This is a genomic window from Microbacterium sp. T2.11-28 (genome assembly GCF_950097975.1).
GTDB lineage: Bacteria > Actinomycetota > Actinomycetes > Actinomycetales > Microbacteriaceae > Microbacterium.
The window spans coordinates 55,879-112,242 of record NZ_CATNHF010000030.1; the positions used below are offsets into that span (position 1 = coordinate 55,879).

The 56,364-nt window shown below is 70.3% G+C and carries 52 protein-coding genes and 3 tRNA genes (2 of these 55 cut by a window edge); 17 read left to right on the plus strand and 38 right to left on the minus strand.

Going from position 1 to position 56,364, the window contains the following annotated elements:
- Positions 1-1,895, minus strand: the 5' portion of a protein-coding gene (locus QQZ13_RS14090) for an ABC transporter ATP-binding protein (RefSeq protein WP_342395272.1). Its footprint begins 118 nt before the window's first position; only the first 1,895 of its 2,013 coding nucleotides appear in the window; the start codon lies at positions 1,893-1,895; its stop codon lies off the left edge, out of view.
- Between the two features lie 26 nt (positions 1,896-1,921).
- Entirely contained in the window at positions 1,922-3,649 is a 1,728-nt protein-coding gene (locus QQZ13_RS14095) for an ABC transporter ATP-binding protein (RefSeq protein WP_284530018.1), read from the minus strand.
- Positions 3,650-3,786: 137 nt separating this feature from the next.
- Here QQZ13_RS14095 and QQZ13_RS14100 point away from each other — a divergent pair, with 137 nt between their 5' ends.
- Positions 3,787-3,966: a hypothetical protein gene (locus QQZ13_RS14100; protein WP_284530019.1), complete on the plus strand. Its 180-nt coding sequence runs from the start codon at positions 3,787-3,789 to the stop codon at positions 3,964-3,966.
- Between the two features lie 63 nt (positions 3,967-4,029).
- On the opposite strand, the gene QQZ13_RS14105 is transcribed toward QQZ13_RS14100, so the two are convergent.
- The 3 genes from QQZ13_RS14105 to QQZ13_RS14115 form a co-directional block, all read right to left on the minus strand.
- Positions 4,030-4,269, minus strand: coding sequence for a hypothetical protein (locus tag QQZ13_RS14105; RefSeq protein WP_284530020.1), 240 nt, complete (start codon positions 4,267-4,269; stop codon positions 4,030-4,032).
- Positions 4,270-4,459: 190 nt separating this feature from the next.
- Positions 4,460-5,290 carry an aldo/keto reductase gene (locus QQZ13_RS14110; protein ID WP_284530022.1) on the minus strand — a complete coding sequence of 277 codons (831 nt, stop codon included), beginning with the start codon at positions 5,288-5,290 and terminating at the stop codon, positions 4,460-4,462.
- A 653-nt stretch (positions 5,291-5,943) separates the two neighbouring features.
- A complete protein-coding gene (locus tag QQZ13_RS14115; protein ID WP_284530024.1) occupies positions 5,944-6,630 on the minus strand; it encodes a DUF1684 domain-containing protein in 687 nt (228 codons plus the stop codon).
- Between the two features lie 95 nt (positions 6,631-6,725).
- Here QQZ13_RS14115 and glsA point away from each other — a divergent pair, with 95 nt between their 5' ends.
- The 6 genes from glsA to QQZ13_RS14145 all read left to right on the plus strand — a co-directional run bounded on the left by glsA (position 6,726) and on the right by QQZ13_RS14145 (position 12,720).
- Positions 6,726-7,748 (plus strand): glutaminase A, encoded by a 1,023-nt coding sequence (gene glsA / locus QQZ13_RS14120; RefSeq protein ID WP_284530171.1) that lies wholly within the window; start codon positions 6,726-6,728, stop codon positions 7,746-7,748.
- Positions 7,745-9,382: an MFS transporter gene (locus tag QQZ13_RS14125; protein ID WP_284530026.1), complete on the plus strand. Its 1,638-nt coding sequence runs from the start codon at positions 7,745-7,747 to the stop codon at positions 9,380-9,382. The genes glsA and QQZ13_RS14125 overlap by 4 nt, the downstream gene beginning before the upstream one ends.
- Positions 9,383-9,526: 144 nt before the next feature.
- Positions 9,527-9,979: a hypothetical protein gene (locus QQZ13_RS14130; protein ID WP_284530027.1), complete on the plus strand. Its 453-nt coding sequence runs from the start codon at positions 9,527-9,529 to the stop codon at positions 9,977-9,979.
- A 54-nt stretch (positions 9,980-10,033) separates the two neighbouring features.
- Entirely contained in the window at positions 10,034-10,999 is a 966-nt protein-coding gene (locus QQZ13_RS14135; protein WP_284530028.1) for a helix-turn-helix transcriptional regulator, read from the plus strand.
- Positions 11,000-11,094: 95 nt separating this feature from the next.
- Positions 11,095-11,808, plus strand: a complete 714-nt coding sequence (locus QQZ13_RS14140) for an alpha/beta fold hydrolase (protein ID WP_284530029.1) — start codon at positions 11,095-11,097, stop codon at positions 11,806-11,808.
- Between the two features lie 75 nt (positions 11,809-11,883).
- On the plus strand, positions 11,884-12,720 hold the full coding sequence (locus QQZ13_RS14145) for an alpha/beta fold hydrolase (protein ID WP_284530031.1): 837 nt from the start codon (positions 11,884-11,886) through the stop codon (positions 12,718-12,720).
- 153 nt (positions 12,721-12,873) lie between these two features.
- Here QQZ13_RS14145 and QQZ13_RS14150 read toward each other — a convergent pair.
- The 4 genes from QQZ13_RS14150 to QQZ13_RS14165 all read right to left on the minus strand — a co-directional run bounded on the left by QQZ13_RS14150 (position 12,874) and on the right by QQZ13_RS14165 (position 15,313).
- Positions 12,874-12,947: transfer RNA gene (locus tag QQZ13_RS14150), tRNA-Met, on the minus strand.
- Positions 12,948-12,972: 25 nt separating this feature from the next.
- Positions 12,973-13,044, minus strand: a tRNA-Thr gene (locus tag QQZ13_RS14155).
- A 64-nt stretch (positions 13,045-13,108) separates the two neighbouring features.
- Entirely contained in the window at positions 13,109-14,341 is a 1,233-nt protein-coding gene (locus QQZ13_RS14160) for a M23 family metallopeptidase (protein WP_284530032.1), read from the minus strand.
- Positions 14,342-14,485: 144 nt separating this feature from the next.
- Positions 14,486-15,313 carry an inositol monophosphatase family protein gene (locus tag QQZ13_RS14165; protein WP_284530034.1) on the minus strand — a complete coding sequence of 276 codons (828 nt, stop codon included), beginning with the start codon at positions 15,311-15,313 and terminating at the stop codon, positions 14,486-14,488.
- Between the two features lie 32 nt (positions 15,314-15,345).
- Here QQZ13_RS14165 and QQZ13_RS14170 point away from each other — a divergent pair, with 32 nt between their 5' ends.
- Positions 15,346-16,980 carry an NAD(P)/FAD-dependent oxidoreductase gene (locus QQZ13_RS14170; protein ID WP_284530035.1) on the plus strand — a complete coding sequence of 545 codons (1,635 nt, stop codon included), beginning with the start codon at positions 15,346-15,348 and terminating at the stop codon, positions 16,978-16,980.
- A gap of 64 nt (positions 16,981-17,044) precedes the next feature.
- Here the strand turns inward: QQZ13_RS14170 and QQZ13_RS14175 are convergent, their stop codons facing one another.
- The gene (locus QQZ13_RS14175) at positions 17,045-17,980 is read right to left on the minus strand and encodes a hypothetical protein (RefSeq protein WP_284530036.1); all 936 of its coding nucleotides are present in this window, start codon (positions 17,978-17,980) and stop codon (positions 17,045-17,047) included.
- A 120-nt stretch (positions 17,981-18,100) separates the two neighbouring features.
- Here QQZ13_RS14175 and QQZ13_RS14180 point away from each other — a divergent pair, with 120 nt between their 5' ends.
- Both QQZ13_RS14180 and QQZ13_RS14185 read left to right on the plus strand, forming a co-directional pair.
- Complete coding sequence (locus tag QQZ13_RS14180; protein ID WP_284530037.1) at positions 18,101-18,340, plus strand: hypothetical protein; 240 nt, start codon at positions 18,101-18,103, stop codon at positions 18,338-18,340.
- Between the two features lie 53 nt (positions 18,341-18,393).
- Positions 18,394-18,894, plus strand: a complete 501-nt coding sequence (locus QQZ13_RS14185; protein ID WP_284530038.1) for a MarR family winged helix-turn-helix transcriptional regulator — start codon at positions 18,394-18,396, stop codon at positions 18,892-18,894.
- 22 nt (positions 18,895-18,916) lie between these two features.
- Here the strand turns inward: QQZ13_RS14185 and QQZ13_RS14190 are convergent, their stop codons facing one another.
- The 6 genes from QQZ13_RS14190 to QQZ13_RS14215 all read right to left on the minus strand — a co-directional run bounded on the left by QQZ13_RS14190 (position 18,917) and on the right by QQZ13_RS14215 (position 25,442).
- Complete coding sequence (locus tag QQZ13_RS14190; protein WP_284530173.1) at positions 18,917-19,786, minus strand: VOC family protein; 870 nt, start codon at positions 19,784-19,786, stop codon at positions 18,917-18,919.
- A 177-nt stretch (positions 19,787-19,963) separates the two neighbouring features.
- On the minus strand, positions 19,964-20,788 hold the full coding sequence (locus QQZ13_RS14195; RefSeq protein WP_284530039.1) for a carbohydrate ABC transporter permease: 825 nt from the start codon (positions 20,786-20,788) through the stop codon (positions 19,964-19,966).
- Positions 20,785-21,756 carry a carbohydrate ABC transporter permease gene (locus tag QQZ13_RS14200; protein WP_284530041.1) on the minus strand — a complete coding sequence of 324 codons (972 nt, stop codon included), beginning with the start codon at positions 21,754-21,756 and terminating at the stop codon, positions 20,785-20,787. The genes QQZ13_RS14195 and QQZ13_RS14200 overlap by 4 nt, the downstream gene beginning before the upstream one ends.
- A 5-nt stretch (positions 21,757-21,761) precedes the next feature.
- On the minus strand, positions 21,762-23,123 hold the full coding sequence (locus QQZ13_RS14205; protein WP_284530043.1) for an ABC transporter substrate-binding protein: 1,362 nt from the start codon (positions 23,121-23,123) through the stop codon (positions 21,762-21,764).
- Positions 23,124-23,175: 52 nt separating this feature from the next.
- Positions 23,176-24,462: a serine hydrolase domain-containing protein gene (locus QQZ13_RS14210; RefSeq protein WP_284530044.1), complete on the minus strand. Its 1,287-nt coding sequence runs from the start codon at positions 24,460-24,462 to the stop codon at positions 23,176-23,178.
- Positions 24,459-25,442 (minus strand): glycoside hydrolase family 68 protein, encoded by a 984-nt coding sequence (locus QQZ13_RS14215; RefSeq protein WP_284530045.1) that lies wholly within the window; start codon positions 25,440-25,442, stop codon positions 24,459-24,461. Before QQZ13_RS14215 ends, QQZ13_RS14210 begins: the two co-directional genes overlap by 4 nt.
- 192 nt (positions 25,443-25,634) lie before the next feature.
- Here QQZ13_RS14215 and QQZ13_RS14220 point away from each other — a divergent pair, with 192 nt between their 5' ends.
- Positions 25,635-26,645: a LacI family DNA-binding transcriptional regulator gene (locus QQZ13_RS14220; RefSeq protein WP_284530046.1), complete on the plus strand. Its 1,011-nt coding sequence runs from the start codon at positions 25,635-25,637 to the stop codon at positions 26,643-26,645.
- Between the two features lie 9 nt (positions 26,646-26,654).
- Here the strand turns inward: QQZ13_RS14220 and QQZ13_RS14225 are convergent, their stop codons facing one another.
- From QQZ13_RS14225 to QQZ13_RS14275, 11 genes are all read right to left on the minus strand, one after another.
- Positions 26,655-27,449, minus strand: a complete 795-nt coding sequence (locus QQZ13_RS14225) for a hypothetical protein (protein ID WP_284530047.1) — start codon at positions 27,447-27,449, stop codon at positions 26,655-26,657.
- Between the two features lie 108 nt (positions 27,450-27,557).
- Positions 27,558-28,460, minus strand: coding sequence for a carbohydrate kinase (locus tag QQZ13_RS14230; RefSeq protein WP_284530049.1), 903 nt, complete (start codon positions 28,458-28,460; stop codon positions 27,558-27,560).
- Positions 28,457-30,040 carry a glycoside hydrolase family 32 protein gene (locus tag QQZ13_RS14235; protein WP_284530050.1) on the minus strand — a complete coding sequence of 528 codons (1,584 nt, stop codon included), beginning with the start codon at positions 30,038-30,040 and terminating at the stop codon, positions 28,457-28,459. Before QQZ13_RS14235 ends, QQZ13_RS14230 begins: the two co-directional genes overlap by 4 nt.
- A 34-nt stretch (positions 30,041-30,074) precedes the next feature.
- On the minus strand, positions 30,075-31,541 hold the full coding sequence (locus QQZ13_RS14240) for a glycoside hydrolase family 32 protein (protein ID WP_284530052.1): 1,467 nt from the start codon (positions 31,539-31,541) through the stop codon (positions 30,075-30,077).
- Positions 31,538-32,572, minus strand: coding sequence for an ABC transporter ATP-binding protein (locus tag QQZ13_RS14245; RefSeq protein WP_284530054.1), 1,035 nt, complete (start codon positions 32,570-32,572; stop codon positions 31,538-31,540). The genes QQZ13_RS14240 and QQZ13_RS14245 overlap by 4 nt, the downstream gene beginning before the upstream one ends.
- Positions 32,569-33,486 (minus strand): ABC transporter ATP-binding protein, encoded by a 918-nt coding sequence (locus QQZ13_RS14250; protein WP_284530056.1) that lies wholly within the window; start codon positions 33,484-33,486, stop codon positions 32,569-32,571. The genes QQZ13_RS14245 and QQZ13_RS14250 overlap by 4 nt, the downstream gene beginning before the upstream one ends.
- Positions 33,483-34,463: an ABC transporter permease gene (locus QQZ13_RS14255; protein ID WP_284530058.1), complete on the minus strand. Its 981-nt coding sequence runs from the start codon at positions 34,461-34,463 to the stop codon at positions 33,483-33,485. The genes QQZ13_RS14250 and QQZ13_RS14255 overlap by 4 nt, the downstream gene beginning before the upstream one ends.
- 13 nt (positions 34,464-34,476) lie before the next feature.
- Complete coding sequence (locus QQZ13_RS14260) at positions 34,477-35,454, minus strand: ABC transporter permease (protein WP_284530060.1); 978 nt, start codon at positions 35,452-35,454, stop codon at positions 34,477-34,479.
- Positions 35,455-35,520: 66 nt separating this feature from the next.
- On the minus strand, positions 35,521-37,188 hold the full coding sequence (locus QQZ13_RS14265) for an ABC transporter substrate-binding protein (protein WP_284530061.1): 1,668 nt from the start codon (positions 37,186-37,188) through the stop codon (positions 35,521-35,523).
- A 62-nt stretch (positions 37,189-37,250) separates the two neighbouring features.
- On the minus strand, positions 37,251-38,264 hold the full coding sequence (locus QQZ13_RS14270; protein WP_284530062.1) for a LacI family DNA-binding transcriptional regulator: 1,014 nt from the start codon (positions 38,262-38,264) through the stop codon (positions 37,251-37,253).
- A gap of 174 nt (positions 38,265-38,438) precedes the next feature.
- The gene (locus tag QQZ13_RS14275; RefSeq protein WP_284530063.1) at positions 38,439-38,930 is read right to left on the minus strand and encodes a MarR family winged helix-turn-helix transcriptional regulator; all 492 of its coding nucleotides are present in this window, start codon (positions 38,928-38,930) and stop codon (positions 38,439-38,441) included.
- Positions 38,931-39,045: 115 nt separating this feature from the next.
- Here QQZ13_RS14275 and QQZ13_RS14280 point away from each other — a divergent pair, with 115 nt between their 5' ends.
- Complete coding sequence (locus QQZ13_RS14280; protein WP_284530064.1) at positions 39,046-40,269, plus strand: MFS transporter; 1,224 nt, start codon at positions 39,046-39,048, stop codon at positions 40,267-40,269.
- 35 nt (positions 40,270-40,304) lie between these two features.
- The gene (locus QQZ13_RS14285) at positions 40,305-40,727 is read left to right on the plus strand and encodes a heme-binding protein (RefSeq protein ID WP_284530065.1); all 423 of its coding nucleotides are present in this window, start codon (positions 40,305-40,307) and stop codon (positions 40,725-40,727) included.
- Between the two features lie 184 nt (positions 40,728-40,911).
- On the opposite strand, the gene QQZ13_RS14290 is transcribed toward QQZ13_RS14285, so the two are convergent.
- From QQZ13_RS14290 to QQZ13_RS14320, 7 genes are all read right to left on the minus strand, one after another.
- Positions 40,912-40,996, minus strand: a tRNA-Tyr gene (locus tag QQZ13_RS14290).
- Positions 40,997-41,081: 85 nt separating this feature from the next.
- A complete protein-coding gene (locus QQZ13_RS14295) occupies positions 41,082-41,570 on the minus strand; it encodes an FBP domain-containing protein (protein ID WP_284530066.1) in 489 nt (162 codons plus the stop codon).
- 9 nt (positions 41,571-41,579) lie between these two features.
- Positions 41,580-42,548 carry a glycosyl hydrolase family 32 gene (locus QQZ13_RS14300; protein ID WP_284530067.1) on the minus strand — a complete coding sequence of 323 codons (969 nt, stop codon included), beginning with the start codon at positions 42,546-42,548 and terminating at the stop codon, positions 41,580-41,582.
- A 53-nt stretch (positions 42,549-42,601) separates the two neighbouring features.
- Positions 42,602-43,543 (minus strand): carbohydrate ABC transporter permease, encoded by a 942-nt coding sequence (locus QQZ13_RS14305; RefSeq protein ID WP_284530068.1) that lies wholly within the window; start codon positions 43,541-43,543, stop codon positions 42,602-42,604.
- Positions 43,543-44,484: a carbohydrate ABC transporter permease gene (locus tag QQZ13_RS14310; RefSeq protein WP_284530069.1), complete on the minus strand. Its 942-nt coding sequence runs from the start codon at positions 44,482-44,484 to the stop codon at positions 43,543-43,545. The genes QQZ13_RS14305 and QQZ13_RS14310 overlap by 1 nt, the downstream gene beginning before the upstream one ends.
- Positions 44,485-44,561: 77 nt before the next feature.
- Entirely contained in the window at positions 44,562-45,854 is a 1,293-nt protein-coding gene (locus QQZ13_RS14315) for an extracellular solute-binding protein (RefSeq protein WP_284530070.1), read from the minus strand.
- Positions 45,855-45,863: 9 nt separating this feature from the next.
- Positions 45,864-46,985 carry a LacI family DNA-binding transcriptional regulator gene (locus QQZ13_RS14320; protein WP_284530072.1) on the minus strand — a complete coding sequence of 374 codons (1,122 nt, stop codon included), beginning with the start codon at positions 46,983-46,985 and terminating at the stop codon, positions 45,864-45,866.
- Between the two features lie 134 nt (positions 46,986-47,119).
- On the opposite strand from QQZ13_RS14320, the gene QQZ13_RS14325 reads away from it, so the two are divergent.
- Both QQZ13_RS14325 and QQZ13_RS14330 read left to right on the plus strand, forming a co-directional pair.
- The gene (locus tag QQZ13_RS14325) at positions 47,120-47,608 is read left to right on the plus strand and encodes a YajQ family cyclic di-GMP-binding protein (RefSeq protein WP_284530074.1); all 489 of its coding nucleotides are present in this window, start codon (positions 47,120-47,122) and stop codon (positions 47,606-47,608) included.
- Positions 47,609-47,736: 128 nt separating this feature from the next.
- Positions 47,737-49,929 carry an FG-GAP-like repeat-containing protein gene (locus QQZ13_RS14330; RefSeq protein ID WP_284530076.1) on the plus strand — a complete coding sequence of 731 codons (2,193 nt, stop codon included), beginning with the start codon at positions 47,737-47,739 and terminating at the stop codon, positions 49,927-49,929.
- Here QQZ13_RS14330 and QQZ13_RS14335 read toward each other — a convergent pair.
- The 4 genes from QQZ13_RS14335 to ubiE all read right to left on the minus strand — a co-directional run bounded on the left by QQZ13_RS14335 (position 49,916) and on the right by ubiE (position 54,344).
- Positions 49,916-50,908 (minus strand): alpha/beta hydrolase, encoded by a 993-nt coding sequence (locus QQZ13_RS14335; RefSeq protein ID WP_284530078.1) that lies wholly within the window; start codon positions 50,906-50,908, stop codon positions 49,916-49,918. The genes QQZ13_RS14330 and QQZ13_RS14335 overlap by 14 nt on opposite strands.
- 83 nt (positions 50,909-50,991) lie before the next feature.
- Complete coding sequence (locus tag QQZ13_RS14340) at positions 50,992-52,365, minus strand: FAD-dependent oxidoreductase (protein ID WP_284530080.1); 1,374 nt, start codon at positions 52,363-52,365, stop codon at positions 50,992-50,994.
- A 103-nt stretch (positions 52,366-52,468) separates the two neighbouring features.
- Positions 52,469-53,530 (minus strand): polyprenyl synthetase family protein, encoded by a 1,062-nt coding sequence (locus tag QQZ13_RS14345; protein WP_284530082.1) that lies wholly within the window; start codon positions 53,528-53,530, stop codon positions 52,469-52,471.
- Between the two features lie 94 nt (positions 53,531-53,624).
- Positions 53,625-54,344 (minus strand): bifunctional demethylmenaquinone methyltransferase/2-methoxy-6-polyprenyl-1,4-benzoquinol methylase UbiE, encoded by a 720-nt coding sequence (gene ubiE, locus QQZ13_RS14350; protein ID WP_284530084.1) that lies wholly within the window; start codon positions 54,342-54,344, stop codon positions 53,625-53,627.
- 162 nt (positions 54,345-54,506) lie between these two features.
- Between ubiE and QQZ13_RS14355 the strand changes: the two genes are divergently transcribed.
- Positions 54,507-55,856, plus strand: coding sequence for an HNH endonuclease signature motif containing protein (locus QQZ13_RS14355; protein WP_284530086.1), 1,350 nt, complete (start codon positions 54,507-54,509; stop codon positions 55,854-55,856).
- Between the two features lie 157 nt (positions 55,857-56,013).
- A protein-coding gene (locus QQZ13_RS14360; protein WP_284530087.1) for an isochorismate synthase MenF crosses the window boundary here: on the plus strand, positions 56,014-56,364 show its 5' end (the start). Its footprint extends 963 nt past the window's final position; 351 of the gene's 1,314 nt are visible here — the first part of the coding sequence; its start codon is at positions 56,014-56,016; the stop codon falls past the right edge of the window.

Genomic DNA, 56,364 nt, shown 5'->3' on the forward strand with positions numbered 1-56,364 from the left:
TGGCTGCCCTTCTCGACGATGTCGCCGTGCTCCATCACGAGGATGAGGTCGGCGTCGCGGATGGTCGAGAGCCGGTGGGCGATCACGAACGACGTGCGTCCCTCGCGCAGCGCCGACATCGCATGCTGCAGGAGCAGCTCGGTGCGGGTGTCGACCGAGCTCGTCGCCTCGTCGAGGATGAGGACGGCGGGCTGCGCCACGAAGGCGCGCGCGATCGTGATGAGCTGCTTCTCGCCTGCCGAGACGTTCGCGGCGTCCTCGTCAAGGACGGTGTCGTAGCCGTCGGGGAGGGAGTGGACGAAGCGGTCCACCCGGGTCGCGACGGCGGCGTCGACGATCTCGTCGTCGGTGGCGCCCTCGTTGCCGTAGCGGATGTTCTCGCGGATCGTTCCGGCGAACAGCCACGGATCCTGCAGCACCATGCCGGTGCGCGAGCGGACGTCGTCGCGCGCGAGCTCGGCGATGTCCTGGCCGTCGAGCAGGATCCGTCCGCCGTCGAGCTCGTAGAAGCGCATCAGCAGGTTCACCAGGGTGGTCTTGCCCGCCCCTGTCGGTCCCACGATCGCGACGGTCTGCCCCGGCTCCACCCGGAATGACAGGTCGCGGATGAGCGGCTTGTCGGGCGAGTACGAGAACGCCACGTGCTCGAACTCGATGACGCCCCGCCCGTCGACGATGGCGGGCGCGTCGGCGTCGTCCGCCTCCTGCTCCGGCTCATCGAGCAGCTCGAAGACCCGCTCCGCCGAGGCGGTGCCGGACTGCACGACGGCGGCCATGCCGCCGAGCTCGGACAGCGGCTGGGTGAACTGCTGCGAGTACTGGATGAAGGCCTGGACGTCGCCGAGACGCAGCTGACCCGATGCCACCATGAGCCCGCCGAGCACGGCGATGCCGACATAGGTGAGGCTGCCGATGAACATCATCGACGGCATCATGAGGCCCGAGAGGAACTGCGCCTTGAACGAGGCCTGGTACAGCTCCTCGTTCTCGTCCTGGAACTTCTCGCGCGAGTCCTCCTCACGACCGTAGACGCGCACGAGGGCGTGGCCGGAGAAGGACTCCTCGACGCGGGCGTTCAGGCGCCCCACCTTCTGCCACTGGGTGGCGAACGCCTTCTGGGAGCGCGGGCCGATCACGCCGAAGACCACGGCCATGAGCGGCAGCGCGATCAGCGCCACGATGGCGAGCTGCCACGAGATGGAGAACATCATGACGAGCACGCCGACGACGGTGAGGATGTTCGTCACGGCCGTCGACAGCGCCTGCTGCATCGTCTGCGTGATGTTGTCGATGTCGTTGGTGACGCGCGAGATGAGCTCGCCGCGCTGCACGCGGTCGAAGTACGCGAGCGGCAGGCGGTTGATCTTCGCCTCGACCTCTTCGCGCAGGCGCCACATCGACCGCACCATGATCACGTTGATCACGTACCCCTGGAGCCAGGTCAGCACCGCCGAGACGACGTAGATCGCGAGGACGGCGACGACCACCCAGCGCAGCTGATCGAAGTCGACGCCCGCGCCGACCCGGAAGTCCTGCATGGCCGCGACCATGTTGGCCTGATCGGTCTGCCCGGACGAGCGGAGCGCGGCGACGACCTCGGCCTGCGTCGCGCCGGCCGGGAAGAACTCGGCGAGCCACCTCGACATCACGCCCTCGAAGATGAGGTTCGTGGCCTCGCCGAGCACCTTCGGCGCGACGACGGCGAGCACGACGCCGATCGCCCCCATGATCGACACGAAGACGAAGGCCCACTTGTGCGGGCCGAGCAGCCCGATCATCCGGGCGAAGCTCTTGCCGAAGTCGGCGGCCTTGCCCGGCGCGACCGAGTCCCAGTCTCCGGAGTTCAGTCGCGCCTGCTCGGCGCGCTCCAGGTCGAGGCGCTCCTCCTCGGTCATGGTCTTCTCATCCGACCCCGTGCCGCTCATGCGTCCACCCCCAGCTGCGACTCGACGATCTCGCGGTACGTGTCGTTGCCCGCCAGCAGCTCGTCGTGCGTGCCGAGGCCAACCACCCGGCCGTCGTCGAGGACGACGATGCGGTCGGCGCCGGTCACGGTCGAGATCCGCTGGGCGACGACGATCTTCGTCACCCCGGGCAGCGCGCGCCAGAGCGCCTGCCTGAGCCTGGCGTCGGTGGACACGTCGAGGGCCGAGAACGAGTCGTCGAAGACGAGGATGTCGGGCTGATGCACGATGGCGCGGGCGATGGCGAGCCGCTGCCGCTGACCGCCGGAGACGTTGGTGCCGCCCTGCGAGATGCGGGCGTCGAGGCCGCCCTCCATCTCCTCGACGAAGTCCTTGCCCTGCGCGATCTCGAGAGCGGCCCACAGCTCATCGTCGGTGGCGTCCTCGCGCCCGAACCGGAGGTTCGAGGCGACCGTGCCGGTGAAGAGGAAGGCCCGCTGCGGGACGTAGCCGATGCCGCGCCACAGGAGGTCGAGATCGGCGTCGCGCACGTCGACTCCCGCGACGCGCACGCTGCCGCCGGTGACGTCGAACAGCCGCGGGATCAGCGACACGAGAGTGGTCTTGCCCGATCCCGTGGAGCCGACGATCGCCAGGGTCTCGCCCGGCTCGGCACGGAAGCTCAGTCCCTCGAGCACCGGCGACTCCGCGCCCGGATAGGTGAAGGACACGTCGTCGAACTCGACCGTTCCCGGCGCCGGGAACACCGACACCGGCTGGGCCGGCCGCGTCAGCTGGTCGTCGGAGTCGAGCACCTCGCCGATCCGGTCCGCCGAGACCGCCGCACGCGGGATCATGATCGTCATGAACGTCGCCATCAGCACGCCCATGAGGATCTGGCCGACGTACTGCATGAAGGCGAACAGCGTGCCGATCTGCACGTTGCCCTGATCGACCTGGATGCCGCCGAACCAGATCACGCCGACGACGGTGACGTTCAGCACCAGCATGGCGAGGGGGAACATCAGCACGAACAGCGAGCCGACCTTGCGGCCGACGATCATGATGTCGGTGTTGGCGACGCGGAAGCGCTCCTCCTCGATGCGCTCGCGGACGAACGCGCGCACGACGCGCACGCCGGTGAGCTGCTCGCGCATGATCCGGTTCACGGCGTCGAGCTTCTGCTGGTACTGCCGGAACAGCGGGACCATGCGGCTGATGATGAGACCCGCCACCACGAGCAGCACGGGCACGGCGACGCCGATGAGCCAGCTCAGTCCGACATCCTGCTGGAGCGCCATGATGATGCCGCCCACCGCGAGCAGCGGGGCGGTCACGAGCATGGTCGCCCCCATCATGGCGAGCATCTGGACCTGCTGGACGTCGTTGGTGTTGCGGGTGATCAGGGTGCCCGCGCCGAAGCGGGAGACCTCGCGCTCCGAGAAGCCGCTGACCTTCTGGTAGACGTCGCGGCGGATGTCGCGGCCCGCGCTCATCGCCGCACGTGCGGCGAAGTAGGTGGCGATGACGGAGGCGACGATCTGACCGAGCGCCACCCCGAGCATGAGCATGCCGTGCGACCAGATGTAGGCGGTGTCGCCGGCGGCGACGCCGCTGTCGATGATGTCGGCGTTCAGCCGAGGGAGGTACAGCGAGGCCATCGCCGACGCGAACTGGAAGACCAGCACTCCCGTCAGCCACCACTTGTACTTCGTCAGGTAGCGCACCAAGAGCTTGCCGAGCATGCAGGACCTCCGAAGTCGGACAGCGGCGAACGGTTCATGCTAACGCCGGCCCCGACGTCGCTCCGGCCCGTGGGCGGGCGTTCGCTGACAGCGCGACGCGAGGCGGGTCGCGTGGCCGCCCCGTCTAGACTCGGCGCGTGACGAACGACCCGCGCCGCCCCGCACGACCGCGCCGCGAATGGCAGCGCTGGCAGATCTTCGCGATCGCCGTCGCGATCGTCGCGATCGTCGGCGGTGTGTGGAGCGTCGCCTCTGGCGGCGGCCCGACCCCGACGCCGGGACCCACGCGCACGCTGATCATCGACCCGACGCCCTGACGACGCCGCGGTCTCGTCGGCCGGCCGCGAACGCGACCGACGCGGCCTTCCCGTCTCCCCGGATCAGGCGACGCGGGCGGCCACGGCCGCGCGCGTCCAGGTGCCGTCGTAGACGCGGCGATGCGGCGCCGGGGCGTGTGCCGAGCCCGGGCACACGACCGAGACGCGGAACACCTCCGACGTCCGCTCGCCGAACCAGGCCGCCTCGCGGTCGACCTGCTCGCGCACGCGCGCGGTCAGCAGTTCGTGGTTGTCGTGGTCCGGGCAGCGGAAGACTGCCGGCACCAGAATGACGTCGCTCATCGAATCCCCCCAGTGATCGATGCACGGGACCCCCATCCCGTCCCCTCAGGAATATCAGTCCCCGGGCCCCGGCGGCAAGTGCGAGCAGTTTCGCGAGCCGACACGAAAGCGCCGAGCCCACACGCTGCGAGCGCACGAACCGTGTCTGTTCGGCTGCAGCGTGTGGGCTCGGCGGTTGCTCAGTTCCCGGTCAGAACGTGGCGGTGTCCGGGTCGGCGCCCACGCGCAGGCCACGGTCGAGCGCATCGATCGCCGCCATCTCGTCGGCGGTCAGCTCGAAGCCGAAGACATCGATGTTCTCCGCGATGCGCTCGCGGGTCGACGACTTGGGGAAAACGATGATGCCGTGCTGCAGGTGCCAGCGGATGACGACCTGCGCCGGCGTCGCGCCGTGCGCGGACGCGGCAGCCTGCACCGCCTGCTCGCCGAAGAGGTCGTACTTGCCCTGCCCGAGCGGGCCCCAGGCCTCGGTGCGGATGCCGTGACCCTCGCCGAACGCCCGCAGCTCCCGCTGGGCGAACGCCGGGTGGAGCTCGATCTGGTTCACGGCCGGCACGGTGTCGGTCTCGGCGAGCAGGCGCTCCAGGTGCGGGCGGTGGAAGTTGGAGACGCCGATCGAGCGCGTGAGGCCCTCGCCGCGCAGCTCCTCGAGGGTCTGCCACGACGCCACGTAGCGGTCGAGATCGGGACGCGGCCAGTGGATCAGGTAGAGGTCGACGTGATCGAGGCCCAGCGTCTCGAGGCTCGTCGCCAGCGCGGCGCGCGTCGAGTCGGTGCCCTGCTCCGAGTTCCAGAGCTTGGTCGTCACGAACAGCTCGTCGCGCGGGATCCCGCTGGCGGCGATGGCGCGGCCCACGCCCTCCTCGTTGCGGTAGACCGCCGCAGTGTCGATGTGGCGGTACCCGGCCTCGAGGGCGTCGCTGACGATGCGCTCCGTCTCGCCGGGGTCGACCTTGAAGACGCCGAAGCCGAGCTGAGGGATCGTGTGGTCGTCGTTGAGGGTGATGTCGGGAATGCTCATCCCCCCAGCCTGACACCTTCTGGGGGCGTCGGCATCACGGCACGGCTCGCGGAGTCACGCGGACGGCGCGCGGTGCGCGGCGGGATCAGTGGCCTGGGGCCTTTCCGCCTCCCCCCGGATCGCGGTCGGCCCCAGGCCGTGGGCGTCAGCCGAACAAGAGGACGCCTGAATAGGGAGACGGCGATTCCCCGCTTTCATCACGCGGAATGAGAGGTCTCTCATCAGATCTAGCGAACGCGTCGCCGTCTCGCCGGTGCTCGCGCGCGACAGAGCCCTCTCGAGGCCGTGAGGCCGAGAGGGCTCCGGCGGGTACGTCGCACGGAGCTGGGGACTCCAAGGACACGGGGGGAGTGTCATCTGCGATGAAGTGAACCCGCACGGCCAGGCTAGGGCAGCAGGTGGTCTCGCGCCCGCCCTTGCAGCCTCGGGCGTGTCGCCGTAGGTGGGTCGTATGGCCGTCGGCGCATATCAAGCTCGGCGGGCCCCGTCAACGCCCTCGGCGGGCGAGCGGTACCCGCATACGTTCTCCTGGTGTAGCGTGAGCGGCCCTCTGGGTGGAAAAAGGGTCCGGTTGGCCACCGTGTGCCCGCCTCGCTCGCGCGGTGGCCCCGACGGGTTGGGGGACATCGTCGGGGCCATCGGTGGGGGCTCTGTCACACCCCCGCGCCGTACCGCTCCCCCACGGGGACCTCGACCGGCAGGACGTTGCCGGCCGGCGCCAGCGGACACGCCCACGCGGGGTCGTACGCGCACGACGGGTTGTAGGCGAAGTTGAAGTCGAGCACGATGCGGCCGGCGCCGTCCATGCCGACGCCCGCATCCGCCTCCTCCGTCGCCAGGGCGGGCCCCAGGTCGGCTCCCTTGATCGTGTCCACGAGGTAGCGCCCGCCGCCGTACGTGCCGCCCGGCCGGCCGGCGAGCCGGTCGCGCACCGGGATGAACAGGCCCCCGCCGTACGACGTCAGCCGCCAGACGTCGAGCGGACCGGCGCCGGGCACCTCCACGCGCGCGACCCGCTCGAAGGTCACGACGCCGTCGGTGCCGGACGTGAACGCGAACGTCTCGGGCTCCGCCTCGCGGAGCGGCAGCTCGAATCGCCAGGCCGGATCGTACGGTGCGACCGGCAATTCTCTGAAGTGCTCGCGGTCGGCGGGGAGCAGCGGCGTCGCGGGGTGCCGCGCCATGAGCTCGTCGCGACCACGGCGCCAGATCCGGTGCCCGGCGGCGGGATCTGCCGTCGCGCGCACGCGCGCGTACAGGTCGAAGACCCGGCGGCGCCAGTCGGCGACCTCGCGCGCGGACCGTGCTGCCGGGGGAAGCGGGGAGGGGAGGTCGGTCATCGCACCAGCGTAGGCGCCGCGCAGCCTCGTGGCGGGGCCGTCGCAGCGCGGGCGGTCCTGTGCCATGCTGTGCCCAGCAGCACCGAAGGAGGCCGCTGGTGGAACTGGACGTCGCCGGAGTCGCACAGGCCTCGCACACGGGAACGCTGCCGCCGCGCGACGGGGTGTCCCTGGCGCTCCGGGCGGCCTACGACCACGCCCTCGCCCACCGAGAGGGCGCCGTCGCCGACTACATCCCCGTCCTCGCCGAGGCGGATCCCGAGGCGTTCGGCCTCAGCCTGGTCGATGTCACCGGCTCCGTGCACGACATCGGCGACAGCCGCGTCGAGTTCTCGATCCAGTCGATCTCCAAGGCCTTCGTCTACGCGCTCCTCTGCGACGCCGTCGGCCACGAGCAGGCGCTGGCGACCGTCGGCGTGAACAACACGGGCCTCCCGTTCAACTCCGTGGTGGCGATCGAGCTGAACGACGGACATCCCATGAACCCGATGGTCAACGCCGGCGCGCTCGCCACGACGGCGCTCATCCCCGGATACTCGCCCGACGAGCGGTGGGAGACCATCCACCGGGGCCTGTCGGCCTTCGCCGGCCGCACGCTCGACGTGGATGAGGTCGTGTTCTCCTCGGAGTCCGCGACCAACCAGCGCAATCGCGCCATCGCCCGCCTGCTGGAGAGCTACGGGCGCATCCGCCACGATCCCGACGGCGTCGTGGAGGTCTACACCAAGCAGTGCGCGCTGCTCGTGGACGCCCACGACCTGGCCGTCATGGGTGCGACCCTCGCCGACGGGGGCGTCAACCCGGTCACCGGCGAGCGCGTGGTCGGCGCCGAGGTCGCTCGCGACACCCTCGCCGTCCTCGCCGCGAGCGGACTCTACGAGAGATCCGGGGAGTGGCTGTTCGAGATCGGCCTCCCCGGCAAGTCCGGTGTGGCGGGAGGGCTCGTCACGATCGCCCCGGGCAAGGGCGCCGTCGGCTCGTACGCACCGCGCCTGGACGCCGCCGGCAACAGCGTCCGCGGCCAGATCGCCGCAGCCCACCTGTCGCGCACCCTGGGGCTGAACGTCTTCGCCTCCACCCCGCGCACCGCTCCACCCGTCCCGGAGGTCGCCCCATGACCGACACCCGCACCCCGGAGGACACCGGCATCCGCGCGTCGTGGACGCCGATGGTGGGCCTCTTCCTCGCACAGGTGCTCATGTCGTTCAACGTGTCCGCGCTGCCCGTGTCGCTCGGCGGCATGGTGGACGACTTCGGCGTGCCGCCCACCGACGTCAGCACCGCCATCGTCACGTACGGACTCGTCGTCGCCGCTCTGGTCATGGTCGGCGCGAAGATCGGCCAGCGGGTCGGATGGGTGCTCGTCTTCCGCATCGTGGTCGTCGTCTTCGCCGCGTCGGCGCTGACGATGATCCTCGCCCCGGGGGTGGGATGGGTGATCTTCGCCCAGGCGCTCGCGGGCGCAGCCGCCGCCATCATCGTGCCGTCGCTCGTCGCGCTGATCGCAGAGAACTACCGCGGCCCGCAGCAGGCGACCGCCATCGGCGCGCTCGGATCCGCCCGGGCGATCGCCGGCGTGACGGCGTTCCTCGTCGGCGGCACGCTCGCCACCCTCGTCGGCTGGCGTCCCGTGTTCGGCATCGTGCTCGTGCTCGCTCTCGCCGTGCTCGGATTCAGCTCGCGGCTGAGGTCGTCCCCGGGCAACCCCGCTGTGAAGATCGACGTCGCGGCCGCTCTCCTCATCGGGGCCGGCATCGTCAGCCTGACGCTCGGCGTCAACAACCTCAACCGGTGGGGGCTCCTGCACGCGCGCCCCGATGCGCCGTTCGACATCGTCGGCCTCTCCCCCGCTCCGGTCCTCGTGATCGTCGGCGTTCTCTTCGTCCAGTCGTTCTTCCTCTGGACGCGCCGGCGGACGCGCGCAGGCAAGGTCCCCCTGGTGTCGCTGACCGTGTTCGGCTCCAGCCAGGAGCGCGCCGCGATCTACGCGATGTTCACGGTCGTCGCGCTCGAGGCGGCCCTGAACTTCACGGTCCCGCTCTACATCCAGATCGTCCAGGGGCGCACCCCGTTCGACACGTCGCTGGCCATGCTGCCGTTCAACCTGACTGTGTTCGTCACGGCGACCCTGGTCGTCCGCTTCTACGGCCGGTTCAGCCCTCGCACCATCGGCGTCTTCTCCTTCTCGCTCACCACCGTCGCCCTCATCTGGCTGGCGTTCGTCGTGACGAACAACTGGGAGACCCTGCCGACGATCCTGGGGCTCATCGTCTTCGGCGTCGGACAGGGGGCGCTGGTCACCCTCGTCTTCAACGTGCTCGTCACCGCGTCGCCGAAGGAGCTCGCCGGCGACGTCGGATCCGTGCGCGGCACCACCCAGAACCTGGCGTCGGCTGTCGGCACAGCCGTGGCCGGCGCGCTGCTGGTCGGCATCCTCACCACCAACGTCGCCGCGGCGACAGCGGCGCACCCGGAGCTGCCCGACGAGCTCGTCGCGCAGGTCGACCTCGACCGCACCAACTTCGTGAGCAACGACCGGCTCCGAGAGGTGCTGGCGGAGACCGACGCGACACCGGCCCAGGTCGACGCCGCCGTGGCGCTCAACGAGTCCGCACGCCTGGACGCGCTCCGACTCGGGCTCCTGATCCTCGCCGGGGTCAGCGCGGTCGCGATCTTCCCCGCCAGCCGCCTTCCCTCCTATCGGCGCGAGGAGCTGCCCGCGTCGGTCGCGACCGGCGCGGACGACGGATAGCGCGGTGGAGCGGAGAGCCCCGGAGAACCACCGCGGTCGACGACCTGCGTGGCCAGGTCGAGTCGCCCCGGAAGGTGGTCGACGCCGCGAGATCGCACCGTCTATGGTGGGGCCAACATGACCGGGAAGCCGCATAGCCAGGACATGGCTGACGACGATGTGCACCCGTTCCGGGGAGGCGACCTCTTCTGGTTCGTCACACTCGCGTGGGCAGCGCTCGTGTGTGCGGTCCTCGCCCTGATGAACAGCCCCGGAACGTACATCGCGCCGGGGTTCGAAGGCTTCCTCTTCACGGCCATCGCGGTCGTGTCGCTCCTCATCACCTGGGCAGCGGCGCCCATCGCGTGGCTTCTGGGTCGGGCGCTGCGGCGAGTGCGGCCGATCGGTCTGCACGTGGTGGTGTTCGGGGTGGTCGCGTTCATCATCGGGGCGATTCTCGGCGCCGTGGCGTCCTCGTCCGCGCGGACCTCAGGCGAGGAGGCGTCGATCGTCGTGGGCGCCGTCTGCGCGGCGTGCGCCATCCTCGGGCGCTCAGGTGCGTTCGTCGCTCGCTGGGCCGCCGGACATCGCAGGCGGACCCGTTCGACGGCTCGGTGAGAGAGCAGCCCACGGACGGGTGCCCTCCGGTGGTCGTGGTGCGATGATGTGGCGGTGACTTCAGACGCATCCCCTGTGGAGAAGAGCGCTCTCGCAAGCTTTCTCCGGGCACGGCGTGCGGCCTTGACACCGCAGGCCGTCGGGCTGCCGGTCGACGCGAACAGGCGCGTGCGCGGTCTGCGGCGCGAAGAGGTGGCTCGCCTTGCGGGCATCAGCGCCGAATACTATCGGCGCCTCGAGCAGGGCAGCGGGCATCAGATGTCGTTGCAGGTCTGCAATTCGCTGGCGCGGGCGCTGCGCTTGGACCGGGCGGGGATGGCCTACCTGCAGCGGTTGGCGCTGCCGGACTCTGAGGCCCGGTACGAGGTTCATCAGGGCGAAGAGCCACCGCCGGATCTCGTCGAGATGATCACGCACTGGGACCATACGGCGGCGTACATCATCGACCGCAACCAGGACATCCTGGTCGTGAACGATCTGATCAGGGCTGTCGCCCCTGGATACGTCGAGGTGGGCAACAACCTCGCGCTGATGCAGTTCGAGGCGCCCCCGGAGCTGCGCGAGCTGCCGTCGTGGCTGGACGGTGCGCGCACGACGGTGTCTCGCGTGCGCTACTACGGGAACCCGTCGGACGCCCGGTGGCAGCAGATCATCGCCCTGCTGCTCGAGGACGACGACTTCCGACGGATGTGGCGGGAACATGAGGCGCTGCCGCTGACCTCGGGCGTCGCGCCGAACTACTTCCCCGCGCACGGCTGGGTCGAGATGAAGTGGCAGATCCTCGAGGCGCACGCGGGGCTGTACACGGTCGTCTGCTACGGCATTCCGGGAAGCGTGGGCGAACGGGCGCTCGTCGAGCTGCGCGCGGCGCTGCTCGACGGCACCGCGCAGCTGCCCACCCCCGGCGCATCGACCCCCACCTCGAACAGTCGTCTCGCGCAGTACCGCGGATCGGGTCGCCGAGGTCTTGGCGAAGACGGTGATCGTGGCGACGGTGAGCACCCGCGCGCGACGGACTGACCCAGCGCAGTGACGTGTACTCGCAGGGCCACGACACCGCGGGGCGCCGGGTTCTAGCGTGACGGGCATCCACCGTTCAGAAGGGATGCCCCGCAATGACCTCCCCCACCATCGTTCTCGTCCACGGAGCCTTCGCCGACGCGGCGAGCTTCGCACCCGTGACCCGCATGCTACTCGACCGCGGCTTCCGGGTGGTCGTGCCGGCCGTGCCGAACCGCAGCCTGCTGGGCGACTCGGCCTACATCCGCTCCGTCGTCGAAGAGATCGACGGGCCGGTGCTCCTGGCCGGCCACAGCTACGGGGGTGCTGTGATCACCGTGGCCGGCGCGGCTGAGAACGTCGTCGGCCTCGTCTACATCTCGGGATACGCCCTCGACGAGGGTGAGAGCCTGGGGCAGCTGCAGGGCGGCTTCCCCGACTCCGACCTGGCATCCAACCTCATCTACACCCCGTTCCCGATCGAGGGGGCCGAGCCCGGAACCGACGTGTCGGTGAACGTCGACGCGTTCCCCGACATCTTCGCCGCCGGGGTCGATCGCGACGTCGCGGAAGTCCTCGCCGTGTCGCAGCGGCCTCTCGCCGCGCTCGCGTTCGGAGAGCCGGCGCCCGTCGCCGCCTGGAAGACGAAGCCGGGCTGGGGAATCGTGTCCAGCGCGGACCGCACGATCAACCCCGATGTCGAACGATTCGGCTATCAGCGAGCCGGCCTCCGCAGAGTCATCGAGATCGACGCCCCGCACCTCGTGATGCGATCGCACCCCGCCGAGGTCACGGCCGTGATCACCGACGCGATCGCCGAGCTCGGCTGACCACTCACCTCTCACTCCCCACCACTCCCCCGTGACGCCGAGGGAGACCTCGGGCGGCACAAGAAAGGCAAGACCATGGCATACATCACCACCAGCGACGGCGCCGAGATCTACTTCAAGGACTGGGGCGACCGCGACGCGCAGCCCATCATGTTCCACCACGGGTGGCCCCTGTCCTCGGACGACTGGGACGCCCAGATGCTCTACTTCCTCGGCAAGGGCTACCGCGTGATCGCGAGTGACCGTCGGGGGCACGGCCGGTCCTCGCAGATCGGCACCGGTCACGACATGGACCACTACGCGAGCGACGCCTCGGCCGTCGTGGAACACCTCGACCTTCACGACGCGATCCACATCGGCCACTCCACGGGCGGCGGCCAGGTCGCCCGGTACGTGGCCAAGTTCGGGCAGCCGCAGGGGCGCGTGGCCAAGGCCGTCCTGGTCTCCGCCGTCCCACCGCTCATGGTGCAGACCGACGCCAACCCCGAGGGCACCCCGATCTCCGTCTTCGACGGCTTCCGCAGCGCCCTCGCCGCCAACCGCGCCGAGTTCTTCCAGGCCGTGGCCTCCGGCCCGTTCTACGGCTTCAACCGCGACGGTGCGACCCTGTCGGAGCCCGTCGTCGCGAACTGGTGGCGACAGGGCATGACGGGCAGCGCGCTCGCCCACTACGAGGGCATCAAGGCGTTCTCCGAAACCGACCAGACCGAGGACCTGAGGGCGATCACGGTCCCCGTGCTCGTGCTCCAGGGAGACGACGATCAGGTCGTGCCCTATGAGGACGCGGCGCTCAAGCAGCACGAGCTGCTCAGCAACTCGACCCTCAAGATCTACGAGGGCTTCCCCCACGGGATGCTGACCACCCACGCCGACGTCATCAACCCCGACATCCTGGCCTTCATCCAGCAATAGAGCCACCGGGCTGCGGCCGAGCCGCAGCCCGGTGAATCACGTCCGACGGGTGATCATCGACCCGAATCCGGCCATCGGCGAACCTGATCGCCAGAGAAACAGCAAAGGGCCCTCTCCACCGCGTGATTGCGCGGAAGTGAGGGCCTTCATCTGTAGCAGGAGCGGGGCTTGAACCCGCGACCTCACGATTATGAGTCGTGCGCTCTGACCAGCTGAGCTACCCTGCCGCGTTCTACCCGAAGGTGTCGTGCGAGCCCCGAGTCAGGATTGAACTGACGACCCCTTCCTTACCATGGAAGTGCTCTGCCACTGAGCTATCGGGGCGTGCTGCCCGCGTGCGGGCAACCAGAACAGAATACCAGAGCACCGGCATCCGTCCGAACCGGCGTCACCCTTCGGTGTGCTGCTCCATCCAGGCGATGGGGTCGGTGTGCGTCGTGCCGTCGAGCAGCACTTCGAAGTGGAGGTGGGGACCGGTCGCCTTGCCGGTCTGGCCCACGCGACCGAGCACGTCGCCGACCGAGACGGTGTCGCCCTGCGACACCTGGAGCGAGCCGTACTGCATGTGCGCGTACCGCGTGGAGACGAGGCGCCCGTCGATGACGTGGTCCACCACGACCGTCACGCCGTAGTCGCCGCCGGCCTCGGTGGCGATGCGCACGGTGCCGTCGGCGATGACGTGCACCTCCGCGCCGGTGCCCGGGGTGAGGTCGACACCGCGGTGCGGGGAGGAGAACTTCGACAGGTAGGTCTGCGAGCCGTAGGCCGCCGAGATCGGCACGCCGACGGGGAACGGCCACTGGATGACTGCGCTTGGGTCGCTGACCCAGGTGCCCGCGAACTGCGTCACGCCCGAGTCCGCGGCGATGTCGGCCATGGAGGCGACGTCGAACTCCGACGAGCGCTCGAGCGTGCTGTCGGCGTCGGTCGAGGAGACGTAGGCCTGGATGTTCTCGGTCGCCGCGGGTGCCGGGGCGACGGCGGCGATGTCTGCCCCGACTCCGGCAGCCGAGATCGCCGATGCCGGGAGCGTCGTGCCGACGGCGAGGAGGCCGACGATCGACATCACGCCGAGCGAGAACGAGGTCGCGGCGACGCGCTTGAACGAGACGCGGCGCCGGCGCCGGACGACATGGGCGACGGCCACGGGGGCCTCGGCGACCGGGTCGGTCTGGATCGGCGTCTGGCCCGTGAACGAGAGAAGGCGCGCAGCGCGCTCGAACTCGTCCACGATGCAGGGGTCGGCGTGAGCGGCCACGAAGCTCAGCGGCAGGGCGGCAGCGGCGTTCGCGTCGATCAACGTGGAAACGCCGGGGTTCGCGTGTGCGCGGTCCCGGCGTCGGAGGGGGGCGGTGGCGGCCGTCGCTTCGGCGACGACGGTCTGGGCCAGAGAGGGAATCGGCCCGTTGGCGGGCTCGGTGTGCTGCGGGGCGACGAGGGGAGCCTCGTCCGACGCCGCGGCGCTGTCGACGACGGGCGCCTCGATCGCCGCCGCGGCGGTCTGCTGCTCGCGCAGGCGGCGCAGCTCGGCACGCGTCATCACCGCCGGGGCGGCGGGCGCGGTGGCACGACTGGAGCGACGCGTGGGTACGGCGTCGGCCAGAGGGGCGTCGAAAGTCAAAAGTGCAGGCTCTCGGTCGGGCGCGTCGGGTGCGCGGTAGTTCGGGGGGCTTGGATCGGGCTTGGATCGATCGTCACCCTTCGGGCATAAAAGGTAACGATCGGGTAAACACTATCGCGGTCCGCCTGAGAATGCCATGGACGGTCACTGATATACCGCGGCGCAGATGCGGTCGAACAGCGGCTCGCCCGCGGCGATCGTCATCTCCCGCCCGGGCGCGTCGCCCGGGACTCCGCCGAGTCGCCCGCCGGCCTCGAGCACGAGGAGTCCCCCGGCGGCGTGGTCCCACGGGTGCAGCCCGCGCTCGAAGTAGCCGTCGAGACGCGCGGCGGCGACGAACGCCAGGTCGAGCGACGCGGCGCCCGCGCGGCGGATGTCGCGCGCGAGCGGCATCACGCGGCGCAGTCGGGCGAAGTCGCCCTCATGGGTGGCCGGGTCGTATCCGAAGCCGGTCGCGACGAGAGCTCCCGCCGGTCCCGGAGCACCCACCCGCAGGCGCTGCTCACCGAGCCATGCGCCGCCGCCGCGCGTGGCATGGAACAGTTCGCCGGTGACCGGATTGAACACGACCCCCACCAGCTGGCGCCAACGCGTCGCGACCGGCTCGCCGGAGACGGCGGCGATGCTGACCGCGTAGTGCGGGATGCCGTAGAGGTAGTTGACGGTGCCGTCGATCGGGTCGACGACCCAGGTGATGCCGGTGGTGCCGCCCTCGGCGCCGCCCTCCTCGCCGAGGAAGCCGTCGTGCGGTCGTGCCTCCGACAGACGCGCGCGGATGAGGTCCTCGACCTCGCGATCGGCCTCGGTCACGACGTCGGCGAGTGTGGACTTCGTCGCGGCGACCGAGACGCCCTCGCTGCGGCGTCGGCGAGCGAGCTCCCCCGCCTCCCGGGCGATGCCGACGGCGAGCGCGAGGAGCTCCGCCAGATCGATCGATCCGTTCGTCTCATCGGCTGCCGAGGAATCCACCATGCACTCCACGCTACGCCGATACCGTGGACGCCATGAGTCACTCCGCGTCGCAGCCGTCCGGGTCCGCAGGCTCCGCCTCGCACGATGTCGTCATCGTCGGCGGGGGCCACAACGCGCTGGTGGCCGCCGCCTACCTCGCCCGCGCAGGTCGGCGGGTGGTCGTGCTCGAGCGGCAGGACCACCTCGGCGGCGCGGCGGTGTCGGAGCGGCCGTGGGACGGCGTCGACGCCCGGCTGTCGCGCTACTCCTACCTCGTGAGCCTGCTGCCCGCGCAGATCGTCGACGATCTGGATCTGCGCCTCGACCTCCGCCGGCGACGCTACTCCTCGTACACACCCGACCCGGCGGATCCGCGGCGCGGCATCCTCGTCGACAACGGCGACGCGCTCGCCACTGCAGCGAGCTTCCTCCGGGCCACCGGCGACGCCCACGAGGCGGAGCGGTTCGCCGCGTTCTCCGACCGGCTGCTCCCGATGGCGGCCGCGCTCTTCCCGACGGTGACGGCCCCGCTGCGCCGCGCGAAGGAGGCCCGGACGCTGTTCGGCGACGATGGGCTCTGGAGCGCGATCACCGAGCAGCCGCTCGGGACGCTCCTGCGCGAGAGCCTCGCGTCGGACCTCGCCCGCGGCATCGCGCTGACCGACGGGCTCATCGGCACCTTCGCCTCGGCCGACGACGCGTCGCTGCGTCAGAACCGCTGCTTCCTGTACCACGTGATCGGCGGCGGCACCGGCGACTGGGATGTGCCCGCCGGAGGGATGGGCACCGTCACCGCCGCCCTCGAACGCGCGGCACGGGCCGCGGGCGCCGAGCTGCGCACCGGTGCCGATGTGGTCGCGGTCTCGCCGGACGGCGAGGTGACGCTCGCCGACGGCGGCTCGGTGCACGGCCGGCTCGTGCTGAGCGGCGTGGGCCCGGCGGTGCTCGACCGGCTCCTGCGCGCGGCCGGAGCCGATGCCGGCGGGGACGCCGCGACGCCGGCGCCGGCACCCGCCCCCGTCCCCGAGGGCGCGCAGATCAAGGTGAACATGCTGCTGCGCCGGCTGCCGCGGCTGCGCGACTCCGCCGTGGCTGCCGAGGCGGCGTTCGCGGGCACGTTCCACATCAACGAGACGATGACCCAGCTCGACGCCGCGCACGCCGCCGCCGAGGCGGGCACCCTCCCCTCGCCGCTGCCGGCCGAGATCTACTGCCACTCCCTCACCGATCCGTCGATCCTGGGCGACGAGCTGCAGCGAAGCGGAGCGCAGACCCTCACCCTGTTCGGGTTGCAGGTGCCGCACCGGCTGATGACCGGCGCCGACCCCGATGCCCAGCGCGACGCCCTGCTGGCGGCGGCGCAGAGCTCGCTGGACGCGGTGCTGGCCGAGCCGATCGCCGACTGCCTGTTCGAGGCGCCGGACGGGAGCCCCTGCGTCGAGGCCCGGACCACCTCCGACCTCGAGGGCGAGCTGGGCATGATCGGCGGTGACATCTTCCACGGTCCGCTGGACTGGCCGTGGGCATCCGACGACGAGCCGCTCGAGACGCCCGGGGAGCGCTGGGGCGTCGCGACCGCGCACGAGCGCGTGCTGCTGTGCGGCGCGGGCGCCCGCCGCGGCGGTGCCGTGAGCGGCATCGGCGGGCACAACGCGGCGATGGCCGCCCTGGAGCTCCTCGGCCACTGAGCGCGCGACCCTCGACGACGAACGAGGCCGCCCAGAGATCGGGCGGCCTCGTTCGGTCAGACGGTCACGGCTGCTGCGGCGGCGGAGGCGGCGGCGGGTAGCCCTGGTAGCCGGGGCCCGTCGGCGGCGCCATCGGCTGCGGCGGGACGCCGTCGCCGGCGGGAGGTGCGGGCGGCACCGGAGCCGCCGCCGCCGCAGGGGTCGCCGGGGCGACAGGGACGACGGGAGCGGCATAGGCCTGCGGGTAGGTGGGCTGGCCCGTGTAGTAGGCGTTCCAGTCGGGCGATCCGTCGGGCATCGCCGGCAGCGGCGTCGCGCCGTCGGCGTAGGTCGGCCACTGCTGCACCGGAGGCGGTGCGTACGCGGACGCGGCGGGACGCTCCTTCTTCGGCGCGAACAGGGCGTTGACGAGGGGCACGAGCGCGGTCCCCACGGCGGCGAGGATGGCGAGGGCGACGACCACGCGCCAGTAGAACGGCCGGAACACGACGTACTCCTCGATCATGATCGGGAGGACGAGCATGACCGCGAGGATCACGACGAGGCCGATCGTGACGTAGGTGACGATCGCGGTGAACGTGGTGCGGTGACGGTCGTGCGCCTTCGAGAAGAGGCGGATGTGCAGCAGAGCGCCCTGCAGGATGAGGACGATGAGCAGGAATTTCATGAATCGCTCGATGCCGCTGCCGAAGTAGTCCTCGGATTCCGGCATCCAGATGAGGAAGGCGCCGATCAGGAGGATCACGACCCAGGTCACCATGCTGGCCAGGGCGAACCAGGCCGGCCGGCGCGAGGCGAGGTTGGCCTCGAGGATCGCGACGCCGGCGAAGGCGGCCAGGAGCAGGATCGTCAGGAACGCCTTCGCGATCATGCCGTTGGCGTCGCCCACGAGCACCCAGACGACGCAGACGACCGCTGCGGCGATGAGGGCGCCGATGGCGACCCAGATGGAAGCGCGCAGGACCCTGTTGGAATTCGGATGCGTGATCGGTTCGCTCACCGCTGTTCCCTCCGTCGAGACCGCAACTCCCCTCATCCTCGCACGACCGGCCCGAGCGCCGTCGAGGTTCGGACGCCGCCTGGCTACGATGAGCGGCAATCCGACCGAGAGGACACCTCCGTGTACGCACTCAGCTCCAACCCGATCGATCCGGGCGCCATCGCCGGCCTCGGCATCGGCGTGATGATCATCGGCCTCGTGATCTACCTCGCGCTGCTGGCCCTGATGATCTGGATCGGCTATCTCATCACCCGCACGGCGGTGAAGAACGGGGTCATCCTCGCCCTCCGAGAGACGGGCCAGCAGCTGCCCCCGCGCGGCTACGCTCCCCCGGCGCCGCCCCAGACCTGGCAGCAGTGACCTGAGCCTCGGCGCGCTCCGTCGCCGCGCGGGCGCCTAGACTCGCGCTCGAGATGACGTTTCAGGTGCCCCGCATGGACGAGCGCGAGTCGCGCGCGTGGCTCGCCCTCGTCTGGACGGCGGAGCTGCTTCCGGCGGCGCTCGACGCGCAGCTGCAGGCGGACGCCGGAATGACCCACTTCGAGTTCATGGTGCTGAGCACCCTGCAGCAGGCGCACGGCGGAACGCTTCGCACGAAGGAGCTCGCCGCCGCCGTGAACGCGACGATGCCGCGCCTGTCGCGCGTGGTCGGCAAGCTCGCCGAGCGCGATCTCGTCGAGCGCGTGGCGGGTGCGGGCGATGCGCGGGTCGTCAACGTCAGGCTCACGACGGCCGGTCGCCGCGAGCTCGTCCGTGCGGTGCCGAGTCACATCGAGCTCGTCAGGCAGCTGGTGATCGACCGGCTCTCCCGCGACCAGCTCGACGCCCTCGCGGAGGCGCTGGAGCCGCTCGTCGAGAGCCTGGATCCGCAGAGCCGGCGAGGCATCCTCTCCGACCGCACGCCGTCGACCTGACGACGTCGGCGGGCCGTCGCGCTCAGCGGGCGAGCACGTCCTCGACAGCGGCGCCGGGCAGACCGATCGTCACCTGCGTGCCCCACGGGTCGGACACCACGATGTCGCGACCGGTGTCGGCGAACGGCAGGCGGTGGTGGGTCAGGCGCGCGGCGAGCGCGTCGAGGTCGTCGCGTGTCGGCACGGTGATCGCGACGTCGCCGAGGCCGAGGGCGGCGGCGCGGGGGCCGGCGCCGGCGCTGTTCCACGTGTTCATCGCGACGTGGTGGTGGTAGCCGCCCGCCGACGCGAAGAGCGCTCCGGGGAAGGAGCCGACGGTCGTCTCGAAGCCCAGGGCGTCGATGTAGAAGGCGCGCGCCGCCCCGATGTCGCCGACCTGCAGGTGGACGTGGCCGACCTTGCCGTGCGCGGCCGTGACGCCGCTGACCGCGTCGTCGGTGAGGTGCGCCTTCAGGTACTCGTTCGGGTCGAGGAAGAGCGTCGACATCTGCAGCTCGCCGCCCGAGTATCGCCACTGCTCACGGGGACGGTCGGTGTAGAGCTCGATGCCGTTGCCCTCGGGGTCGGTGAAGTAGAAGGCCTCGCTCACGAGGTGGTCGCTCGAGCCGGCGAAGCGGCTCCGCGGATCCTGCGCGGCGCGGAGCACCGTCGCCGCCAGCGACGGCGCGTCGTCGAAGAGGAACGCGGTGTGGAAGAGCCCCGCCTGGCGCGGATCGACGGCAGGCAGCCCCGGCGTGCCGATCAGCCGCACCATGGGCGTCGTGCCGCGTCCGAGCACGCGGTGCACCTCGGCGCCGCGCGAGCGCTCCTCGAGCGGCTGGAGCGCGAGCGCGTCGGCGTAGTAGGTCGACATCAGCTCGAGGTCTCCGACGCGCAGGGTCACCGCGTCCATGCCCGTCGCCGCGTTGAGGACGCGGTCGGGGGCGGCGCCGGTCGCGGACTGCGTGGGCGACGGGGTGGGCGACGGGACGAGGCTCGGGATGTTCGACATGGGGTCCTCCGGACGGGAGTCAATCAGTTGTAGCTACAACTTGATGCCGCCGCGCGGTATTCCCGACGCCGATCCCGATCAGCCCTTCAGCGACCCCTGCAGCAGCGCCGACACGAACTGGCGCTGGAACACGAGGAACACGATGAGCGTCGGCGTCAGGATGAGGAGGGATCCGGCGCACAGGAGCGGGATGTCGGTGCCCCACTGCCCCTGGAAGGCGCCGAGCGCGCCGGCCATCGTCCGCTGCGTGGGATCGCTGACGAGCACCACGGCGAGGAGGAACTGGTTCCACGTCCAGAGGAAGAGGAGGATCGCGAGCGAGCTGATCGCCGGCGTCGACAGCGGCACGTGGATCCGCCAGAACAGCTGCCACGTCGTGGCGCCGTCCACCCGCGCCGCCTCCGACAGCTCGGTCGGCATGTTGACGAAGTGCGCGCGCATCCACACCACGGCGAAGGGCATGAACAGTCCGATGAGCGGGAGGATGAGCGCCCACCGGGTGTTGAGGAGTCCCATGTCGCGGATCTGGTAGTACAGCGGGACGATGATGCCCTCGAGGGGAAGGGTGAGCCCCAGCAGGAAGACGATGAAGACGACGCGTCCGCCCGCGGGGCGCAGGTGCCCGAGCGCGAAGCCGGCCAGGGTGGCGATGAGGATCGCGACCGGGACGACGGCGAGCTCGATGAGCACGCTCGACCAGAGCAGCTCCAGCATCCGCGCCGACTGGAACGCGATCGCGAAGTTCTCCCAGTGCGCGGTCTCGGGCCAGGTGAGCCCCGGCGGATAGGTCCGCTGCGGGTGCAGGGCGGTGATGAAGAGGCTGATGAAGGGGACGATCGTGATCGCCATGAGGATGACGAGCAGGATGGTGCCGAGCCAGCGCTCCCGCGCGGCGACGATCATGATTCCTTCCCGCGCAGCAGGCGCTGCAGCGGCAGCACGACCAGCAGGACGAGCGCCATGAGGGTGAGGGCGAGGGCGGAAGCCGTGCCGATCTCACGGTCGAAGAACGCGAGGTAGTAGACCTGCAGGCCGGGGACCAGCGTGCTGTTGCCCGGTCCGCCCTGCGTCGAGATGTAGATGATGTCGAAGCTCGCGAGCGCGGCGATCACGGTGATGATGACGCAGACCGCCAGCTCCTGACGGACGCCCGGCAGCGTGATCGAGACGAACTCGCGCACGGGACCCGCGCCGTCGATGCGCGCGGCCTCGTAGAGGCTCTGATCGATCTTCGACATTCCGGCCAGCAGCAGGATGAGACACAGCCCCACCGCGACCCACGCGCCGATGACGCCGACAGCCGGGAGGGCGGTGTCGAAGTCGCCGAGCCACGCGCGGGCCAGTCCGCCGAGGCCCACCGCGCGCAGCAGCTGGTTGACCATGCCGTTGGAGGCGAACTGCCACGTCCACATGATTCCGGCGGCCACCAGCGGGATCACCTGCGGGAGGAACAGCACCGTCCGCGCGACCCCGGCGAGGCGGCTGGTCGCGATGCCCCGGATGACGTTCGCCGCGAACAGCGCCAGCAGCACCGGGACGATGCTGAAGTAGATGATGAGCTCGAACGCGTTGAGGATCGACCCGACGAGCTTGGGGTTGGTGAACACCTCGATGTAGTTGTCGAAGCCCGCCCAGGTGGCGGGCTGGATCCCGTTCCAGTCGTAGAGCGAGTACTGCGCCGTCAGCGCGATGGGGCGCAGGACGAAGACGCCGTAGAAGATCGCCGCCGGCAGCACCAGCAGGTAGATCGGCAGCGAGCGCCAGAGTCGACGCGCGCGCCCGTGGCGGCGCCGCGGGACGGTCGAGGGGACGGAAGGTGAGGGTGCTGCGCCGACGTCGGTCGACGCAGCACCCTCGTGGACACGGCTCATCGGGGTCAGCCGCCGACCTCTGCCTGGTAGTCGGCCTCGACTGCCGTCAGCATGCCTTGCGCGTCCTGCTGCCCGGCGACGAGCTGCTGGATGTTCGGCGTCCAGCTCTGCGCGTAGATCGAGCCGGTCGCGTTCGCGAGGAAGTCCATCGCGCCGTTGACCTCGTTGACCTGCGTGCCGGCCGCCAGGGTCGCGGCGGTCACCGAGTCAGCGGCGACCTCCGGCATGAAGGCGTCGGCCGGGCCCATCGGGTGCGATCCGCCGACCTCGACGGTGATGGTGCGCGCCTTCTCGTCGGTGGCGACCCAGTTGAGGAAGAACGCGGCGCAGTCGGGGTGCTCCGCGCCCGCGGCGATGCCGTAGGTGAGCGGTGCCGACATGGCGCCGAACTGCGTCCCGCCCTCTTCGAGCGGAGGCATGAGGAAGAAGCCGGCCTTGCCCGCCATCTGCGAGTCGAGGTTGCCCGACTCCCAGTCGCCGTTGAAGATCAGGAGGCTCTCACCGCCGATGAACCGGCTCATCATCTGAGAGTAATCCAGCGAGTTCACGTCGTCCGCGAAGTAGCCGGCCTCGACCCACCGCTGCAGGTGCTCAGCGGCCGCCAGGTTCTCGGCGGTGTCGATCGTGGCACCCTCGGTGTGGAAGATCCAGTCGTTGATCGGCGCCGTCGGTCCGTACGAGGCCATGAGGGCCTGCAGCGGGAACAGCAGACCGCCGGTGGCGCCGCCGTTGAACTGCGCGATCGGCGTGATGCCGGCCTCCTTCGCCGCCGCGAGCACGGCGTCGAGCTCGTCGATCGTCTTCGGCGCCTCGGTCATGCCGATCTCTGCGGCGAGCTCCTTGTTGTAGAAGACGCCCGTCATGGAGAAGTTCAGGCCCATGGCCCACAGCGGCCCGCTGCCTCGGCGGCCCTCCTCGTCCACGCGCAGCTGCGCGAGCTGCGACTCGGGCCAGTCGACCCAGCCGAACTGCTCGGCGTAGGGGTCGAGGTCCAGCAGCAGACCGCCCGAGGCGAGCTCGGACATCTGCGGCAGGCGCATGAGGTCCGGCGGGTCGTCCTGCAGCACACGCGGGGCGTTCTGCGTGAGCACGGCGAACTGGTCCTCACGCACATCGAACGTCACGTTCGGGTACTGCGCCGTGAACTCGTCGAAGAGCTCCTTCGGCAGGGCGAAGCCCGTCTCGATGTAGGCGCTGAGGACGACGTCCTCTTCGCCGCACGTCGCCTCGGCACCGCTGGCCGGTGCCGACGAGGTCGGTGCGGTGGTGCCGCTGCCGGGAGGGGCGCACGCGGTCAGCGCGAGGGCGGCCACCGCGAGCAGGGCCCCCGCGGCCGTGGTGGACCTGTGGGTACGTGATTGAGACACCAATGTCTCCCTTCGTCGAAGGACGGCGGGTCCGCGGTGTGCATCCGCGGTGCTAAATCGACTTAGCACCCTCATCATGAGGGATGCCGGGCACCGTGTCAACGACTGTTCCGGTCACGATCCGGCGGAGGGCGTCCACGATCCGCGTGGCGCGCCGGTCGTCACCCGCCTCCATCCGGTTGGTCAGGAACGCGAAGCCGATCCCGGCGGCGGGGTCGGCGAACGCGACCTGACCGCCGGCACCGTCATGACCGAACCCCGTGGGCGTCACGTACCGGCGCGCTGCGCTGTCGAGCTGGAACCCCGCTCCCCATCGCGGCCACGGCGGCGGCGTGGGGAAGAAGGGCTCTCCCTCGGACCGCACGGCCGTCGCCTGCCGGATCGTCTCCTCCGAGAGGAGGGGCCCGTGTCCTGACCTCGCGGCCGAGAACGTCGACGACCAGATCGTCGCGAGCGCGCGCGCGGAGGCGATGCCGCCCGCACCCGGCACCTCGGCGACCTGCACCGCGGGATCGTTGAACCCCTCGCCGTCCGCGACGGCGCCCACGTCGGACCCGACCTCATCCCGGGCGTGGTCCCGCGGGCCGACGAGCTCGCGCGGCAGCGCACCGTCGAGGGTCATCGCGATCCCCGGCCAGTCGGTGCCGCCAGCGGCCCGGGCCTCCGCCTCCTGAAGGGCGGTCAGCGCCGCCAGCGACGGCCCGACGGCCATCCGGGCGACCCTCGGCAAGTGGGCGGGGGGCAGGCCGATCCAGCACTCCGCTCCGGCGGGCTCGGCCACGTAGCGCCGGAACGCCTCCCCCGCGCTCAGTCCCGTCACCCGGCGGACGACCTCGCCGATCAGCCAGCCGTGGGTGATCGGATGGTACGCATATGCCGTCCCGGGCGGCCACAGCGGCTCCTGGCGCGCCAGCTGAGCGACGATGCGGTCCCAGTCGGCCAGGGCACCCCGAGGGATCGGCTCACGCGGAGCCGGGAGTCCCGCCCGATGCGACAGCAGGTCGGCGACCCTCGTGCCGCCCTTGCCCGCCTCGCCGAACTCCGGCCAGTACGTCGTCACGAGCGCGTCGTAGTCGAGCTTCCCCGCCTGCACCAGGCGCGCGGCGAGGATCGACATCAGGCCCTTGCTGCACGAGAAGATGACGCTGAGCGTGTCCCGCTCCCAGCGCCTCCCCGTCCGCACGTCGGCCACGCCGCCCCACAGATCGACCACCGGCCGACCCCGACGGACGATCGCGAGGGCCGCGCCCATGTCCGGCTCTCCGTCGAACGCCTCACGGAAGGCCGCGGCCACCGGCTCGAAGCCGGCCGACACCGTGCCCTCCACCGCGACGCTCACGCGTGGACCTCGGCGCCGGCGGGGAGGGCGGCGACGAGCAGGAGCGCGCCGCGATCGGCATCCCATCGCACCGGGATCGGATCGCTGACCCGTCCGGCGAAAGCGTCTCCGCGGCCGTTCTCGAACGCGAGGAGCACGGGCGAGCCGGACCGGTCGTGGACGATGCGGCCGGCGTACAGGGCATCGTCGACCAGCAGCGTCGCCGCCGCGGGATCGAACGGTCCCGTCTGCGCGGCGACCGGGAGCTGCCAGACGCCGCCGCGCCCGCCGGCGCGGCCTCCCGCGAGCGCAGGCCCGTCGCAGGAGAAGAGGAGCAGGTCGTTCCCCTCGACGGTGACAAGCTGCGGCACCTCCAGGTGCGCGAACCCCGCTCCGGGAGCGCTCAGCGGTGGGCGCACCTCCCAGTGATCGAGATCCGGCGAGACCGCATGCCCGATGACTCCGCGATCGTCGCCGTCGCCGGTCTTCGCCCGCGCCGTGATCAGCATGTGCCATCCCTCCCCGTGGGGATCGGCGAACACCCACGGGTCCCGCCACGCCTCCTCGCGCCAGGTGCCGTCGGGGAGCGTCTCATACCAGCGGGGGTCGGCGGTCACCACCGGCACGCGGGCGGCCTGCCAGTGGTGGAGATCACGCGAGGTCGCGACGCCGACGGTCTCGATGTTGGCGGCGGACGCGTCGCTCGGGAACCGGGAGCCGGTGTAGAACATGCGCCAGACCCCGTCGGGGCCGGGGACCACGCAGCCGGTCCAGACCGCCGTCTGGTCGAACTCGCCCGGTGCGCCCGGCGTCAGCACCGGGCCGAGATCCTGCCAGCTGCGCAGGTCCGATGACACGGCATGGCCGATCCGCGCGTTGCGGTGGCGCAGCCGCTCGTCGCCGAGCGAGGTGGGAGCGTGCAGATAGAAGAGGTGGTACCTCTGCCCGTCGTCGGCGATCCAGAAGTCCCACACCCAGTGGTCGTCTCGTGCGAACGTCATCGTGTCGTTCCTTGCCCGGCGACGGAATAGGCACTGCACGCCGTCACCCCGTAGAGTCGCGAGTGCAGCAGCCATCGACGGCATGCGCAGTATCCCCGCTAAATGGGTTTAGCTAGCATGGTTCCGCCTGCCGCGCGGGATGTCAAGCGACAGCCCCCGCGCCCCGGGCGTGCAGCGTGAAGAGGAGGGTTCGTGTCCAGCAAGCGTGCGACGCTCGCCGACGTGGCTCGCCTGGCGGGGCTCTCGCCCACGTCGGCATCGATGATCCTCAACGGACGCCCCAACACGCGGCTGTCGCAGGACGCCCACGATCGTGTGTTCGCCGCCGCCGAGGCCCTCGGCTATCGTCCCAACGTCGCCGCGCGGGGCCTGCGCACCGACAAGACCCTGACGATCGCGTTCATCTCGGACGTCGTGGCCACCACCCGCTTCGCGAGCGGTCTGATCCGCGGCGCGCTCGCTGCCGCCGAGCAGGCCAACCACGTGATGCTGGTGCTCGAGACCGGAGGCGATCCGGCGCGGGAGAGCGAGGCCGTCGAGGCGGTGCTCGACCGCCAGGTCGACGGCATCATCTTCGCGAGCATGCGGGCCAGGGAGTTCTTCGTGCCCGACCTGCCCGCCTCCACCGGCGTCGTCATGCTGAACGCGACCAACACGAAACATGCCGCGACGGTCCTTCCCGACGAGCACGGCGGCGGACGGCGCGCCGTCGAGCTGCTCGCCGAGCGCGGTCACCGCGCGATCGCGCTCCTCGGCCAGAACGACGACGTCGAGCGTGACCTCTTCCGCTCCGCGACCGTCGCGCGGCGCGTCGCGGGGATCCGCGAGGGGATGGCCGCGCACGGACTGTCGTTCCTGGAAGAGGTGTCCATCTGGCTGTGGGAGCCCGACGAGGGCTACCACGCGACCACCGAGCTCCTCGCCCGGCGACCGGACATCGGCGCATTGCTGTGCATGAACGACCGACTCGCCTTCGGGGCCTACCAGGCGATCCTCGAGTCGGGACGCTCCATCCCCGACGACATCTCGATCGTCTCGTTCGACAACGACGAGCTCGCCGCCTACCTCCGCCCCGGGCTCACCACCGTCGCCCTGCCGCACGAGGCCATGGGGCGCCGCGCGGTCGAGATCCTGCTCTCCTCCGAGCCGCACGGCGAGACGCTCATCGAGATGCCCGCGGTCATCCGCTCCTCCATCGCCTGACCGGACGGGTCATCCGGCACGCAGGGCCGGGCGGCTGTGGAGAGTCGCGTCCACGACGGTCCGCTCGCCGAGCGGCTCGGTCAGCGTCACGGTGAAGGGGGTCGGCGGGTTCGTGGGACACGAGTGCGCCCCGCCCTCCGGCCGCACACCCAGTACGATCTCGATCCGCTCGTCCCCCTCGTCGAGCCGGACGATCTCGATGCGCCCGTCGGCATCCCGGCCGGAGTTGCACGCCTGCTCCGTGACGAGAAGGTGCACCTCTCGCGACGCCGGATCGAGCGGCCGGCCGGGATCGAGCGCGATCAGCGGCACGCCCAGGTCGCCGAGATCGATCGTCAGGGAGCACGGGCCGAGCGAGGTCACGAGCCAGCCGGCGACGTTCGTCGCCTCGACCCACGACACGGTGACCTGCTCATGATCGGCTGCGGGAGCATCGGGGGCCTCGTCGGGCTCGACGGGGCGGAGGAGCGTCACCTCGCGATCCGAGGTGCCGACGACGAACCAGGCGGACGGGTCCTCGAGCACGAGCGGTGTGCCGTCGTCGAAGACCGCGCCCGCGAGCGCTTCCGCTGCTGCGCCGGCGAGTTCCTCGACGGGCGTGCGCGCGGCGAGCGCCTCAGCGGAAACGGGCGTCCCGCCGCACACGTAGGACGGTCGAGCATCCGCGCCGGGGGCGTTCCGTGTCGCGCTTCCCGGGTCGGCGCCCGGGGCATCCTCCGGAGGGGCGGCGCTCGCGCACCCGGCGAGACAGACCATCGCGGCCGCGACCAGGACGAGCAGCGCCCGCGCTCCGCGTGAGGTCATGGCCCCTCCTCCTGTCACCATCTCTGCACGGTGAGTGTCAGCGACGCCGGCACCGTCTCGCAGTGGACGGGGACGGCGGATCATGAGGACTCGATCTCCGACCTGCCCCTACGCGACGACCAACTCGGCGGCCCATGGGGGGTCTGCTCCCGGGCGGGAGACGGTGACTGCAGCGGCCCGGGCGCTCTCGGCGAGCATCGCGTGCACGTCGGCCGGAGTCACGGACGTGAGCCTGCGCCGCGCATCGGTCCCGAAGCCTCGGGCGAGCAGGAAGGCGATGATCGTGCCCATGAAGGTGTCGCCCGCTCCCACCGTGTCGACGACGGTCACCGGCGATCCGACGACGTGCCGCACACCGTCTGCCATGATCGCGTCGGCGCCGTCTGCGCCGCGGGTCACGACGACGATGGCCGGACCGTTGCGTTGCCACCTCGTCGCCACCTCGATCGCCGCGTCAGCGGGGTACAGCCAGCGAAGGTCTTCGTCGCTCACCTTGACCACGTCTGCGAGAGCCACGAGGTCTTCGACGCGGGCGAGATGATCTGCGGGGTCGCCGAGCAGGGCGGGGCGCACGTTCGGGTCATAGGTGATGAGCGCGGTCGGGCGCGCGGCCCGCACGGCCGCCAGCACTCGGTCGGCGCCGGGGGCGAGCAGCGCAGCCACCGAACCGACGTGAACGACGGCGGCGTCACCGACGTCGAGGGGGTCGGGGTCCCACACCATGTCGAACGTGTACGTCGCGGAGCCCGAGGAATCCAGCGACGCGACGGCCGTCGATGTGCGGTCACGGACGGATGGCGACACGCTCACGTGCGAACCGGCCAGCCATGCGCGCACCGAGGCGCCCGCCTCGTCCGCACCCACGCAGGTGAGGAGGGTCACTTTCACGCCTTGGCGCCCGAGGGTCACCGCCACGTTCGCCGCGCTGCCCCCGGGAGTCACCCTCGCCGATCCGTCGGCCCCGAGAACGATATCCACGAGCGCTTCTCCGATGACGGCGACGCGACTCATCGTTCTTCGGGTCCGCGTGCGCCGACCGCGAGTTCGCGCACGCGGAGGTCGGCGAAGACGGCGGATCCACCGTGGGAGTACAGCCGGATGCCGCTGTCCCCGCTCAGGGGGAAGACGCGATGCGAATGCACCACGGTTCCGTCGCCGACGAACAGTTCGACGCTGGTGCGGTCGACCAGCAGCCGCACGGCGAGCTTCCCCGAGCCGGCATCCAGCGCGGCCTGGGACTCCCCACCCGTGGGGTTGATCGTCGGTCGCCGATTGACGTAGGTGAACGGTCCCTTCAGGTACGCTCCCGCGGCGACGTGGCGACCCCCCTCGGGGGCACGGCACACCTCGAAGCCGATGTTCTCCGGCGGCGCCGAGGTGTCCCAGCGCAGCTCGCACGAGAGCTCGTAGGCATGCGAGCGCACCGCGAGGTCGTGCGTGCCGGCCACCGTGACGTCGCCCAGCCGGTGTGTGCGCGTGGCGTAGGCGCGAAGTGCTGCGGTCGGAGACGAGGCGAGGGCGTAGCCGGAGGTCGTGCGCACGAGCCGCAGGTCGCGCACGATCATGTCGTCGCCGTTGTAGCCGTCGGTGACCAGAGTGGGCGCGTTGTGCGGGTAGTCCCAGAAGTTCGCCCAACCGATGACGTGGCGCAGCCGTGGGTCCTCGGCACCGGACCTCGAGTGGTGCGGGTAGGTCACAGCTCCGTAGAAGTCGAAGCCGTGGTCGAGCCACCGCGGCTCGTGCTCATCGGGAGTGAAGGAGCTGCCGTCGAAGGATCCGGTCCAGTAGGCGTAGGTCGCCGGGAGCCCCCGGAACTTGGCGTTGCCGCTCAGGCCGAGGACCCAGTGGTCGGAGCCGTCGTCGGCGGTCATAGTGAAGATGTCAGGGCACTCGAGCAGTCCGAGGTCGGTGCGAACGAATTCCCCCACCCGCGTCCAGCTCCTCAGGTTCGACGAGACGTAGAACCCGATGCGATCGTGCTCGGCGTTGGCCATGAACCAGCGGGCGCGCTCGGCATCCCAGATCACCTTGGGATCACGGAAGTCGTACACGCCGGGATTGGGAAGCACCGGAGCATCACCTCCCGGCCGGAACGATCGTCCGCCGTCGGTGGAGTACCAGAGGTACTGCGCCTGCACCCCGTTCGGGCCCTGCGTCACGAGAGCGATGATCGCGCGGCGGCCATAGCCCGCCGTTCCCTCCGTGTCGACCACCAGGCTCCCCGACCAGCAGTCACCGTTGCCGTTGCTGAACTTGGGGATCGCGACCCCTCGGTCACGGAAGGTCACATGGTCGGTCGTGGTTGCACGACGCCACGACGTGCCCGCGCCGCCACGCAGGTAGTCGGCGTTGTAGAGGTAGTAGTAGTGATACTCGCCGTCGACGAAGATCGGCCGTTGCGGGTCGTTCTTCCAGTTGTCCGGAACGCTGAAGTGGTACTCGGGTCGCATGGATGCCGCCGGTCTTCTTGTCGTGGAGTGTTCGGGTGCGGTCGCCGCAGCAGCGGGCGCCGTCGCCGCCAGCGCCCCCGCGGCGGCCGAGAGCGTCGCAGCGGTGAACAGTGAGCGGCGGGAGAGTTCAGGACTGGTCATGGTTGCTCCATTGCGATCGGTGCTGTGGTCGGGCTCAGCGGTGGACGCCGGCCGCGCGCATGCGCCACGCGCGAACGGTTCCCGCTGCGCCGCCGGTCGTGACGGCGATACCGGCGGCATCCGCTCGCGTCGGATAGATCCGCGCGGCCAGCGGCACTCCCCCCGCGAACATCTCGAGGGCGGAGTGGTCGATCAGCAGCCGCACGTGGAGGCGGTCGCCGTCGAACGGCACGTCGCCGGAGAGGGCGGCGACGTCCACCGTCGGGTCGATGCTCGATCGGCTGCGGTCGAGGCTCAGCCGCGCCGCGCGCTCGTCCGTGCGCTCGATCCGGTACACGGTGCGCTCCTGGCCGTCGGCCGTCGCGCGCACGACGATCTCGACAGTCGCGCCGGGACGCAGCTCGACATCGAGCTCGAGGTCGACCTGGTCTCCCTCGAATCGCGCGCCGTCTGCCGCACCGTCGAAGAGCAGCGCGTCGCGCAGCGACGCCACCTCTTCGACAGGCGCCTGGCGCAGCGAGCCGTCGGCGGCAAGAGTCGCGGCTCTCGGCAGCGACATCACGCCCGACCACCCGGCCGCGATGCTCGCGGCATCCTCGCGTCCCTCCTGCATCCAGCCGAAGACGATCCGTCGGCCCTCGGCGTCAGACATCGACTGCGGCGCATAGAAGAACCTGCCCCCGAGGTCGAGTCGGTGCAGCCGATCGGGCACGTACCGGTCGCCCTCGTAGTGTCCGGTCCAGTACAGGGGGTGGTGCGTGACACCCTCGTCCCAGGCCGAGAACACAAGGATGTCGCTACGGGCTTCGCCGTCCTCCATGCGGAACAGGTCGACGCATTCCCACATCGTTCCGGTCCAGTCCGGCGCCGTGCGCGGGCGGTCGTCGCTGTCACCGACCACGAGGGGGCCGAGGTATCGCCACTCGCGCAGGTCGGCCGACTCGTACAGCAGTGCTGTCCCGCCTCGTCCGCGGATGCCGGAGCCGATGATCTGCCGCCACAAGCCGTCTTCCCGCCACACGCAGTGGTCGCGGAACGCGACGATGTCGAGGTCGGCGGGCGGAGCGGGGATCACAGGGTTTCCCGGGTGCTTGGTCCACGTCACGAGGTCGTCACTGCCGGTCGCGATACACGGCAGCTCATGCTCTCCGTGTCGTCCGGAATAGACGATCGTCGGAACATCGCCGTCATCGACGAGCACACCCGACCAGCAGCCGTCGACATCCGGACCGTCGCTGGGGGCCAGGGCTATCGGCAGATCACGCCACCGCACGAGATCTGTGCTGACTGCGTGTCCCCAGTGGATGCGGTCGTGCACGGGCGCGAGCGGATTGAACTGGTAGAAGAGGTGGTACTCGTCGCCGCGGCGGGTGAGGCCGTTGGGGTCGTTGAGCCAGCCCGCCGGCGCGGTGAAATGGAACCGCGGCCGATGGGAATCTGCGGCGGCGCGCTCGAGAAGCGCCGCCTCGACGAGGGGCTGGTGCGTGGTGTCGCCGGTCATGCGGCTGCGTTCTCCTGATCGGTGGGGGCGAGATCGACGGCGGTGCCCGGGGCATCCGACGGCGGCGCGTACGCGTGGCAGCGCACCCAGTGCTCGGGCTGATCGCTGACGTGATGGAACACGGCGCGCTCGGACGAGCAGGGCGTCTCGTCGCGGCCGGCGAAAGGGCAGGAGTCGGGGGTGAGCACTTGGCGGCGCAGCGCCGCCCGTTCCGCGGGGTCGAACGTTCCCCGCCGACGCGGATCGGGCACGGCGGAGATCAGCAGCTTGGTGTACGGGTGGGCGGGACGAGCCAGCAGCGTCATCGCGTCTCCGCCTTCGACGAACTCCCCCGCGAACATCACGACGATGCGGTCGGCGAGGTAGCGGGCCGAGGCGAGGTCGTGCGTGATGTACAGCATCGAGATGCCCTGCTGCTCGCAGAGGGTCCGCATGAGGTTGAGCACACCGATGCGTACGGACACGTCCAGCATCGACGTGGGTTCGTCGGCGAGGATGAGCCTCGGGTTGACGGCGAGCGCTCGCGCGATGGCGATCCGCTGACGCTGACCTCCCGACAGCTCGTGCGGATAGCGGTCGAGCAGTTCCGCCGGCAGATCCACTTTCGCCATCAGCCGCCGTTGCGCCTCCTCGATGGCGTCACGACCGACGGCGGCGTCGTGCAGGCGCAACGGCCGCTCGAGGAAGTGCCTCACCCGATGCACCGGGTTCAGCGAGCCGAACGGATCCTGGAAGATCATCTGCACGGCCGACCGGTAGTCGCGGCTGGCCCGGCGTGGTTCGGTGCGCAGGATGTCGCGACCTTCGAACAGGAACGTACCGGCCGAGGGCTGCTCCAACCGCGCGAGGCATCGGGCGAGGGTGGATTTTCCGCTCCCCGATTCGCCGACGAGTGCCACGACCTCTCCGTGGGCGATGTCGAGATCGACTCCGCCCAGCGCGCGCACGCGCCCTCGCGAGAACATCCCTCCGATGGAGAACGTCTTCTCCAGCCCGCGGATGGAGAGGACGGGCGTCTGCTGCGGGCTCATCGGGCCACCTCCGTCAGGGGCGATTGATCGTCGATCGGCGCGACCCAGTGGTCGGCCGCGATGGGAACGAGGTCGGGGATTCGGGGGAACCTGATCCCCTCGCCCAGCCCGGCGAGCCGCGCACGCGGACCGGTCATGGGCGGGAACGCGTTCATCAACGCCTGTGTATAGGGATGCCGCGGCTCGTCGAACAGGGCAAGCGCGGGCGCGGTCTCCACGAACCGACCCGCGTACATCACCGCCATCCGGTCGGACAGCTCGACCATGAGCGACATGTCGTGTGTGATGAAGAGGATCGCGAACCCGAGCTCGCGCTGCAGGTCACGGATCTGCGCCATGATCTCCTGCTGAACCACCACGTCCAGTGCCGTGGTGGGCTCGTCCATGATGAGCAGCGGGGGACGGAGGGCGGTGGCCATTCCGATGACCACGCGCTGGCGCATCCCCCCGGAAAGCTGATGCGGGTAGGCCCGCAGGCGGTCGCGAGGGATGCCGACGAGGTCGAGCAGCTCCGCCGCTCGCGCGAGGGCCGTCTTCCTGGAGGCGCCCTCGTGCGTCGTGTAGATGTCTGCGATCTGGTCGCCGATGGTCATGACCGGGTTGAGGGAGTTCATGGCGCTCTGGAACACCATCGCGACCTGGCGCCAGCGGAACGCGCGCAGCGCGTCGACACCGAGGGAGAGCACGTCAGTGCCGCGGAAGCGAATGGAACCTCCCGCGATCACTGCCGGATCTCGCAGCAGCCGCAGGATCGCGTTCGCGATGGTGGATTTGCCGCATCCCGACTCCCCCGCCAGCCCGAACACCTCGCCTTCGTCGAGGGTGAAGCTGACGCGATCGACCGCCCGCACCGTTCGGGCGTCGGTCACGTATTCGACCGAGAGGTCCTCGATCTCCAGGAGCGGCGTGCTCATCGGTCTCTCTCCTCGCTCGCGACCGGGGTAGGGTCGGCTGCCGTGACGCGGCGGCGGGGTCGCCGCAGCCTGGGATTCGTGGTCTCGTCGACGCCGTAGTTGACGAGGGCGAGCGCGAACGCGACGAGCGCGATCGACACTCCGGGCGGCACGAAGATCCACCAGGACCCGGTCAGCAGGGCGCCGTCGTTGCTCGCCCAGTAGAGGTTGGTTCCCCAGCTGACCGTGCTGATGTCGCCGAGACCGAGGAACTCCAGCCCCGCCTGGGCGCCGATGCCGAAGATGATGCACGCCAGGAGCGTGCTCATCACGATCGACGCCATGTTGGGGAGCATCTCGCGGAACATGATGCGCAGGGGATTTTCGCCTGTCACCTGCGCTGCGGCGACGAAGTCCTTGCCGCGGATCGAGAGCGCCTGCGCCCGCAGCACGCGGGCCGAGCCCGCCCAACCGGTGATGACCAGTACCAGGATCACCGTGCCGAGACCCGGAGGGAGGAATGCCGCGAGGATCACCAGCAGCGGCAGACCCGGAAGCAGCAGGAAGACATTGGTGATCAGCGACAGCAGGTTGTCGACCGTGCGACCGAGATAGGCCGACGCGAGCCCCACCAGCAAGCCGACGAAAGTCGCCAGGATGCCGACGACGAAACCGACGAACAGCGAGGAGCGCGCGCCCCAGATGTTCAGCGCGAGCACGTCCTGGCCCTTCGACGTCGTGCCCAGCAGGTGGTCCGCGGACGGCGGCTGCGCGCCGAGCCCCTGGATGACGGTCGGGTCGCCGGGAGAGATCACCGGGGCCAGGAGGGCCACCGCGGCGAACACGGCCAGGATGACCAGGCCGGCGACGGCCTTGCCGCTGCCGAGCAGACCGCGCAGCAGTCCGTCACGCCCGCGCGGACGCCGACGCTCGGGCGAGGTGGAGGTGAGCCCGCGGTCGAGCTCGGCCATGGCGTTCGGTTCTTGTGCGAGAGCCATCGTCACGCTCCGATCAGCTGACGCGCACGCGCGGGTCGAGACGCACGTACACGATGTCCACGAGGAAGTTGGCGATCAGCACGGCGGTGGTGATCGTGAGGAAGAGGCCCTGCATCAACGGATAGTCGAGGTTCTGGACCGCGGAGAGGAGCTGGTACCCGACGCCCGGATACGCGAAGACCACTTCGGTGAGCAGCGCGCCGCCCACGATGAACCCGAGTGACATGCCGAAGGCGGTCACCGACGGGAGCAGGGCGTTGCGGGCCGCGTACCGCATCATGATGCGCCCAGCGCGCAGGCCCTTGGCCTCGGCCATGACGATGTAGTCCTCGGCATTGGTGGCGATCATCGTGTTGCGCATCCCCAGCATCCATCCGCCGATCGAGACCAGGACGATCGATGCGGCGGGCAGCACGAGGTGGTAGGCGACATCACCGATGAAGGCGAGCGAGAACTCCGGGGTGGAGCCGACAGAGAACGCGTGGCGCAGCGGGAACCAGCCGAGCGTGACGCCGAACAGCCACAGCAGCCCCATGGCCAACCAGAAGTAGGGGAACGAGCCGATGAAGATCAGCACCGGCGGCAGGGCGGAGTCGAGGACGCCGCCGCGACGCCACGCAGCGAGGATGCCCAGCAGGTTGCCGATCACCACGGCGATGATCAGCGAGACGAGCCCGAGCAGTACGGTCCAGCCGATCTGGCCGGCGATCACCTCGGTGACCGGCGTGGGAAAGCGGGAGATCGAGAATCCCATGTCGCCGCCGAGGATCTGCCCGAGGTAGCGGAAATACTGTTCCCACAACGGCGCATCATCGAGACCGAACGAGCGCCGGAGCGCCTCGATCTGCTCCGGGCGGATCGCGCCCTGCAGTCGGGCGACCATGCGCGAGACCGGATCGCCGGGCATCAGCCGAGGAAGCATGAAGTTGAGGGTGATCGAGACCCAGAAGGCGGCCAGGTAGAAGCCGAGCCTCCGAAGGATGTATCCCATGGTGTGTCTCCACGGAGACCGGCGCGCCGCCCGCTCAGGCGGAGCGGCGCACCGGCCGTCCGGTCGTCAGCCCTTGACGGGCTCGAGGGTGGTGAGGATGAGGACGGCGCTGCGGGCCCGCACCGCCCCGAGGGAGGCGTACGGGTCGTCCTCGTCGGGCCAGCCGGTGAAGCGCAGCGTGCTGGCGGCACCGAACTCGGGTCCGGGGAAGAGTGCCACCACCGGCGCCTCCTCGGCGAACTGCGCCTGCAGCTGGTTCATGATCGACCGCTGCTGCGCCTCATCGGAGGTCGCCGCGAACTCGGCCAGCAGCGCATCGGCCTCAGCGCTGCCGTAGCGGTGGTAGTTCTCGAACGTCTGCTCGCCCGTGGGCTTGACGGTCTCGGTCGACATCACCCCGCGATAGAACTGGTACGGGGTCGGGGCGTTGTTGCTCCACACGATGCCCGACTCGAACGTGCCGTTCTCATAGCTCGACACGACCTCTGCCCAGTCGCGGGCTGCGACGTTGACCGTCACCCCGAGATCGGCGAGGTTCTGCGAGATGACGTTTCCGACCGACACCCAGTCGCTCGAGGTCGAGCCCACGGAGAAATCGAACTCGAACGGGCTGCCGTCGGGCAGCACGCGCGTGCCGTCTGCGCCGAGAGTGATGCCGGCGGCGTCCAGCAGCTTGGCCGCGCCGTCGAGATCGCGCTTCGTCCACGTGCACGAGTCGACGACCTCCTGGTCGCGCCAGCTGTCGTAGGCACCGGAGAGACCGGTGCAGTCCGCGGGCACCGTGTAGCCCTGCATGCCGATCGAGGTCACCTGATCGCGGTCGACGGCCATCGACAGCGCCTTGCGCACGTTCGGGTCGTCGAAGGGCGCCTGCGTGGTGTTGAACTGCCAGCTGACCATCGACCCGGTCGTGGGGAACCAGTAGAACCGGTGCTCCGGGTCTTTGGCGACGAAGGCCTGCTCGATGTTCGGGATGAACTGCGGCGACCAGTCGACGTCTCCGTTGGCGGCGGCGAGGTTCGCACCGTCGTTGCCGGCGAAGGCCAGCATCCGCACGCCCTCGATCTTCTGCTTCTCGGGCTGCCAGTAATGCGGGTTCTTCAGGAGGTCGAACGACTGCGCCTGGAAGTTCGTGACCTCCGTGTAGGGGCCCGTGCCGACCGGCTCGGGGTTGGTCTCCTTGGCCGGGTCGTCGAACTCGCTCCAGATGTGCGCGGGCGCGATGATCTGCTGCCCGACATCGAGGAGCGCGGGCGAGAACGGCTCGCTGAAGTCGAACTCCACCGTCTGCGGGTCGACGGCGGTGACCGTGTCGATGTAGTCGAAGCCGCCACGGATCTCGCGCTGCAGGTCGAAGCTGACGACCACGTCTTCGGCCTCGAACGGTTCACCGTCGGACCAGCTGACGTCGTCGCGCAGATGGAACGTGATGCCCGTCCCGTCGTCGGCGACCTCCCACTCCGTCGCCAGCCACGGCGTCGTGGTGCCGTCGGCGGGGTTGAAGACGAGCATCGATTCGTAGATCGCCACCTGCGTCATGGGGAAGTCGGGGTTGGAGAAGGGATTGAAGTTGCGGTCGAACGTGCCCATGTCTTCGCGTGGGATCGTCAGCAGCTGCGAGCCGTCGAGTCCGGATGCCTCGGGGGACGTGGTCCCCCCGCACCCGGTGAGCGCAAGCGCTACCGCCAGCGCGCCGGCGGCGAGTACCGCCGCGCGGCCTCTGTGAAGTGTCATGATGGTGCTGTTCCTTTCTTCTTCGTCGAAGGCGAAGGGTGTGCTCGTCCCCAGATGTCCAGTCAGACGGACGAGCGTTCCAGGAGCGGGCAGTCGACCGTCACGATGCTCGTGTCGGTCGACTGGCCCGCTGTGATCGCGGCGAGGATGTCCACGCCTCGGGCGCCCATCTCATCGAAGGGCAGTGCAACCGTCGTCAGACTCGGTCTCAGGTAGGCCGCGATGAGCTCCTGATTGTCGAATCCGATGACGGCGACATCGTGGGGGATGCGCAGTCCGCGCTCCTTGATGGCGTCGTAGGCGCCCATGGCCATGCGGTCGTTGGCGCAGAAGATCGCCGTGGGCGGGTCGGCGAGGTCGAGCAGTGCATCGACAGCCGTGAATCCGCCGTCGGCCGTGGCGTGACCGGAGATCTCCAGCACGTCGTCGATGTCGATGCCGGCGCTGCGAAGCGCGTCGTGATAGCCATGGCGGCGGCCGACGGCGGCCGGGATGTCCGGATCGAGATTCACGAAGCCGATGCGACGGTGGCCCGCAGCCAGCAGTCGCTCCGTCGCGCGACGCCCTCCGGTGCGCTCATCGGGCACCACCGCGGGGTAACGTCCCTCGGCGTCGTAGCAGTTGACGAGCACGGTGGGCACTTCGCGTGCGATCTCCGGAACGGTGACCGCGCGGTGCCACGTCGCCGCGTAGATCAGACCTTCTACCCGTTGCTCCAGGAAGCGCTCGATAGCCGCGGCCTCGGCTTCGGCATCCGACTCGGTCGAGGCGATCAGCAGATACTTGTGATCCAGAAGGGCGCGGTCCTGGGCGCCCTTGATGATCTCCACCGCGAACGGCGCAGTGACGATCTCGGTGACCAGGCCGTACCAGTCGCTGCGCTGCTGAGCCAGGGCGCGGGCCCCGGCGTTGGGGCGGTAGCCGAGCTGCGCGGCGGCATCGAGCACGCGATCGCGGGTGTCGTCGGAGAGGGCCACAGAACGACGATTGTTGAGGACGAACGAGACCGCCGACCGGGAGACGCCGGCGAGATCGGCGACGTCCTTCATCGTGACGGCTCGCTGCTTTCCCACCATGGTGAACCTCTCCGTTGAGGCGACTAACTCGCGTTAGCACCTGCTGCGATCGATGCTAACGCGAGTTAGACGAGTCGTCAACCGCCGACCCGCGTCGGCACCGTCGGGCGGTTGCCGCCACATCGTGCGCTCAGATGCCGGCAGGCCACCGAGGCCACCGGGGTGGACACACCGTCAGCGGCGAGCTCCCGGGGCAGCCGGAACGCGGTGAAGGGCATGCGCCGGTAGGACAGCGCTCTGCAACGCCGCCACGACCGGAGCGAGCTCGGGCGTATCCGCAGCATCCGCAAGCACGCGCTCGAGCGTCTCGTCGTGCACCGGCCTGGCCCTCTCGTACAGCTCCTGCCCTTTCGCAGTGAGCTCGGTATAGATCCCCCGGCGGTCGTCTGCGCAGAGAATGCGGGTCAGCAGTCCACGATCTTCCAGCCGCGTGACGAGGCGGGTCGTCGCGCTGGGGCTCAGCGCGGCAGCGCGCGCGAGCTGCTGCATCCGCATATGCCAGCCGTCCTGCCGGCTCAGCGCGTCCAGCACGGTGAACTCGACGACCGAGAGCTCGACCTCGCCGCCCAGCGCCCTCTCCAGCTGCGCCTCGATCAATCCATGCAGGGCCGCGAGCGTGCGCCAACCCTGCGCTCGCACCTCAACAGCGTCGTCGCCGATGCCCATGTGACACTCCCGAAAGTTAGTTGCTTGCGCAGATTGATTGCGTATGCAAAGATCTTCCTTGCTTGTGCATTATCCCGCGCTTGCAACTACCTTACCGTCTTGCGAGGAGATCGTCATGCCCTTGGGTCTCGTGGCGCTGGCTATCGGCGCTTTCGGCATCGGACTCACGGAGTTCGTCATCATGGGGCTGCTGCCCGAGGTCGCCGCCGATTTCCGCGTCTCCGAGGCAGCCGCCGGATGGCTGATCTCCGGCTATGCCCTCGCCGTGGTCGTCGGGGCCCTGGTGCTCACCGCGGCGACCACCCGACTGCCCCGGAAGCCCGTCCTTCTCGGTCTCGTCGTGCTGTTCATCGCGGGGAACGTGCTCACCGCGATCGCCGAGGACTACAGCCTCGCGATGATCGGCCGCATCCTCGCCGCGCTGTGCCACGGCGCCTTCTTCGGCATCGGTTCCGTCGTTGCCGCCAGCCTGGTCGCGCCGGAGAAGAAGGCTGGCGCCATCGCGATCATGTTCACCGGTCTCACCGCGGCGAACGTGCTCGGCGTGCCGTTCGGAACCTTCCTCGGCCAGCAGCTCGGGTGGCGGGCAACGTTCTGGGCGATCTCCGTCATCGGCGTCCTCGCATTCATCGGCATCGCCGCCCTCGTGCCCGTCCTGCGCAGCCCGGAGGAGCGGATCAGCATCCGCGGCGAGCTACAGGCGTTCCGCTCCGGCCAGGTCTGGCTCTCGCTGCTGGTGACCGTCCTCGCCTACGGCGGCATGTTCGGCGCGTTCACCTATATCGCCTACACCCTCACCGAGGTCTCCGGCTTCGCCAGCACCACCGTGCCCTGGCTGCTCGTCTTGTTCGGCGCCGGCCTCGTGGTCGGCAACTGGCTCGGAGGCAGACTGGCCGACCGCTCCATCGACGGCACCCTGGTCGTTTTCATCGCCGCGCTCGTCGTGATCCTCGCCCTCTTCGGCCTGCTCGCCGGATCCCCGATCGCCACCATCGTCGCCCTGTTCCTCATGGGCGGATTCGGATTCGGAACCGTCCCGGGCCTTCAGAGCCGCATCATGAACTACGCAGGGACCGCACCCACACTCGCCTCCGGCGCCAACATCGGCGCGTTCAACGTCGGCAACGCCCTCGGCGCCTGGGCCGGCGGCGTCGGCATCGCCGCCGGACTCGGGTACACCTCCCCCATCTGGATCGGCGCGACGATCACCGCCGTAGCCCTCGTCGTCATGATCATCGCCGCCGCAGCCGCGCGCGGCTCCCACGCGAGCACCGCGATGTCCGCAGACGGCGCCGGCGGACCTTCCGCACGCGCGACCGCGACCGCGACGACCCACTGACAGCCCCACCGCTCGCCGACCGAAGGAGTCGCCTCATGCCCACCACCATCAGCAAGCTCTCCACTGCCGACGCCGATCACCTCCTCGACGTCGCCCGACGCGCTGCCGAGGAAGCCGGCGCCACGGTGAGCATCACGGTTCTCGATGCCGGCGGCCACCTGCTCGCCTTCCGCCGCGACGACAACGCCGTGCTCATTTCCGGAGAGACCAGCACCCGCAAGGCCTACACCGCACTCCAGCTCGACGCCGCCACCGCGGACGTCGTGGACGCAGTGAAGCCCGACGGGCCCTTCCACTCCCTGCAGACCGCGCTCGATCGGCCCCTGCTGTTCATCGCCGGCGGGGTACCACTGCGCCGCGACGGTCACCTCATCGGTGCGATCGGAGTAGGCGGCGGCGCACCCGTCGACGACCACCGGATCGCGACAGCAGCCGCCGCGACGCTGCAGCCGCAGTGAGCGCACGCCGGAAGCGACCATGAACCATGGCTCGGGCGATCGCGGTACGTAGGCGCGTCACAGGGCGCCGATACGGCTCCACGCGCACGAGACGAGACGAAAGAAGAGGATCGCGGTTTTCACCGCGATCCTCTTCTTTATCCCAGCTGTTCGAACTCGTCGTCCGAGGACGTCGAACAAGTCATGGTGGCGAGTGAGGGATTCGAACCCCCGAATGCAATGCAGTCTGATTTACAGTCAGATCCCTTTGGCCGCTTGGGTAACTCGCCAGGTGCGCATCCGCCCGGCTTTTGCAGTCGACCGGAGGCGCGATCAACCATATTACCTGTACGCGAGCGGTGCCGAGAACCACCCTCAGGCGGCGACGAGGACGCGCTCCACGAAGGACTCGACGCGATGGCGGGTGCCGTCGATGCGGCGATCGACGCTGGCGCGCATCTCGCTCGGCGCCAGGGGCGCGGCGAGGCGGACGTTCTCGTGGCAGGACAGGTCGGCGCAGACGTACGTGCCGACGCTGTCGCCGCGGGCGCCGGCGTCCCCCGCACGTCGTGCGGTGAACAGGGCCACCTGGTCGCCCGGCTGCATCGTGTGGCACAGGTTGCACATCGCCGGTCTCCCCCGGCCCGAGCCGTCGGTGGCGCGCAGGACCACGCCGGTCGGCTCCCCGTCGATCTCGGCGACGACGTACCCGCGACTGCGGGTGCGCGGATCGCGCCAGGCCAGGAAGTCGAGGTGGTCCCAGTCCACGAGGAGGAAGTCCACCGGCAGGGCGATCCGTTCGAGCTCGTCGGGCGCGGCGTTCACGAGAACCGCGCGCACCTGTTCCTCGGTGAGCGGCTGCATGCCCCCAGTCTACGAACCCGTCACCGACACCGGCTCCGTGACGATCAGCCGCCCGTCCCGCCATCCGACCGGCATCGGGTCGGTGATCCCGCCGACGAACCGCCCGTCGTCGCCGACGTTGCGGAAGGCGAACAGCAGCCAGCGGCCGTCGTCGCGGCGGCGCAGCAGTCGTCCGACGTAGAGATCCTCGCCCGTCAGGCGCGTGGCGCTGTCGACGTCGAACGGACCGAGCACGCTGTCGGCGGCGATGGCCCACGTGCCCCCGCGCTCGTCGCGCCGCGACGGCATCGAGTGCTCGGCCAGGCACGAGAAGATGAGGACCGGACGGCCGTCCACGACGGCGACCTGGGTGACCTCGAGCTGGCCGAAGCCGTTCTCGCTGGGCGCGCTCACCGGCTCGCGCAGCTCCCACCTGCGGAGGTCCGGCGACCACGCGTGGCCGACGACGCCGCGCCCGTCGACGGGCCCCTGCGGCGCGCGCGCCGTGACGTACATGTGCCAGCCGTCGCCGTCCGGATCGGGGAACACCCACGGGTCGCGGAAGGCCTCGTCGTGCCAGGCCCCGCTGTCGATCGTCTCGTACCAGGGGGCCGCCGCTTCGAGCACCGGCGCGGAGCCTTTGCGCCAGGTGAGGAGGTCGTCCGAGGTCGCGTAGCCGATGCGCTGGATGTTCTTGCCGTCGCCGGCGAGCGACGACCCCGTATAGAAGGTGTACCAGGTGCCGTCCGGATGCCGGACGGTGGAGCCCGTCCAGGTGGCGAGGTCGTCGAAGGCCGGCGCGTCGCCGCGGACGAGGGCGTCGTCCACCCGGGCCCAGTCGGTCAGGTCGTCCGAGACGGCGTGGCCGATCGATGCCCGGTAGTGGCGGGCATCCGGATCGTGGAGCGCACGCGACGCGTAGAGGAAGAAGAGGTGGTAGCGGTCGCCGTCGTCGGCGAACCAGAAGTCCCACACCCAGGAGTCGGGAAGGTCGAACAAGAGGATTCCTTACAGGAGGTCGAGGATGCGGCGGGAGGGGACGACCGCGGCGGTCATCCCTTCACCCCGCTCGCGGCGATGGAGCTCACGAACGCGCGCTGGAAGACGAGGAAGACGACGAGCACGGGGATCGTGATCAACGAGGTGTACGCCATCACCTCGCCCCAGGCGGTGTTGAGCTGGAAGAAGTACTGCATGCCGACCATCACCGGGCGCAGGCTCTCCTTCTGCACGACCATCAGGGGCCAGAGGTACTGGTTCCAGGCGGGCAGGAAGGTGAGGATCGCCACGGTGGCGAACGCCGGACCCGACAGCGGCACGATGATGCGGCGGTAGATGGCGAACCAGCTCGCGCCGTCGATGCGGGCCGCCTCGTCGAGCGACTTCGGAATGGTGGAGAAGTACTGCGTGAACAGGAAGATCGAGAACGCGTTCGCGATGAACGGCACGATCTGCACCTCGTACGTGTTCAGCCAGCCGAAGTCGTACTTGAGCACACCGCCCTCGAAGACGAGCGTCGGCAGCTGCGCGACCCAGTAGACCATCGGCACCGCGATCGTCTCGAACGGGACGATGAGGGTCGCGATGATGACCGCGAGCACGACGACGCGTCCCCGCCAGGCGAGCCGGGAGAGGGCGAAACCGGCCATCGAGTTGACGACGAGCCCGAGCCCTACGGTGAGCACCGTGACGAGGATCGAGTTGAACATGAACTGCGCGACGGGCACCCGGTCGAAGACGCCGAAGTAGTTGTCGAGGCTGATGTCCCCGACGGGCAGGAACGCCATCGGCGAGTCGATGTCCTGCAGGATCTGCGCGTCGGGCTTGAGGCTCGAGACGAACATGAACACGAGCGGGAAGAGGAAGACCAGCGCCAGCAGCGACATCGCGACGTAGGTGGCCACGGTGCCCCAGCGGCGGGAGGTGGCCGCGGAGCGGGGCTTCTTCGGATCGACCCGCTGCGTGCGGGCGGGCGGGGTGACGGTGGCGGTCATCAGTCCTTCTCCCGGGTGAGGCGGCGCTGGATGAGCGCGATGATGAGCACGGCGACGAAGAAGATGAGCGAGATGGCGGCGGCGTAGCCGATCTCCTGCTGCTCGTACCCCTTGCGCACGGCATGGAAGACGATCGTCGAGGTGGCCCCCTGCGGACCGCCCTGGGTCATGACGTCGATCTGCACGAACAGGCCGAGCGCGGCGATCGTGATCGTCACGAGCACGAACACCATCGTCGGGCGAAGCCCCGGCCAGGTGACGTTGGTGAACTGGCGCCACGGGCTCGCGCCGTCCATGCGCGCCGCCTCGTACAGCTCCTCGGGGATCGTCTGCAGTCCGGACAGCCAGATGATCATGTGGAACCCGACCGCCTGCCAGATCGACATGACGATGATGGCGCCGAGGGCGGTCGACGGGTCGTTGAGCCAGTCGGTTCCCCGCCACTGGCCGAAGGTGACCGCGTCGATCATCGAGTTGATGAGGCCGTCGTCCTGGTAGAGGAACTTCCACAGGATCGAGACCACGACGATCGAGGTGACCACCGGGATGAAGTACACGACCCGGAAGAACGTCGTGCCCCGCAGCCGGCGGTTGACGAGGACGGCCAGTGCGAGACCGAGACCGGCCTGCACCGGGACGACGACGAGCGCGAACAGGGCCGTGTTGCCGATCGACTGCACGAACACAGGGTCGGCGGTGAAGGCGCGGATGAAGTTGTCCACCCCGACGAAGCGCGGCGGGTTGGGCGAGATGAGGCGCGCGTTGGTGAACGAAAGCGTGAAGGCGAGGATCACCGGGATGATCAGGAACAGGAGCAGGAGGATCGCCGCGGGGGCGACCATCCCGAACCCGGCCCAGGTCTGGCGACCCCGGCTGGAGCGGAAGCGACGGAAGGAGCGCCGAGGGGTCTCGGCCGCCGCCGTCGGAGGAGAGACGGTCATGGAGATGGCCTTTCAGTGGCAGGTCCAGGGGGCGGAGGGGACGCCGCACGGTGGTGCGGGCGCCCCCTCCGCACCGATCACTGGAAGCCGTACCCGTCGTTGGACGCGATGTTGGCGTCGATGTCGGCGACGGCCTGGTCGAGGGTGCCCTTCACATCGGCGCCGCTCATGATGTTCTTGGCCGCGGTCTCGAAGGTGGTCGAGATCACCGCGTAGGCGGGGGTCTCGGGCCGCAGCACCGCGTACTTCTGCGAGAGCTCCACGAAGGGCCGCAGCACGCCGTCGTCACCGAAGTACTTGGACGCCTGGGCGGCCTCCTCGGTGGCGGGGATGACGATCTGCTTGTCGGCGAACTCGGTGATGTACTCGTCGTTGAAGCTGAACTCCAGGTAGTCGCGCGCGCCCTCGGCGTCGTTGCAGCTGGAGGAGATGGCCCACTGCCACGAACCGCCGCCGATCTTCGGCCCGGTGCCGAGGTCCGGCGGGGGGAGGATCAGCAGGTCGTCGCCGATCGCTTCGACCGATGCGAGGGCGTTCCACACTCCCGTGTAGCTGAGGGCGACCTCGTCGTCGACGAACTCCTGGTTGCCGACGGTTCCCGAGTTGCTGGCGTAGCCCTCGGCGAACAGGTTCTGGAACCATGTCCCCCACGCGACCGCGGCGTCGCCGTTGAGCGCACCGTCGGCCGAGAGCATGGTGTCGCGGTCGATCAGGTCGCCGCCGAAGCTCTGCAGGAAAGGGGAGTACGCGTACGGCCACCACTCGCCGGTGTCCTCGGCGCCGATGTCGATCGGGGTGTCGTAGCCGGCGTCCTTGAGGGTGGCCAGTGCCGCGTCGAACTCGTCCGCGGTCCAGGGCTGGTCGGTGGTCGGGATGCGGATGCCGTTCTCGTCGAGCACCGACTTGCGGGCGAAGATCGACAGCGCGGCATCCCAGTAGCCGGCCGAGTAGATCTCGCCGTCCCACATGCCCACGGCTGTGGGCAGCAGCTTGTCGGTGGTCTCGCTGGAGATGCCGAGCGGCTGCAGGTACTCCGCCCACGCCCAGTTCGGCATGATCGGACCGTCGAGGTCGAGGAGGCAGGGGAGGTCGCCCGAGGCGGCGGCGGCGACGATCGCGTCGTTGTAGGCCCCCTGCGGGAACGACTCGTGCACGACCTCGTACTGGTCCTGCGAGGCGTTGTAGTCGGAGATGATCCGCTCGTAGACCTCGAGCTCGGCGGCGTTGCCGGCCGAGTGGGTCCACATCGTCAGCTGGGTGCGACCGTCCTCACCGGTGGTGGTCCCCTGGCCGGCCTGGCCGCAGCCGGTCAGTGCGAGGACTGTCACCAGCCCCGCGGCGACGAAGAGGGGCGACGTTCTGCGCGTCATTGTGGTTTCCTATTCCTGGTGCCCGACGCCCACGTCGGTCACCTGATCGGGGGCCGCCGAGCGCGGCCCTTCGGTTGTGTGTGAAGCCCGTCGTCGGTCTCGTTTGGCGACTTGCGCCGGCGGCGGGCCCACCGAGTCCCGCCGGATGACGGGACACTCCATTCGGTGCGGGGCGTCCTCATCCCCCTCCGCGCGGACGCCGAGCGCGACCTCCATCGCCCAGCGACCCATCTCGTAGTGGGGCAGGGCGATGGTGGTGAGAGGTGGATCCAGTTCCGCGGCGACGAGCTGCTGGTCGTCGTAGCCGACGACGGAGAGGTCGCGCGGAATGTCGAGTCCGCGGCGATGGGCGGCGGTGTAGACGCCGATCGCCATGCGGTCGTTGAAGCAGAAGATCCCGGTCGGGCGCTGAGCCTCGGGAAGGTCGAGCAGACGGTCGGCGGCCTCGCGCCCGCCCTGCGCCGACGTCTCGCCGCGCACGTGCAGGGCCGGGTCGACATCGATGCCGGCCTCGGCGAGGGCGGCGAGATAGCCCTCGTGGCGCAGCCGCGACGCGATCGGCTCGGGGTCGCTCGTGTCGAGGTAGGCGATGCGCGTGTGACCGGCCGCGATCAGCTCGCGTACCGCGGCCTCTCCGCCCGCGCGGTCGTCGGGGACGACGCTGCGGAATCCGCCGGCCGCCGGATAGCAGTCGAGCATCACGGTGCCGGCGGGAAGACCTGCCGGCGCTGTGGCGGCGCGGTGCCACATCGCCGCGTACAGCACCGCGTCGACCTGCTGGGCGGTCATCGCGCGCACGGCCTCGGCTTCGACCTCGGCGTCGCCTCCGGTGTCGACGAGCATCACCATGTGGGCGTTCTCGCGGGCGGCGTCCTGCGCCCCGGCGAGCATGCGGCCGGCGAAGGGGGTCGTCGCGATCTGATCGGAGATGAGGCCGACGATCCGGGTGCGCTGGGTGCGAAGCCCCCGGGCGACCGCGCTGGCCGAGTAGCCCACGGCGTCGGCGGCCTCCCGCACACGCTGCCGGGTGTCCTCGGAGATGCGCGACTGGGCGTTGTTGAGCACGAGCGAGACGGTCGTGACCGAGACGCCCGCGGCGGCGGCGACGTCGAAGATCCGTGCCCGGCCCATTTCCCACCTCACATCCTCGTGCTGCGACTTCGGTGCTGAAGTCGGGTGATAAAACGATTTATCGGGATGCTAGAGCACACCCGGCCACCTCGTCAACACCCGCCGGCCAGGAAGCTCGCGGGTACAATCGGCGCATGGCTGACTCTTCGTTCGACATCGTCTCCAAGATCGACCGCCAGGAGGCGGACAACGCGCTCAACCAGGCCCGCAAGGAGATCGAGCAGCGCTACGACTTCAAGGGGACCGGGGCGTCGATCGAGTGGAGCGGAGAGGCGATCCTCATCAAGGCGAACAGCGAGGACCGCGCGAAGGCCGTGCTCGACGTGTTCCAGTCCAAGCTCATCAAGCGGGGCATCTCGCTGAAGTCGCTGGAGTCGGGAGACCCCGTCGTCAGCGGCAAGGAGTACCGGCTCACGTCGACGCTGAAGGAAGGCATCTCGCAGGAGAACGCCAAGAAGATCGGGAAGATCATCCGCGACGAGGGCCCGAAGTCGGTGAAGTCGCAGATCCAGGGCGACGAGCTGCGGGTCCAGTCCAAGTCGAGGGATGACCTCCAGGAGGTGCAGCGCCTGCTGAAGGCGGCCGACCTCGACGTCGATCTGCAGTTCGTGAACTACCGCTAGCGCGGAAGACAGCAACAGGTCAACCCCGTCTCGTCAGACGGGACGCCGACATACTCTGGGGAATCAGTCTGGGGAGACCCCGGAGAGGGCGGATGCGCAGAGCGAACAGCAGAATCGTCGGTTGGTGTGTGGTCGGAGCGCTCGTCTGCGCGCTCCTTCCCGCGCAGGCGGCACAGGGCGAGACGACGACCCCTGCCCCGGCACCGACGACGGAGGCCACCGCGTCCGCGAACGATCCCCACGCGTCCGCGGAGGACGCCGCCGGGTCAGCGGACGATCCCGCCGCCTCTCCGACCCCCACCCCCTCCGCCGTGCCGACGGAGGGACCGGACAGCACGCCCGCGCCGGCTCCGTCCCCTTCACCGACGGAGACCGAGGCCGGCCACGACGACGAGGACGCGGAGCACGCCGAGCACGAGCACGACGGTCCCACCATGCCCCTCACCCGCGAGCTCCCCAACGGATCGCTGCCCTCGCTGGCCGGTGAGAGCACGGTGGCGACGCAGTCGCGGCTCGCCGCCTCGTACGGGCCTCAGCCCGTCTTCCGCTTCCCGTTCGCGCCGGGCAAGCGCTGGGGCATCAGCGGTTCGCACGCCGACAGCGACGGCATCCATCGCGGCGCGATCGACTTCGCCCCGCTGAGCTCATCGGACAAGCGCGTGCTCGCCATCGCGTCGGGCCGCGTCTATCGCGTCTCGTGCGCGAACGGCTGGTTCCTGGGCATCGACCACGGCGGCGGCTGGATGTCCGAGTACTACCACCTGCGGGAGGCGAAGTCCTCGCTGATCGGCAAGTGGGTCGAGGCGGGCACCTCCCTCGGGCTTGCCGGGCAGACGCTCCCCTGCGGCGGCACGCCCGGCAGCAGCGCTCACGTGCACCTGTCGATCCTCAACACCGCGGTGAGCGTGCCCTCCGGCAAGCGGCAGTACATCCCCGTGACGGGGATCCAGTACGACCGGTTCCTCTACAGCGACTCGAGCGGCTACTACAACGGCGTGTGGCGGGACTTCGCCGGGCGCACGGTGCTGACATCGCGCGGCGTGACCTGCTGCCTGACGGCGTCCAGCCGCGTGGGACCGTCGAGCCCCAAGGCCGTCCTGCCCGACGCCAACGGCAACGGGATCGACGACCGCACCGAGATCCTCCCGTGGGATACCGACCTCGACAGCGACGGGCGGCCCGAGCTCATCGGCTTCGGCAGCTCCGGCGTGCTCGTCTCGGACAACCGCGGCAATCGGTTCGCCGCGGACGTGCGCGCGCTCTCCTCGTTCACCTCGGGGGCGTGGACGGTGTCCAAGACCCCGCGCATGGTCATGGATGCCAACGGCGACGGCAGGCCCGACGTCGTGGGATTCTCCAGCAGCGGCGTCTACGTCGCGCTCGGCAACGGGAGCGGCGGCTTCGGCGCTCCCCGCAAGTGGGTGAACGGGTTCGGCACATCGACGGGCTGGAGCGTGACCCGGCACCCGCGCACGCTCGCGGACGTGAACGGCGACAGCCGCCCCGAGATCGTCGGCTTCTCCGCGGCGGGCGTCGCCGTCGCGGTCAACAACGGCTCGTCGTTCAGCGCGGGCAAGATCTGGCTGCGGGGCTTCGGTTCCAACGCGTCGGTGGGCGGATGGAACACCACCCAGCAGGTGCGCTACGTCATGGACGTCAACGGGGACCGCCGCGCCGACATCGTCGGGTTCGGCGACAGCGGCGTGCACGTCGCGCTCAGCACCGGCAACGGCTTCAGCACTCCGACGCGCTGGACGACGGCCTTCGGCACGAGCCGCGGCTGGAGCGCCGCCTCCACGCCCCGCTACCTGGAGGACATGAACGCCGACGGGCGCCCCGACATCGTCGGCTTCGGTCCGCAGGGCGTGTTCGTCGCCCTGAACACCGGCTCGGGCTTCGCCACGGCACGGAAGTGGACCTCGAGCTTCGGGAGCGGATCCTCGGGCGGCTGGCGGGTGAACCGCGACCCGCGCACGCTCGCCGACATCACCGGCGACGGGCGCCCCGACATCGTGGGCTTCCGCGTGGACGGCGTCTACGTCGCCCGCAACACCGGCTCCTCCTTCGCTAAGGCCGTGCGCTGGACCACCGACTTCGGTTCGCGCGAGTGGACGCTCGGGCTCATGCCGCGCGCCGTGGTCGATGTGAACAACGACGGACGCGCCGACATCGTCGGCTTCGCCCGCCATGGCGTGCACGTCGCACTCAACGACGGGAGCCGGTTCCGGGCGGCCGCGCACTGGAGCCTCGACTACGGGTGGGGCATCTCCTCCGGGGACTGGCACATCCGCACCAAACCTCGAGGCATCAGCGCGGGCTGAGGCGGGGGCGACGGCTGAGCGCGCCCAGCAGAAGCCAGCGATCGAGTGCGTCGTAGGCCCGGTCCCGCGGCTCCGGCGCCGACAGGAACACGTCGTGGATGGCGCCGGGGATGCGGGCCACGGTCACGCGCTGCCCGATCCGCATCGCGGCACGGGCGATCTCGTCTACGTCGAGCACCGAGTCGGTGGCGGTCATGGCCTCCGCCCACTGCACCGGGGAGGTCCATCCGCCGGAGAGGAGCACGAGCGTCGGGCAGCCGACGTCGATGCCGGAGGCGACCGTGGCATGACCGGCGATGATCGCCGCCAGCCAGCCCGGATGCGTGGGGAACCCGCGCTCCGGGCGCCAGGTCTCATGACCGACGGGAAGGGTGCCGAGCTCGCGCTGCGCGCGCGTGTAGAAGCCGAGATCGACCTCGGGATGGCGTCCGAGCGGATCGACGCGCGCGGCCGCGCGCACGAGCGGCGCGATCGCCTGCCGCCCGAAGGAGCCGAGCTGCAGCTCCAGCCAGGGACTGTTCAGGACGAGGGCGGATGCGGTCCGGGGATGCCGCGCCGCCCAGAGACTCAGCGTGAGCCCTCCGGTCGAGTGCCCGAGCAGCACGAGCCGGCGCGGACGCGGCCCGCGGATCGCGTCGACCGCCGCGCCGATGTCGGCGTCGTAGTCCGACAGCGAGGCGATGTAGCCCGGCGTCTGCCCCGGACGGAGGCTCCGCCCGTACTTCCGCAGGTCGAGCGCGTAGAAGCGGGCGCCGCGCTCGTTCCAGAACCGGGCGAGGCCGGTCTGGAAGAAGTAGTCCGACCAGCCGTGGACGTAGAGCACGTCGACGTCCCGCAGCGGGCCGGTCAGCGCGTCCCAGCCGGACGGCAGGCTCCGCACGAGCGTCGCGACGATCTCGCCCTCGGCGTCGGAGCCCAGCGGCAGAGTGCGCTGCCGGAACGGCTCCCCCAGCACATCGGGGACCCAGTCGTCAGCCATGCCGTCAGCCTAGCCGCGGGATCCGTGCCGCCGCGGGGTGCGCGCACCGCGTGAGAACCCCCGCCGGTGGCCCGGCCCGGCGGTCACTCGCCGCGCGAGACCCGCACCATCTCGTCGCGGTCGACGACCTTGATGCGGGCGCGCTCCTGCGGTGCGCCGAGGGCGACCTCGTGCTCGTCGAGCCGGTGCCACCCGTCGAGGTCGGTCCACCGCACCCCGCGCTCGGCCAGCAGCGCCGGGATCGCCTCGTCGGACGGGTCCTCGGGGTTCCACCACGATCCCTGGTCGTTGATCAGGTGACGGATGGTCTCCATCGCGTCGGACTTGGTGTGCCCGATGAGCCCCACCGGGCCGCGCTTGATCCAGCCGGTCGCGTAGACGCCCGGCACCCGCTCGTTGGAGTCCTTGCGGAGCACCTGGCCCTCGTGGTTGGGGATGACCCCGTGGCGCTTGTCGAACGGCACCCCCGCCAGCGGCGAGCCGAAGTAGCCCACGGCGCGGTACACCTGCTGCACGGGGATCTCGCGCAGCTCGCCGGTGCCCTCGACGCCGCCCTGCCCGTCCGGGCGGGTGCGCTCGTACACGATGGCGGCGGCACGTCCGGTGTCGTCGGTCTTGATCTCGATCGGCTTCGCGTAGAAGTGCAGGTGGAGGCGACGGCTCGCCTCGCCGCCGGCGTTGTTCGCGCTGGGGCGCTGACGCCACGACTGCAGCACCCGGTCGATCACCATGACCTGCTTGTTGCTGGCGATCGCCGCGCGGCTCGCGTCGTCATAGTCGAAGTCCTCGTCGTACACGACCATGTCGACGTCGCGCAGCTCGCCGAGCTCGCGCAGCTCCAGCGGGGTGAACTTGACCTGGGCGGGGCCGCGACGGCCGAACACGTGCACGTCGGTGACCTGCGACGCCTCGAGGCCGCGCTGCACGTTCTCGGGGATCTCGGTGACGAGCAGGTCCTCGGCGTGCTTGGCCAGCACGCGGGCGACGTCGAGCGCGACGTTGCCATTGCCGAGCACCGCCACCGAGCTCGCATCCAGCGGCCACTCGCGCGGGAAGTCCGGGTGGCCGTCGTACCAGCTGACGAAGTCCGCGGCGCCGTACGACCCCACGGCGTCGATGCCGGGGATGTCGAGCGCGGCGTCCTTGATCGCGCCGGTGGCGAAGATGACGGCGTGGTAGTGCTTCTGGAGGTCGTCGAGCACGAGGTCCTCGCCGAACCGGACGTTGCCGAAGATCCGGATGTCGCCGCGGTCGAGCACGTCGCGGAGCGCCGTGATGATCCCCTTGATGCGGGGGTGATCCGGCGCGACGCCGTAGCGGACGAGACCGTACGGCGCCGGCAGCTGGTCGAACAGGTCGATCGAGACGTCGAACTTGCGCTCGGCCTTCAGGAGGATGTCCGCGGCGTAGATGCCCGCAGGTCCCGCGCCGACGATGGCCAGCCTGAGCTTGGTCATGGTGTTCCTTTCCGGAGGATCCGGTCGTTGAGCGTGTCGGAGGTCTCCGCGTCCCGGCGATTTCGTGCGGGTCCCGGGCTGCTGCCGGTGCGTCGGAGGACCGTCAGTGGGAGCGGTCCACCATGACCCGCGCGAAGCGCGTGAGCGCCTCGCGCACGGGACCGGGCGGGAGCGGTTCGATGGCGGACACGGCGCGTCGCGACCACTCGGCGGCCAGCTCCCGGGTGGCCTCGGTCGCGGGGTGCTCCCGCAGCCGCGCCAGGTCGTCGTCCAGCAGCACGGGATCCGCGCCGTCGGCGATGCGGGCCACGCCGTCGTCGATGGCCGCCTTCAGCGCCTTCGACGACGGGTCGGAGCTGCGGCCGAGGAGCAGGTAGGGCATGGTCGGCACCCCTGCGCGCAGGTCGGTCCCGGGCACCTTGCCGGTCTCGTCGGGATCGGCCGAGAGGTCGATGACGTCGTCGAGGAGCTGGAAGGCGATGCCGACCCGCTCGCCGAACTCGAGCACCGGGGTCGCGTACTCCGACGGCGCATCGGAGAAGAGCACGCCCGCCTGCCCGGCGGCGGCGATGAGGGAGCCGGTCTTGTCGGCCAGCACCTGCAGGTAGAACTCGACGGGGTCGTCGCCGGCCTGCGCTCCCACCGTCTCGTGCATCTGACCGAGCACGAGCCGCTCGAACGTGTCGGCCTGCAGGCGGATCGCCCGCTCGCCGATCTGCGCCATCAGCTGGCTGGCGCGCGAGAAGAGCAGGTCGCCCGTGAGGATCGCGATGTTGTTGCCCCACACCGCGTGCGCGCTCGGCACACCCCGGCGGACATCCGCACCGTCCATGACGTCGTCGTGGTAGAGCGAGCCGAGGTGGGTCATCTCCAGCGCGGTGGCGCCGGCGATCACGTAGTCGGTGGCGCCCTCGCCGAGCTGCGCCGTGAGCATCGAGAGCATCGGGCGGAGCCGTTTGCCTCCCGCCTCGTACAGGTAGCGGCTGGTGACGTCGGCCAGCGCATCGCCGACCTGCAGCTCTGCGGCGAGCTTCTCCTCGACCCGCGCGAGCCCGTCCTCGACGGCCGCGGCGAGGCGGCGCATCTTGGGTCCCGCGAAGATGCGCTCGGTCATGCCGAGGTGGCTCGTCAGCTGCGAGCCGGGCGCGGTGGGGCTCGGGGTCACCCTCCCAGCCTACCGGGGACCGGTCCGGGCCGGTTCCGTCCTCAGCCGTGAGACGGCTGGGGCTTCGGCGGACGCCGGGCGCGCGAGGCCGGCGTCAGCTGCTCGGCTTGCGGGCGCGGTGGAGGGCGACGATGCCGAACGAGAGGTTGCGGTATGCGACGTCCTCCCATCCGGCCTCCCGGATCCAGCCGGCGAGCGTCGGCTGGTCGGGCCAGTCCTTGATCGATTCGTTCAGGTAGTCGTAGGCCGCCGCGTTCGAGCTCACCGTGCGCGCCACCGCGGGCAGCACACGATCGTTGTAGAACCGGTAGAGCGCCCCGAAGACCTGCGACGGCGGCTGCGAGAACTCGCAGATGACCAGGCGGCCTCCGGGCGCGGTCACGCGGAGCAGCTCGGCCAGGGCGGTGCGCGGCTCGTTGACGTTGCGCAGGCCGAAGGAGATGGTGACGGTGTCGAACTCGTCGTCGGCGAAGGGCAGCGCGGTGGCGTCGGCCTCGACGAAGGAGAGGTTGTGGATCCCCCCGTGCCGGCGGCGGCCCTCGGCGAGCATGCCCGGCGAGAAGTCGGCCGCCACGACCTCGGCCCCGCTGCGGGCCAGCGCCACCGAGCTCGCGCCGGTGCCGGCCGCGAGGTCGAGGATGCGCTGACCGGCCTTGGGAGCGATTGCCCGCGTCGTCGCCACGCGCCACAGCCGGTCGTTGCCGAGGCTCAGGATCGTGTTGCTGCGGTCGTACGCCGGGGCGACCTCGTCGAACATCCCGCTCACGCGGGCAGGGTCCTTGCCGAGGTCGGCGCGATGCGGCTGTTCGGTCACCGTTCGATCCTACGTCGCGGGGGACGCGCGCCGTCCTCGGCGGCGATGCGGAGCGGTGGCGTTTCCTCCCCAGATGGGGTGCCGGCGCCGTTGTCCACAGGAAGCGGCCCTGACCGGGGCTTTGTCGCTGTCGGTGTCGGTGCCTCCGGGAAGGATGGGGGCATGACGAACACCGCTCTGCTCCGCCCGGCGACGTTCGGCGTGGAGGCGGTGGTGGATGAGCTCGTCGAGATCCGGCGCGGGATGGCGGCGCTGCAGGCCCGCGAGGCCGCGGTGCTGGCGCGAGCGGTGGAAGTGGTGCGGGCGCAGGAGGACGTGCCGGGACCGTCGGAGGTGCGGGATGTGCCGCTGCGGTCGATGGCGGCGCAGCTCGGCGTCGCGCTGCGAGTGTCGGATCGGACGGTGCAGCGGCAGCTGTCGGACGCGGTGGTGCTGACGGAGCGGTTCCCCGGAACGTGGGCCGCTTTGGCGGCCGGCGAGGTCTCGGGGGCGCATGTGCGGGTGATCGTCGAGGCGGGACTGCCGATCGACGACCACGACGCCCGCGCCGTGTTCGAGGAGGCCGCGGTCGAGGTGGCCCGGCGGGAGACGCCCGGCAGGCTGCGGCCGGCGGTGCGAGTCCTCGCGGCGCGACTGCACCCGCTGCCGCTGGCCGAGCGGCACGCCGCGGCGGCGAGGGGACGGGGCGTGTGGGTGCGGGACCTCGACGACGGCATGGCGGAGCTGATCGCGACGCTCCCGGCGCACCTGGCGCACGGGATCCGCGACCGCCTCGACCGGTACGCCCGGCGGGCGATCGACGCGCGCGGTGGTGCAGGTGCAGGTGGCGATGCGGCCGTCGAAGCGATGTTGCTGGATGAGCCCACCGTGCACGACACCCGCGGCGTCGATGAGGTCCGCGCCGACGTGTTCGCCGACCTGCTGCTGACCGGCCACGCGACGCCCGAGGTGTCGAACGCGTCGACCCCTGAAGGGGAGGCGATCGTCGCGCACGTGCAGGTCACGCTGCCGGCGATGACCGCGCTCGGGCACGACACCACCCCGGCGGAGCTGACCGGCCGCGCCCCCATCGACACAGCTACGGCGCTGCGGCTGGCGGGCACCGCGTCGGGATGGGACCGGGTCCTCACCCACCCCGTCACCGGGACGGTGCTCGCGGTGGACCGGTACCGGCCGTCCGATCAGCTGAAGCGGGCGCTGCGGGTGCGGGACGAGCACTGCCGGTTCCCGGGGTGCCGGATCCCGGTGCGTCGCTGCGACATCGACCACACGACCGCCCGGGAGCACGACGGCCCCACCGAGCTCGGCAACCTCGCGCACCTGTGCCGACGGCACCACACCCTGAAGCACCACTCCGCCTGGCGGGTGAGACAGACCCCCGACGGGATCCTGCACTGGACCAGCCCCACCGGCAGGCACTACCCCGACCGGCCGGCGCGCACCCTGGTGTTCATGCCCGACGTCGGGCCGGACAGGGGCGGCGTGATCGACGAGTTCCCCGCACCGTTCTGAGCAGACGTCGGCGCGGCACAACACCCCGTGCGCGCTGCACGCCTCGCCGGGATCCGCCGCGCGCCCCGCGATCAGCCCGGCACGTCCGTGATCCGTGCGCGCTCCTGCCCGGTCCGACGCGCGCCGGGCCGCCCGGCGACCGGATTAGGCTGACGATGTGAGTTCCTCGCCCGACGACAGCCCCCGGCTGCGGTCGGTGACCCGCGAGATCGACGCCATCGACGACGTGCTCGAGCTCGCGGACGCGGCGGATCCGATCGTCTGGTCGCGTCGCGGCGACATCCTGATCGGCACGGGCGGCCCCGCCGCCACGTTCCGCGGATCGGGGTCCCCCGGCGACGTGGCGCGATGGTGGCGGCAGGTCACGGAGACCGCCGAGGTCGACGACGCCGTGAACCTTCCGGGCACGGGCATGGTCGCGTTCGGCGCGCTGCCGTTCGACGCGCGCTCCTCCTCCGACGCGGTTCTCACCGTGCCGCGCCTGGTGGTGGGACGACGCGGCGGCCGC

Excerpts from the sequence above, each read along its gene's own strand:
- QQZ13_RS14215 (WP_284530045.1), bottom strand. The coding sequence starts at position 25,442 with ATGACGTTCGCACGAGACGACCACTGGGTGTGGGACTTCTGGATCGCC.
- QQZ13_RS14165 (WP_284530034.1), bottom strand. The coding sequence starts at position 15,313 with ATGGTGGATTCCTCGGCAGCCGATGAGACGAACGGATCGATCGATCTG.
- QQZ13_RS14265 (WP_284530061.1), bottom strand. The coding sequence starts at position 37,188 with ATGACACTTCACAGAGGCCGCGCGGCGGTACTCGCCGCCGGCGCGCTG.
- QQZ13_RS14310 (WP_284530069.1), bottom strand. The coding sequence starts at position 44,484 with ATGACCGTCTCTCCTCCGACGGCGGCGGCCGAGACCCCTCGGCGCTCC.
- QQZ13_RS14105 (WP_284530020.1), bottom strand. The coding sequence starts at position 4,269 with ATGAGCGACGTCATTCTGGTGCCGGCAGTCTTCCGCTGCCCGGACCAC.
- QQZ13_RS14095 (WP_284530018.1), bottom strand. The coding sequence starts at position 3,649 with ATGCTCGGCAAGCTCTTGGTGCGCTACCTGACGAAGTACAAGTGGTGG.
- QQZ13_RS14230 (WP_284530049.1), bottom strand. The coding sequence starts at position 28,460 with ATGAGTCGCGTCGCCGTCATCGGAGAAGCGCTCGTGGATATCGTTCTC.
- QQZ13_RS14285 (WP_284530065.1), top strand. The coding sequence starts at position 40,305 with ATGCCCACCACCATCAGCAAGCTCTCCACTGCCGACGCCGATCACCTC.
- QQZ13_RS14295 (WP_284530066.1), bottom strand. The coding sequence starts at position 41,570 with ATGCAGCCGCTCACCGAGGAACAGGTGCGCGCGGTTCTCGTGAACGCC.
- QQZ13_RS14130 (WP_284530027.1), top strand. The coding sequence starts at position 9,527 with ATGGCTGACGACGATGTGCACCCGTTCCGGGGAGGCGACCTCTTCTGG.
- QQZ13_RS14225 (WP_284530047.1), bottom strand. The coding sequence starts at position 27,449 with ATGACCTCACGCGGAGCGCGGGCGCTGCTCGTCCTGGTCGCGGCCGCG.
- QQZ13_RS14260 (WP_284530060.1), bottom strand. The coding sequence starts at position 35,454 with ATGGGATACATCCTTCGGAGGCTCGGCTTCTACCTGGCCGCCTTCTGG.
- QQZ13_RS14335 (WP_284530078.1), bottom strand. The coding sequence starts at position 50,908 with ATGGCTGACGACTGGGTCCCCGATGTGCTGGGGGAGCCGTTCCGGCAG.
- QQZ13_RS14190 (WP_284530173.1), bottom strand. The coding sequence starts at position 19,786 with ATGGACGCGGTGACCCTGCGCGTCGGAGACCTCGAGCTGATGTCGACC.
- QQZ13_RS14170 (WP_284530035.1), top strand. The coding sequence starts at position 15,346 with ATGAGTCACTCCGCGTCGCAGCCGTCCGGGTCCGCAGGCTCCGCCTCG.
- QQZ13_RS14325 (WP_284530074.1), top strand. The coding sequence starts at position 47,120 with ATGGCTGACTCTTCGTTCGACATCGTCTCCAAGATCGACCGCCAGGAG.
- QQZ13_RS14195 (WP_284530039.1), bottom strand. The coding sequence starts at position 20,788 with ATGATCGTCGCCGCGCGGGAGCGCTGGCTCGGCACCATCCTGCTCGTC.
- QQZ13_RS14110 (WP_284530022.1), bottom strand. The coding sequence starts at position 5,290 with ATGAGCATTCCCGACATCACCCTCAACGACGACCACACGATCCCTCAG.
- QQZ13_RS14140 (WP_284530029.1), top strand. The coding sequence starts at position 11,095 with ATGACCTCCCCCACCATCGTTCTCGTCCACGGAGCCTTCGCCGACGCG.
- QQZ13_RS14240 (WP_284530052.1), bottom strand. The coding sequence starts at position 31,541 with ATGACCGGCGACACCACGCACCAGCCCCTCGTCGAGGCGGCGCTTCTC.
- QQZ13_RS14245 (WP_284530054.1), bottom strand. The coding sequence starts at position 32,572 with ATGAGCCCGCAGCAGACGCCCGTCCTCTCCATCCGCGGGCTGGAGAAG.
- QQZ13_RS14255 (WP_284530058.1), bottom strand. The coding sequence starts at position 34,463 with ATGGCTCTCGCACAAGAACCGAACGCCATGGCCGAGCTCGACCGCGGG.
- QQZ13_RS14315 (WP_284530070.1), bottom strand. The coding sequence starts at position 45,854 with ATGACGCGCAGAACGTCGCCCCTCTTCGTCGCCGCGGGGCTGGTGACA.
- QQZ13_RS14125 (WP_284530026.1), top strand. The coding sequence starts at position 7,745 with ATGACCGACACCCGCACCCCGGAGGACACCGGCATCCGCGCGTCGTGG.
- QQZ13_RS14355 (WP_284530086.1), top strand. The coding sequence starts at position 54,507 with ATGACGAACACCGCTCTGCTCCGCCCGGCGACGTTCGGCGTGGAGGCG.
- QQZ13_RS14275 (WP_284530063.1), bottom strand. The coding sequence starts at position 38,930 with ATGGGCATCGGCGACGACGCTGTTGAGGTGCGAGCGCAGGGTTGGCGC.
- QQZ13_RS14185 (WP_284530038.1), top strand. The coding sequence starts at position 18,394 with ATGACGTTTCAGGTGCCCCGCATGGACGAGCGCGAGTCGCGCGCGTGG.
- QQZ13_RS14200 (WP_284530041.1), bottom strand. The coding sequence starts at position 21,756 with ATGAGCCGTGTCCACGAGGGTGCTGCGTCGACCGACGTCGGCGCAGCA.
- QQZ13_RS14305 (WP_284530068.1), bottom strand. The coding sequence starts at position 43,543 with ATGACCGCCACCGTCACCCCGCCCGCCCGCACGCAGCGGGTCGATCCG.
- QQZ13_RS14280 (WP_284530064.1), top strand. The coding sequence starts at position 39,046 with ATGCCCTTGGGTCTCGTGGCGCTGGCTATCGGCGCTTTCGGCATCGGA.
- QQZ13_RS14250 (WP_284530056.1), bottom strand. The coding sequence starts at position 33,486 with ATGAGCACGCCGCTCCTGGAGATCGAGGACCTCTCGGTCGAATACGTG.
- QQZ13_RS14115 (WP_284530024.1), bottom strand. The coding sequence starts at position 6,630 with ATGACCGACCTCCCCTCCCCGCTTCCCCCGGCAGCACGGTCCGCGCGC.
- QQZ13_RS14270 (WP_284530062.1), bottom strand. The coding sequence starts at position 38,264 with ATGGTGGGAAAGCAGCGAGCCGTCACGATGAAGGACGTCGCCGATCTC.
- QQZ13_RS14145 (WP_284530031.1), top strand. The coding sequence starts at position 11,884 with ATGGCATACATCACCACCAGCGACGGCGCCGAGATCTACTTCAAGGAC.
- QQZ13_RS14235 (WP_284530050.1), bottom strand. The coding sequence starts at position 30,040 with ATGACCAGTCCTGAACTCTCCCGCCGCTCACTGTTCACCGCTGCGACG.
- QQZ13_RS14320 (WP_284530072.1), bottom strand. The coding sequence starts at position 46,985 with ATGGGCCGGGCACGGATCTTCGACGTCGCCGCCGCCGCGGGCGTCTCG.
- QQZ13_RS14340 (WP_284530080.1), bottom strand. The coding sequence starts at position 52,365 with ATGACCAAGCTCAGGCTGGCCATCGTCGGCGCGGGACCTGCGGGCATC.